Raw genomic sequence first — 57671 nt, 5'->3', positions numbered from 1 at the left:
TCATTATGGACTCCTTTCACTCGGGCTAAGCTTGGCCTAGCTGGTCCTGGTAAGTCTGGGCAGCATCATGGAGGGCTTGGACGACTTTATCCTGATCTGCAGCTGAAGGGATGCTCGCCCCACTGGCTTTGGGATGGCCGCCACCATCAAAGGCCTGGGCTACCGTATTAATGGTCGGACCCTTCGAGCGAATCCGGCAGCGGTAAGTGCCATCAGCTTGTTCGACGAAAACCACCCAGGCCAGAACGCCTTTGATTTGTCCAGGCATTTGCACAATGCTGTGGCTCTCCGCTTCGCTTAAACCAAGTTCGCTAAGAGTGGCCTGGCTCAGGCTGACACTGACAACGAGACCATCTTGACTTCTTTGTGTATGGTCGAGGACATAGGCTTGGAGCCGGGCTTGACCAGGCGTAATCTCCATGGAGGCCTGCATCAATTGACTGGCCGGGAAGTCAAAGGCCAAAAGTTTACCTGCTATAGCTAAGGTTTCAGGACTTGTGTTGTCGAAGAGGAAACGTCCGGTATCTCCTACGATCCCTAAGAAGAAATTCTGAGCAGCTCGAGCCGTCATTTTTAAAGCATTTTGTGGGTCTAAGACCGTCCGCGCCCATATTTCTGAGCAAGAGCTCGCTGTGGTATCCACATAAGAGAGATCACCATAGGGTTCATTATTGGGATGGTGGTCAACTTTGACCAAGCGTTCGCCAGAGCTATAGCGGTCATCATCGATACGAGCCGTATTGGCTGTGTCATTAACAATCACTAGGGCCTGATTAAAGGTCTCATCATCCACCTGGTCCATAGCCGCAAATTGAGCTAAGGAAGGCTCCGTTTGCCCAACTGCATAGATTTTTTTGTCAGGATAAGTCGCTTCCAAGACAGCCTTTAAGCCGAGCTGGGAGCCTAAAGCATCAGGGTCGGGGCGCTGGTGGCGGTGGATAATCACCGTATCGTAAGCAGCAATGGCTTGTAAAATTTCTTCCATAAATGATCTACTCCTTCATATCCAAGGGAATTTGCATGGTCAGAGTGGCCTTGGCCATCAATTGTTGCCCATGATAGACATGGACTTCAACATAAGCATGGCGTCGGCCCAAGGTCAGGACGCGGGGATGGATTTCCAGTGTACTATTCAATTGCACTAAGCGCAAATTGAGGAAGTGGACACTTTCAATGATGGCGGTCTTTTGGACAACATCAGCAAAGTATTTTTCAACGACTAATTGGATCACCCCAAGCAAGAGTCCTGTTGAAAGGGTGCCTAATTGGTTAGACATGGTCGCATCTGAAAGCATCCGGTAGCGGGGACTATCGAGGCTGTCATCGAGACACTCAAGCTTCTCTTCAAGCATGGATTCGAGCCGGCTATTGCGGTTGACATGGTGCTGCTTATATTCCAAGGTCCGTAAAACATCCTGGCGGGAAACGATACCCAGAAGATGGTTATTGTCGTCCACTACAGGTAGGAGTTCCAAGCCGTCCCAGACCATCATATGGGTCACACTGACCACACTCATAGAGAGCTTGGCCACCAAGGGGTCAGCGGTCATACAAGATTCAATAACTTCCCGGTCTTCCTTCCCGAGCAAGTCCTTAGCTGTTACAATCCCCTGCAATTCATAATTCTTATTAACCACTGGAAAACGACTGTGGCGGGTTTTCTCATTGAGCTTACGATAGTCAACCACATGGCTATCGGTAAAAAGATAAAAGGTCTTCTCAAAAGGAATAAAGATGTCTTCAACTAAGACAATATCTTGCTGGATAGCCCGCTCAATCATGGCCTTATTAATGACTGTCGCTGTGGAATAGGTGTCAAAAGCCACACTCATGATAGGGATCTGCTTCTGGTTGGCCAGGTCGATATTGGCTTGGGAGGGTTGGAAGCCCCCGGTAATCAGGACGGCCATTCCGTGCTCTAGGGCCACTCGTTGGATATCTTCCCGGTCCCCAACAATCATCAGGGCTTCAGGTCTCAGATAGGTCATCACGGCTTCCTCTTGCATGGCACCAATAATGAATTTGGTGATTTCGCCATCCAGTCCCCGCTCGCCCCCATGGACGGTACAATCAGTTAAGCGGACAATTTCACGGATGGTCAAGCGCTTGGTTTGGTCGTAATCATAGGGTTCAATCCGAACCGTACCAACCCGTTCGACAGTCCGGACGAGATTTTGATTTTCGGCCTCTTTGATGGCCCGATAGGCGGTACCATCGGATACCTTCAAATCACGAGCAATACGCCGCACGGAAATCTTCGTATCAATTGGTAAATCGCGGATATAATTCAATATTTGCTCATGCTTAGTCGTCATCTTTCTTCTCCTTTGTTTCTGCTTGATAGTCTGGAGTTGGCGGCTTAAGGGGCAGGCTCAGATTTTCAAAATCTTGAGCAGTAAGTTCAGACAAACCGACCCCCAAGAGGCGGATGCCCTGGTCAACTTGGCCAAATTCCTCCCATAAATCTTCGGCGTGGAAGGCGATCTCCTCCGCATCATAGATAGGCGTCTGCAAAGACCGCTGCCTGGTCATAGTAGCAAAGTCTGGGTAACGGAATTTGAGGGTGACCACCTGGCCGTGGAGCCCTTTATCTTCTGCCGATTGACTGACCTCAGCTGCTAGTCGCTGGAGCTGCTGGCGAACCTCATCTTCATGATAGAGGAAGGGATAGAGTGTGGTTTCCTTACTAATTGACTTGCGTTGGCGCTTGACCCGGACTGGCCGGTCGTCAACGCCCCGGACCCGTTCGTAGATCCGCAAGCCAAGCTTCCCAAAAATTTCCAGGCATTCTTCCTGACTCAAGGCCCGCAAATCGCTTCCCTTATGAACCCCTCGCTCATGGAGACGCTCAGCTGACTTCTTGCCGATGCCATAGAAGTCATCGACGGGCAGCTGGTCCAAAAAGGCCAGCGCTCGCTTGGGCGTAATTACCGTCATCCCCCCCGGCTTCCGATAATCTGAAGCGAGTTTAGCTAAGAACTTGTTATAAGAAACACCGATACTGGCTGTCAATCGGAGCTCCTGGTAGATACTTTCTTGGATATCACGGGCCAAATACATAGCATAGGGCTGGTTGAGCTTATTCTCCGTCACATCTAGGAAGGCCTCGTCAATGGACAAGGGCTCAATTAAATCCGTATAGCGGGCAAAGATTTCCCGGACTTGGGCTGAAACCTCCCGGTAATAAGCATGACGGGCAGGAACAAAAATCGCCTGAGGACATAGTCGGTAGGCTTCTGCCGCACTCATGGCCGAATGAATGCCAAATTTACGTGCTTCATAGCTGGCTGTTGCGACCACTCCCTTACCGCTATTCTCTTTGGGATGGCGGGCAATCACTAAGGGCTTACCGCGGTAGCTGGGTTCATCCCGCTGCTCGATGGAAGCATAGAAGGCATCCATGTCGACGTGTAAAATTTTTCTTTTGGCTTCAATTTTGGGTTCCTCAAATTCTAGAATCCCAATCGTCCGCATACTAGCCCTCCATTCTCCCTAGACTTAAAAACTTCGGCCTCTTTTTTGACTAAGGAACTTTTTAGCAAAAAGCTGTTCCAAAAAGCAGTCCTGACATCCAGTTCCATAGTAGGCTCCAATGGTTCAGGCCTAAGCGATTTTTATCACACGCTGACTTCCACAAATATATTTTGACTCGCGCCAGCATTTAAACGTAAGCTCTGGCCTTGGTCTAAATCTTTCAGGACCAGGTCATTACTATAGGCTTCCCGGTCAACGAGTTCATAAGCTTTATTCATGCGCAGGCCATGTTCATCCAAATAGGCCAGGAGCTGGTCATCATCTACCACCCGGCGCACGATAAAGGAAGTCCCTAAGTGAATATTTGCCAAGGCCTCCATGGCTTCGTGTTCTGAATGCCCTGCTTGGTCAGGAATCGCACCACCATGAGGACAGTACTTTGGATAACCCAGATAGGCCTCTAAGCGGTTGATGAAGTCATCCGAAACATAGTGCTCTAAGACTTCGGCTTCGGGGTGGACTTCATCCCAAGGGTAACGCAATTCATCGTGTAAGAAAACTTCCCAGAGCCGGTGGCGGCGAATAATCTGCGAGGCAAAATAGCTTCCTTCCTCCGTTAAACGAACGCCCTGGTAGGGAACATAGACAAGATAGCCTTCAGCCTGCAGCTTGTTCAACATCTCAGTGACGGAAGCAGCTGAGACATGGAGCGCTTGACTAATTTCCTTATTGGAGATATTACGCTCATCACCCTTCAATTGGTAGATTGCTTTCATGTAATCATCTTTACTTCTAGACATAAGACCTTCATTCACTCCCTCATTTGATCTGGTTCAACTTGGCCAAGCCCATAAATTATCTAACCTCTATTATACATGAAATTAATAATTTTCAGAATGATAGAAATTTCCTCCGTCTTGAAATTTAACCAAGAAAAAAACAGGATAACCAGCTGGCAAAAGCTTCCTTCTGGCATCCTGTTTCCGACTATAAAAGATTAGAGATATCCATATCATCAAGCTTAGGAACCGACAGTGTGGACGCTTCCAGATAGGCGTAATCGAAGTAGTCATTGGCTGTGAGCGCGTTCACAGCTTGGCGTTTCTGACGAATACGTTTGGGTTTCTCCTTCTTCCAGGCATAAGTCGTAAAGTAGGCTTCAATATCCTGACTCCTAATCTCTGGATAGCCTTCTTCTTGAAATTGCTTGGCCTTACGCTCAAAGGCTGCTTTCAGCCAGAAGCGTTCCCAGTCACTAAGTGCGATCGCTTCCGCTAGTGGCATGTTTCCCTATTCCTCGTCTTGAGGATCCGCTTGACCTTCGCGCACTTCAAGTCCATCCTTTTCTTCTACTTGGTCGGCTTCCTGAGTTTGGACTGTTTCTTCTTCTGCTTCTTCAGCAGCTTGAGCCTCAGCAGCATTAGAAATAGCTGCATTAGCCGCTTCAGTCCCTGCTGGATCCGCCTTCTGTGTCCGAGCAATCGCTGAACGTTCGAATACGAGCAGGACCCCTTCACAATCTAAGGTAATGGTGTTCTTCACTTCATCGATCTCATAGATGACACCATGAAGGCCGCCGATCGTTACCGCATGGTCACCGACGCCCATAGAGGATAACATGTCCTTATGCTGCTCTTGGCGTTTTTTCTGTGGACGGATCATTAAAAAGTACATAATCCCACCAAAAACAATAAAGTATAACAAGAGACTCATTAAGCCTCCGCCAGATGCTGCAATATAGTATGAATTCATTCTAATTAGTCGCTCCTTTCAAAAGTAAATACCGTTAATACGTCTATTCTAACATAGCTCGTCTCCTAAGAGGCTAATTAGCCCTTTAATTCCTAAAAGTTTTTAGGATTTTTAGTATTTAGGCCGTATGCTTCGAAGAATTCTTCCTTAAAATCTAAAAGATTGTCATCACGGATTGCTTGGCGGACCTGGGCCATGAGATCTAAGAGGAAGTGGAGGTTATGGATAGAAGTTAGGCGCAGACCGAATGTCTCATCCGCCTTAAAGAGGTGGCGGACATAGGCCCGGCTAAAGTTCTGGCAGGTATAGCAAGAACAGTTTGGATCGATGGGGTTAAAGTCCCTCTGATAAGGGGCATTCTTAACCACCAAACGCCCTTGGCTAGTCATGCAGGTCCCATTCCGCGCAATCCGCGTCGCCAAGACGCAGTCAAACATATCGACCCCACGAATAACACCTTCAATTAAGGCATCTGGGCTCCCTACCCCCATCAGGTAACGGGGTTTGTGTTCAGGCATGACGGGGGTCAGATAATCGAGGACTTGGTACATCTCGTCCTTGGATTCCCCAACCGATAAGCCACCAATAGAATAACCTGGGAAGTCCAGACTGATCATATCCTTAGCGTGCTGGAGGCGCAGGTCCTTATAACCTGCTCCCTGGAGAATCCCAAAGAGAGCCTGGTCATCTGGTCTCTGATGGGCCTTGAGCCCCCGTTCAGCCCAGCGCGTCGTCCGGTCAATGCTGTGCTTAACATAGTCATAGTCATGGTTAAAGTCTGGACACTCATCCAAGGACATGATAATGTCTGCGCCCAAATTATTTTCGATTTCAATCGCTTTTTCAGGGCTCAAGAAGAGCTTACGTCCATCCAAGTGGCTCTTAAAGTGGGCCCCTTCTTCGGTCAATTTCCGACTGTCGCTCAAAGAAAAAACTTGGAAGCCACCGGAATCCGTTAAAATTGGCCGGTCCCAATTCATAAATTGATGGAGGCCACCTGCCTCCTTAACAATATCATCACCTGGTCTTAACCAGAGATGGTAGGTATTGGAGAGAATAATCTGAGCATTCATGGCCTTTAATTCTTCCGGTGACAAGCTCTTCACGGTGGCCAAAGTACCTACTGGCATAAAGATAGGCGTTTCAATAACGCCATGAGGAGTCTTAATTTCCCCCAAACGGGCCCCCGTGTGTTTTTCTTTTTTGATTAATCGATATTCCAAAGCTGGCATGGACTGGCATCCTTTCTATCAAAGCTAAAGCCTAGCATTCATTGCTTCAATCATCATTTAATCCTACCACATTCCAAGCCCTAGCTGCAAGCTTGGAACAATATGTATAAGAAAAAAGAGACTGGGACAAAAGTTCCGGCCTCTTTTTAAAAAGCGAACATTTTTCAAAAACGTGTTCCAAAAGTCAGTCATGACATCCACTTCACGACCTATGTCCAATCGTTTAACAACGATTTCCCATAGTTCGTTCCAGTGGTTCAGGCCTGATCGACTTTTGTCACACTCTCTTCGCGCTTTGGCGCTACTTAATCAATTTTAACGGCTTGCTTGACCAGAGCCACAACTTCATCTGCTGTTGTAGCTTCATTTAAGGCTTTATCAGCTAAAGCTGCCATTTCCTTAGTATCTAATTCCGCCATCAAGGCCTTGGTTCTCAGGATGCTTGAAGCAGACATGGAGAATTCATCCAAGCCCATACCAACGAGCAATGGGGCAGCGATTTGGTCGCCAGCCATTTCCCCACACATCCCGGTCCATTTACCTTCTTTATGTGATGAATCAATCACATGCTTAATCAGACGAAGGACAGATGGGTTGTAGGGTTGGTAGAGATAAGACACATGCTCATTCATCCGGTCTGCTGCCATAGTGTATTGGATCAAGTCATTGGTCCCGATAGAGAAGAAGTCGACTTCCTTAGCGAACTGATCAGCAAGCACAGCTGCTGCAGGAATTTCAATCATGATACCGACTTCAATATCTGAAGCCACTTCATGGCCTTCCCCTTCAAGTTCTTGGCGCACTTCTTCTAGGAAGGATTTAGCTTCACGGAACTCTTGCAGGCTAGCAATCATTGGGAACATGATCTTCAAGTGGCCGTGTGCTGAAGCACGGAGCAAGGCCCGAAGTTGGGTGCGGAAGAGGTCCTTTTGGTCGAGGGCAATCCGAATGGCCCGGTAGCCCAAGAAGGGGTTCATCTCTTCAGGCAGGTCCATGTAAGGCAATTCCTTATCGCCACCGATATCCATAGTCCGGATCACAACCGCCTTGTCGCCCATAGCTTCCAGGACTTTCTTGTAGGATTCATACTGGGCTTCTTCTGTTGGCATCTCATCAGAATCCATATAGAGGAATTCTGTCCGGTAGAGGCCGATCCCTTCTGCCCCATTATTGAGGGCCCCGTCCACATCCTTAGGGGTCCCAATATTAGCGCAGAGTTCAAAATGTTGACCGTCTTTCGTTACGGTTTCAGCATCTTTTAGGAGTGCCCATTGCTTGCGTTTTTCTTCAAAAGCAGCCGCCTTTTCACGGTAAGTGGCAAGCTCTTCTTCAGTCGGGTTAACAATAACTTCCCCGTCTAAACCGTCAATGACAACGATATCGCCATCATTTACGGATTGGGAAATCTTAGCCGTCCCTACGACAGCAGGAATTTCTAAAGAGCGGGCCATAATCGCGGAGTGAGAAGTCCGGCCCCCAATATCGGTCGCAAAACCGAGCACGTATTGCTTGTTCAATTGGGCCGTATCACTTGGAGTTAAGTCGCGGGCGATCACAATGGCTTCTTCATCGATCGTCGCTGCATTGGGGATGTTCACCCCTAATAACTTAGCTAGGATCCGGTTAGAAACATCACGCACGTCAGCTGCCCGTTCTTGCATATAGGCGTTATCCACCATTGCTTCAAAAGTTTGGATAAAGAAATCTGCCACTTGGCGTAGAGCTGCTTCAGCGTTAACTTTGTCGCTTTCAATCTTAGCTGTGATCTGACCGTTAAATTCAGGGTCATCGATCATCTGTAAGTGAGCATCAAAAACAGCTGCTGCCTCAGGGCCAACATTTTCCAGAGCTGATTCGTAAACTTTTTCAATCTCTTGACGAGCCTCTAAACGAGCCTCTTCAAAGCGCGCTTGTTCAGCTTTGGCATCTTCAATCGTTTTTTCTTCAAAACTTAGGTCTGGTTCAGCCAGTGAATAGGCCTTAGCAATTGCGATCCCATCACTTGCTGCAATACCTGTTAATTGTAAGGTCATAGGTCCTCCTTAGTTAAAAGCTTGTTAATGCGTTTACATACTTATTGTACTATAGATTTGCTTAAAAACCTATAGGAATTACTTAGCTTTTTGGTCGCGTTTGAGGAAGAAGTTTAAGAGTAGAGCTCCCACTACAGAACCAACCAACCAAGCAATCACATATTGAACAGGGTGGGTTACCCCATTGGTTAATACGGCAAAGATCCCACCGTGTGGCACATAGCTGACACAGCCAAAGAACATGCTCAAGGCACCAGCCACACCAGCACCAATAGCTAGTGAAGGAATTACGCGGACTGGATTAGAGGCTGCAAAAGGAATGGCCCCTTCGGTAATGAAGGCTGCCCCCATCACATAGTTAACCATAGCAGAGTTGCGTTGGGCTTCTGGCCATAAGTTACGGTTTAGGGTAGCAGAGATGGCGATGGCCATTGGTGGTACCATCCCACCGACCATAACAGCAGCCATAACATCTGAACCTGCCCCGTTGGCTTGGGTAACTAAAGCTGTACCAGTCACATAGGCTGCCTTGTTTAAAGGACCACCCATGTCAATAGACATCATGGCACCGACGATGAAGCCGAGAACGACGCCGAGTTCACTAGGAATGGAAGCCAGGCCATTGGTTAAGGCATCCATGATCATGCCCATTGGGGTATTGACAACAAAGAACATAGCTAAGCCCATGAGCAGGACACCGAAGAGTGGGTAGATGAAGATTGGTTTCATCCCTTCCAAGGACTTAGGCAACCAAGCAAAGGCTTTCTTCAAGAGCCAAATAATTCCACCAGCTAAGAAACCGGCAACTAAAGCACCCAAGAAGCCAGATGGCGCTGCATTGGCGAAGTAGCCTTCTTGGTTAAAGGCAGTCAAGATTCCTGGATTGGCAAAGACGCCCCCCATAGCCCCTACAACTAAACCTGGCGTATCAGCGATGGATTGCCCGATAAAACCAGCCAAGACTGGAAGCATCATGGCAAAGGCTAAACTACCTAGGGTATTTAAGAAGTGGGCAATCTCATTAAAGCTTGGGTCTGCTGGGTTAGCGGAATTAATGCCCCAGAAGAAGGAAATAGCAATTAACATCCCCCCTGCCACGACAAATGGCAACATGTGGGAAACCCCATTCATCAAGTGTTTGTAGATTTGACGGCCCAGTGATTCATTACTTGAATCTTCCTCTTCCTCATGGGCGGATTCACTAGCATGGAAGGTCTTCGCTTCCCCTTCTGCTGCTTGACGAATCAATTCATCTGCCATGTTAATCCCATCCGCTACCTTACGGAAGATGACAGGTTTACCATCGAAGCGATTAATTTCTACTTTACGGTCAGCAGCTACAATAATAGCTGTGGCTGCATCGATATCCGCCTTGGTCAAGCGGTGGTTGACCCCACCCTGGCCATTGGTTTCAACTTTGATCTTGTAGCCAGCTTTTTCAGCCGCTTGTTTGAGCTTTTCTTCAGCCATATAGGTGTGGGCAATCCCGGTTGGGCAGGCGGTGACAGCTAAGATGTAAACATCATCGTCAGCAACAGCTGGTGCTGCTTCCACTTCCTCTTCTTCTTCAGCCTCTTCTTCCTTATCCGGATCAAATTGGTCCATGATAGCAACCACATCGGTAGTCGTTTCAGCTTCAAGTAAGGCTGCCTTGGCTTCCGGTTTCATCAAGACACCAGATAATTTAGAGAGGGCTTGTAAGTGTTCATTGCCTTCGCCTTCAGGTGCTGCAATCATGAAGATTAATTTAGCCGGTTGCCCGTCCATAGATTCCCATTCGATCCCTTCCTTGCTGCGGCCAAAGATAACCGCTGCTTGCTTAATGGAAGGATGTTGGGCATGCGGAATCGCGATCTCATCGCCCACCCCAGTGGTTGACATTTCTTCGCGGGCCTCTAATTTCGCCACATACTCATCGACATTGGTCACGCCGCCAGCTTGGGCAAATTTTTCTGCCAGGTGCTTGAGCGTGTCGGTCTTCGTTGTTGTCTGTAAGTCCAAGTCCATTGCGTCTTGGATAAATAAATCTGCTAATGCCATAAATAACTCCCCTCAAATGCTTCTATTTAATTTCTTTGACATTAATTTCTTGGTAAAGTGCATAAACTTTGTCGGCTGTTGCAATCCCTGCGGAATAAGTGGTGGCAGATCCAGAGGCCGCACCTTGTTGCAAGCTTTGGGCATAGTCTTCTGTTTCCAGATACTTGGCCATAAAGCCAGCCAGCATGGAATCCCCGGCACCAGTTGGGTTGACCACTTGACCATTCGGTACGTCAGACTGGTAAACTTCCCCATTAGCTGCTACCAGGAGGGCACCCTTAGCCCCTAAGGAAACCAGCACATTCTCTGCGCCTTCCTCTTGAAGCTTCTTAGCATAGTAGATGATGTCTTCAACACTTTCAATCTTGACATTGAAAATTTCACTCAACTCTTCATTATTCGGCTTAATAATGAATGGCTTAGAAGCGAGGCAGGCACGCAAGAGATCGCGGTTAGTATCTAAGACAAAACGGGCGCCCTTGTCCAAGCAAATATCGGCAATTTGCTTAAAGTCATCGGCTGTCATCCCAGGTGCCTTGTTGCCCATTAAGAAGACCACATCACCGGCCTGGAGTTCTTGTTGGAAGAAGGCTGCAAGTTCCGCGCGTTTTGCTTGTGGAATTTGAGGGCCTTCGCCGTTAACCTCTGTTGCCGTTGCTTGACGGGTATTGATCTTCGCATTAATCCGGGTAAAGCCATCGACCTCGATAAAGTAGGGGTCGATTCCTTCAGCCTGGAGTTCGTCTTTAATGAACTGACCGGTAAAGCCGCCTAGAAAGCCCGTTGCTCGGTTCTCGTGGCCTAAACGTCGTAAAAGAATGGACGCATTAACCCCTTTACCCCCAGCGACATAACTTTCTTCAGCTGAGCGATTCAATCCGCCTTCAACTAATTGATCGAGCTGGTAGACCATGTCGACGGCCGGATTAAAAGTAATTGTATAAATCATCCCTTCACCTCTCTTAAATTAATTTGTTCGCTGCATTGTTGCTTGAGCTCAGGGCTCAGCTCACTCGTTATCACAATTCCTGTGTCCGCATCGGCCACCTTGGCAAAAGACATCTTGTCCAATTTGCTGCTGTCAGCGAGGAAATACACCTGGCCGCCTTGGCTGATCGCCTCTTGCTTAATATTAGCCTCCTCGATATCTGGAGTCGTCATGCCAAAATCGGGGTGGATAGCATTGATCCCCATGAAGACCTTGTTAAAGTGATAATTCGCAAGTTGCTGAAAAGCTTGGGAACCGACGACAGCCCGCGTATTTTTCTTCAGATTACCGCCCAACATAATCGTATCGATGGCTAAAGCATTCAAAGCCATGGCTTGTTCAATTCCATTGGTAACCACCAAAATATCGAGGCCCGCTAAATGGGGAACCATCTGTAGGGTGGTTGTCCCAGCATCTAAATAAATAATATCCTTGTCTTGAACTAAGTTAGCCGCTGCCTTGGCAATCGCTTCCTTCTCTTCAATATGTTGGGTCAATTTCTCGTCGAGTGACTTCTCATTATCCAATGAATAGTGCCGTCTGGCGCCACCATGAACGCGGGTTAGCTTCCCTTCATCTTCTAAAGTGGATAAGTCACGGCGGATAGTCGCCTCAGAAGCCCCGAGTTGGTCAACCAGACTGGTTACCTTGACTAGGGATTCTTTCTCGAGCATCTCCACAATGAGTTGCCTTCTTTCTGTCGCAAGCGTTTTCAACACCCCCTCTCAATTAATAGAATACCATGTTCGAAGGATCGTTTCAATCATTTTCGATCATATTCGATCACTTTTTTTGATATTAATACCCTTAACTGGTCAATTATGGTCACCATCAATCATTTATCTCGCCAAACCAAAAGAAAATTATGTAAAAAGAGGCTGAAAATTTCAGCCTCAATCTTTCAAATGATAGTATAAATAATCCTTCAGGCACTGGCTAAAGAGCTTCTTATGCGAGAGGAAAGGGCTGTGGCCGGCTCCAGGGATAATACGGAAAGCCTTCTGGGGAGCTTGGACTTGGTCAAAGAAGTCAAAGACTTGGTCTAGGGGGGCTTGCCAGTCCAGGGATCCTGAGACTAGGAGCAGAGGGACCTCCAAGCGATCGATAGCTGATAAGTCCATACGCTGGGCCTCTTCCATCAGGTCAGCTTGAATCTGGGTAAAGCGCGTCCCTTGGCAGGCCATAAGCCCATACCAACGCAGGTCGGCCCAGCTTAGATCAGGTGAGCTGAGAACTTGCCAAACAACCTTTGCTTGGGCCTTCCAGGGAATCGTCCGCAGATAATCTTGGGCCAAGCGCTCCACCTTAAGATAATTCTTTGCTTCAATATAGCGAGACTGGAGGGCATGGCGGGTAGCTCGCTTGGCCTTAGTCAAGGAAGCCAGGGCCTGGCGGTCACCAAGACGGTTGATGACCCCCTCAGCCATATCCAAGATGAGGAAATTACCGGCAATCATGTCCGTAATCTGACTGATCCCCACATAGGCTAAGAGCTTGCCTGGATGGGCCTTGGCATAGCCTAGGCCCAAGATGGACCCAAAAGAATGGCCGACCAAGATCAGCCTCTCCTTACCGTAACGCTGGCAAAGTTTATCGACTAAGTCATCCAGGCTCGCTTCCAATTCCTGGTAGCTGGGGCCCTCCTGATAGCGGTCCGGATTAAGGTAGTAAGACCGCCCTGAACCAGCCTGGGTCCAGTAGCAGATAATAAAATCGTCTTCCAATGCTTTCTGGTAGCTATAAGTAAGCGCCGGATTAGGGAGACCTGGCCCTCCGTGAACCCATAAGATAAGGGGCTTGGTCCGATCTTGCCCCCGCACCTGGACCGCCTGCCGGTAAGCCCGGGGTCCGAGGTCAAATACCAAGTCCTCAGCCAGTTCAGCTCGGTAGAGACGCTGGTTGACCTTTCGATAAATATAGAGAAAAGCGAAGACGAGGACGAGACAAAGCAGGCAAGTGATCATAAATGAGCTCCTTTTTAGGGCGGCCAGGCTAGGCTTGGTAGCGGCATTCCCCTTTGAGATAGGTGGCTTTAAGATCCAAGTTTTCGTCCAGAATAATGAAGTCCGCATCCAGGCCAGGCTTAATTTGACCACAGACATTTTCCAAACCTAGCGATTTGGTTGGGTAATAGGAAGCCATCCGGACAGCTTCGGAGACCGACGCTAAACCCCATTCCACCACATGCTTGACAGCTGTCTTTAATTCTAGGATGGAACCAGCTAAGTTACCGCCCTCCTTCAAGCGGGCAGCTCCATCTTTAACGATGACTTCAAACTCACCTAGCTTGGAAGGCCCATCTGCTAAGCCCCCTGCTCGCATGCAGTCGGTCACGAGGAGGCTTTCTTTTGGCCCACGTTGGTCGACTAGAATTTGAGCAGCGCGCGGATGGACATGGTAACCGTCACAGATGAGTTCAGCATAGACCTCCTTGAAGCTGAGCGCTGCTCCCACCATACCCGGTTCGCGGTGGTGGAGACCAGACATACCATTGTAGGTGTGGACAAAGAAGTCAGCCCCCGCTTCATGGCAGGCCTTGGCCTGGTCATAGCTCGCATTAGAGTGGCCTAAGCCGACATGGACGCCCAGATCTTTGGCAGCTTTGACAAAGTCAACTGCCCCTTCACGTTCTGGCGCAATCCCGATCCGGTTAACTAAGCCCTTGGAAAGTTGCCGCCAATTTTTCAGCTGGTCAATTTCTGGATCTAACATGTAATTGGGGTTCTGTGCGCCCTTGTATTTCTCGGTAAAAAAAGGACCTTCTAGGAAAATTCCTTGGACCTTGGCTCCACTTAAGTGAGGTGCTGTATCACCAATCATCTGGCAGACTTGGTTGAGCTCTTCCGTTGGTGCAGTCAGGGTTGTTGGCAACCAAGAAGTGACCCCACAAGACAATAAGCCTTCCGCAATCGCTGCCAGGCCTTGGGGATCTGCGTCCATTACATCATGGCCCAAGAAGCCATGGATATGGAGGTCAAAGAGGCCTGGTGCCAGGGTAACTTCCCCTAGATCCACATAATCCCGCCCCTCCTCAAGTTCGGTGTAAATGCCAACAAATTTGCCGTCTGCTACTTCAACATAGGCATCACTTAGGTCTTCCTGGCTGAGGATCACCCGCTTGGCCTTGTAAATTTCTGACATCTCTGTTCATTCCTTTCTCATATCTGCCCCAATCACTTATCACATGGCAGAGCTTATTACTGACCTTTATTTTACTCTGTCCCCCTAGAAATTCAAGACTCTTTCAGTCCGCTAAATTTCTTTTAATTAAAGAATGAAAGTTTTTTCACCGGCATTCATGGTAAAATAGTCCTAAAGCTTAAAATAGAAAGAAGGACTTAGACATGCCCTACCAAGTATATGCCGACAAAGAAAGTGCCTCACAAGCCGTATTTGAGCTTTTTAAGGAAGAGCTCAGCACTAATCCGCAGACCGTCTTTGGCTTAGCAACCGGCTCAACGCCAGAAAAACTCTACCAGTTACTTAGAGAATCTGATCTTGATTTCAGCCAGGCCACTTCAATCAACCTGGATGAATACTATGGTCTACCGGCTGACCATCCCCAATCCTACCATTATTTCATGCAAAAAGAACTTTTTGCTGCCAAGCCATTCCGCGCCTCCTACCTTCCTGACGGTAGTACAGATAACCCTCAAGCGGAAGTTAAGGCCTATGAAGCCATTATTGACCAAAACCCCATCCAGGTCCAAATCCTAGGCATCGGTCACAATGGCCACATTGGCTTCAATGAACCTGGATCACCTTTCGATAGTCTAACCCGCCTAGTTGACCTCACTCAGTCGACCATCGAAGCTAACCAACGCTTCTTCGATAGCATTGACGAGGTCCCCACCCAGGCTTTGAGCATGGGGATTGCGAGCATTATGAAGGCGGACAAAGTTATCCTTATGGCCTTCGGTGAAGAAAAATCCAAAATCGTCCAAGCGGCATTAGAAGGGCCAGTGACTGAAGAAGTGCCAGCCAGCGTCCTTCAAAACCACCCCAATGCCCTCTTCATCCTCGACCAAGCTGCCGCTAAATATCTAAAGTAAAACTTAATAGGCGATTAAAAAGGCAGCCCGCAAATTTTCTGCGGGCTGCCTTTTTTCATTTAATCTAGCCAGCGTGCGCCCTCTTCGTCGAGGTCCAGTACACGAATCTGAGCATCTTGGATATCATGGCTGAGTATGTCAGCTAAGTCTTCAGCATTTTCCTTATGGGCCAGGGTCATGATAGTTGGCCCAGCGCCACTTAAGTAAGTGCCATAAACACCAGCCTGTCCGTCTAAGCTTTGGCGCACTTGCTTAAGTTCAGGAACCAAGGGGCTACGGTAGGTCTCATGCAAGAGGTCCATCTCCATAAGATGGCCAGCTTCTTCCAATTCGCCGACAGCTAGCTTACTAGCTAGGACATTGCCGATACCATTGGCTCTCACAGCTTGGGCGAAGTCCAATTGCTTGGGGAGGACAGCCCTTGCCTGACTAGTCAGGAGCTGCTTATTAGGAATGGTCACCACAAAGGCAATGTGGGGGAAGGTATGCTTGGTCCATAAGACCCGGTCGGCTTCCAGGGCCACCCCTATCACTAAGCCTCCTGCCAAGGCAGGCGCCACATTATCCGGGTGCCCTTCAATCGCATTGGCCATATTAATCTTCTCTTCTTCTGACCAGCCTTTTTGTCCTAAACGGTCGGCTAATTCAATCCCTGCAATAATAGCGCTAGAACTTGATCCTAGGCCTCGCGCTGAAGGAATATCGGAATGCATAGCGAGTTTATGGGCAGGCACTTCTGGGGCCAATTTTTGGATGGTTTGGATGATCAGGTTGTCCTCACCGTGAGGAATGTCATCGCCCAAGTCATGGTCAATCCACCAAGCATCAGCTGGCTCTAACACATCCATGGTTAAGTAGAGGCTGACCGCTACACCAATTGAATCAAAACCAGGGCCCAGGTTAGCTGACGTCGCAGGTACAAGTAAACGTGTCATCGTCCGCCTCCTCTAGTCTAAGACATTATAAGAAGCAGCGCATGCCATCTGGTCAGCTTCCTCTACGAGTTCAAGCAAATATGCCTTCTCTTCCATAGTCATCAAATCCGTCACCACAACTACCTCAGCTTCTTCACTGTCGCTAGGCAGTTGAAGGACATGGGCAAGGCTGATATTTGCCTTGGCAAAAAGTTCCGTCAAACGGGCAAAAGCGCCGGTTTGGTTGACCAATTTAAAGCGGAAGAAGGCCCGTCCTGTTACATCCTTGGCCTTTGACCAAGTGCTTTCCCGGTTAAAACGGGCAAAAGGTGCGCCAACTGTGCTTTCATTCATGTTGCGACCAATCGCAATAATATCAGCCACGACGGCAGAGCCTGTTGGTAAGGCGCCAGCCCCCGCACCATAGAACATCAATTCCCCACTAGCTTGGCCAACCGTATAAACAGCATTCATTTCTGCATTAACCGTAGCTAGAGGATGGCTATTAGGAACAAGGGTAGGCGCTACTTCAGCATAGACCTGGCCATCCTGGCAAGAGGTCGAACCTAATAATTTGATGATATAACCGAGCTGCTTAGCTACTTGGATATCAGCTTGTTTAATTTGACTAATCCCTTGAATAGGAAGGTCATCTAGGCTAATCTCTGCTCCAAAAGCCATCTTAGTCAGAATAACTACCTTACGGCCTGCATCCAGACCTTCGACATCAGCTGTTGGGTCAGCTTCTGCGAAGCCAAGTTCTTGGGCATCCTTTAAAACCTTTGCATAGTCTGCCCCCTCTTGGGTCATCCGGCTGAGGATATAATTCGTGGTTCCATTGAGAATTCCCCGCACTTGGACCAATTCATCAGCCACAAGCGAATTAGATAGGGCACGGAGAATGGGAATTCCCCCAGCAACCGCCGCTTCGTAATAAAGATCGAGGCCTTTTTCCTGGGCTAAGTGGCTGAGGCTTGCCCCATGGACAGCGATCAAGTCTTTATTCGCTGTCACCACATGCTTGCCGGCATTAAGGGCTGCTTCAATGCAGTGTTTAGGGAAATCAATTCCCCCCATCAATTCTGCCACAATTGCAATCTCAGGATCATTTAGGATGTCATCCAGCGATTCTGTTAGAGGAATTTGTTCAGCTAAGTCTCCAGTGACTTCATCCACAGACTTCACCAAGGCCGTCTTCACAACAACTTCCTTACCGAGGATAGCTTGCATCTTCTCCTGGTGTTGGAGGATAATTTCTGCCGTCCCTCCCCCTACTGTCCCTAAACCTAGTAATCCAATATATAGTTTATCCATCTTTCGGACCTCCTCTTTCTCTTACTTAGAAGTTGACTGCGCTTTGTCATAGACTTTCAATTCAGCCTGGGCATAGTGCACATCCCCTAAATAGTCTTCCTTATTACCATTAATCTTCATAAAACATTCATCGCCCTTACCGGCTAAAAGAACCACATTTGGCGCTTGGTCTGCCGCTGCATCCACAAAAGCTTGGTGGATGGCTTGAGGTCGGTCCAATATAATCTCTGCTTGGCCACCAGCCTCTAAGACATGCTGGTGGAGAGTTTGACAGATCGTTTCAACAGACTCGGTACCTGGGTCATCCATGGTCAAGTAAATGGCGTCCGCCTCCTGGGCAGCAACCTGGGGCAAGTCTTCGCGCCGACCGATCCCGCGATTTCCCGGTGCCCCAAAGACAATCCGGTAGCGGTGGTCAGGGAACATCTGCTTAGCAGCATGGAAAAGCTGCTCAAAACTCAAGAGATTGTGGGCAAAGTCCACGATAGCCTTCAGCTGGCCATCAGCTGACTGAAAGACCTCCATGCGTCCTGGTGCCTTAATTTGAGCCAAGGCTTGGTTAATCAAGGCATAAGGAACACCGTAATGACGGGCAATGGCTATAGCGACCAGGGCATTTTCCACGTTGAAGATTCCCTGCATACTCATAGTCATTTCTTCCTGCCCTTCCGGATCGTGGAGGGTAAAGCGCTGGCCGTCCGCTTGCGCCTGGATATCTGTCGCATAGTAATCAGCGCTCGCATCATTGAGACTCACTGTTATAATCTCTTCGACTTCGGGACTCCTTTGGGCACGGTCTAGAATACGGTCGTAGTGGTCGCTATCTTTAACGAGAACGGCACACTTGGCCCGGTCAAAAATTTTAAGCTTGCTTTCAAAATAATCCTCAAAATTAGGGTGTTCATTAGGGCTGATATGGTCTCTTGAAATATTTAAAAAGGCTGCCACATCAAATAGGACTTGATCGACCCGACGATACTTCAAAGCCTGGCTGGACACTTCCATGGTCATGAAATCGCGCTGGCTCTGACGGGCATGGTCAAAGTGCTTAAACAATGGCAAGGATTCCGGCGTCGTTAGCTGGGAAGCGCCCCGATCAATCCCATCATCGAAACGATTAGAGGAGAGGAAGGCTGTTGCTGGCTTGCCTTGGTCCTCTTGGTAGGCATCGAGGATGGCATGGAGATAGGCTGTGGTCGTCGTCTTGCCCTTGGTTCCCGTAATCCCAATCAAGTCAAAGTCCTGGTAGGGAGACCCATAAAAAGCGTCAGCCACTAAGGGCATTGCCCGGCGGACATCGCGCACCTGGCAGTAAGGAAGGTCAACTTGGGGATAATGATCTTCCGCTATATAAGCGACCGCTCCCTTGGCCTTAGCCTGGTCAAGAAACTTCGGATCAAAGTGTGCCCCCTTACAAAAGAACAAGCAGCCCGGCTCAACCTCTCTGGAATCATAGCTAATTTGCTTAACTTCCAAAGCTCCCGGCCAATTCAAGTCCACAATTTCATCTGCTTCAGCTAGTCTATCTGCCAGCTTATCCAAGTTCAATGCATTCACTACCGCTCTTCACCCTTCCTTATCCGCTTCAAAAAAAGAGCCGTGCCAAACACGACCCAGCGTTTCAGCAGCTAACTGCCGATAATCGGATTTCGTTCTATTGCAACAATTCAAAGATTTCAATGGCAACTAAGTCAATATCGTCAAATTGGAAGCTTTCATTAATTGTATGGTCATGCAATTCAAAGCTCTCAGTTTCACGATCGTAACGAACTTGGCAGCGTTCCTGACCTTCAAATTCGAAACGTCTTACCTCAATCTCAGAATCATCTGCCGTCATCGCTTCTAAACGGTTAAGAATCGCTTTTAACTGTGATGTTTTCATAAGAAAACTCCTTTCACTATATCCCAAATTACCCTATTAAATATAAAGTAACTTAGCTAAAATTGTACACTAATTCCTTGCTCCTGTGAACAATTATTCTAAATTTCTTAGCCAGAGCTATCCATTCCTCTAGCGTCTTACTTTATTCTAGCATAGTCTCCCAGAGACTTCTTGAACAATGCATGAAAAAATCCCTAAATTATTAAAAAAGCTCTTGCGATAAAAGTTGACAATTGAATGAATAGAGTTTGTGAAGTCGAAGAGGATGGGACAAAAGCCCCAGCCTCTTAAAAAGGAGCTTGTTTCGAAAATCTGTTCCAAAAGTCAGTCCTGAACGACTTTTGGAACAGTCTCACTCTTTATAAAGAAACAAAAAAAATAACCGGTGCGAGCACCGGTTAGTGAAAGTTTTCAATTATTCAGACAAACCTTCGTTTGACATTGTTTCTTTAATAGCTGCGATAGCTTCTTCTTCGTCGCTACCTTCAGCTGTAATTTCAACATCTGCGCCTTTACCAACACCTAAAGACATAACGCCCATGATGGATTTAAGGTTAACAGATTTACCTTTATATTCCAAGTTGATTTCAGATTCAAACTTGCTAGCAGTTTGAACTAATAAAGTAGCTGGACGTGCGTGGATACCAGTTTCAGCAGTAATATTGAAAGTTTCTTTTTGCATAATAAATATCTCCTTAATCTATATTATTGACTTCACTTCGTAGCAGAATACTCAAACTCAAGAGAGATGAACATACTCCTAAATAATAATTTACCACGTTTGCGCACTTGAAACAAGGCCCTGTGGTAAAGATTACTTAATCATATGATACCGCTATCAGTTTTTTTATGCAAGTCTTTACCTAAATTTTTAGCAGATTCACATCTTTATTTTTTGCCAGCTAATTTGTACACTTTCTGGGATAAATTTAAGGCTTAAAACTTGAAAGTCAGTAAAGGTCAATGTATAATGTAGATATAGTCAGTATTGGTCAAGATATCTTGACTCACTACTTGACCAAGTATTTGTAAAGATAAAGGAGTGACCCTATGATTTGTCAACGCTGTGGCAAGCGCCAAGCCGCGATCCATATGTATGCCAATGTTAACGGCAAGCGCCAAGCCATCAACCTCTGCCAACATTGTTATCGCGAAGTCATCAATGATGGCGGCTCCCAAGAAAACCACCAACAAAATAACCCAAACCAAGACCTCCCTTGGAATGACCTTGATAGTATTTTTAGAAGCCTCCGCCAGAACCCGGCAGGCTTCCAGGCCTCTTCCAAGCAGGGAGAGAATCCTTTTGCTAACTTCACCGCTGGTCAAGGGCAAAGTACAAATAATGAACAGAGCCTGCTGTCAACTTATGGCACGAATATGACGAACCTGGCTCAGAATGACCACTTCGATCCCATAATTGGACGCGACAATGAAATTCGCCGAGTGATCGAAATCCTCAACCGTCGGAACAAAAACAATCCCGTCCTGATCGGGGAAGCCGGTGTTGGGAAAACGGCGGTAGTTGAAGGCCTCGCCCAAAAAATTGTGGCGAAGGAGGTCCCTGAAAAACTTCAAAATAAGGAAGTGATTTCCTTAGATGTAGCCTCCTTGGTCCAAGGAACCGGTGTGCGCGGGCAATTCGAGGAAAAAATGCAACAATTAATCCAAGAAGTCAGTGCCAATGATGACATTATCCTTTTCATTGATGAAATTCATGAAATTGTCGGTGCCGGTAGCGCTGAAGGCTCCATGGACGCAGGAAATATCCTCAAGCCAGCCCTAGCCCGGGGTGAGCTCCAATTAGTTGGGGCAACCACCCTCAATGAATTCCGCCAAATCGAAAAAGATGGGGCCCTCGCCCGTCGCCTCCAACCCGTTTATGTGGAAGAACCAAGCGTGGAAGAAACCCTTGAAATTATCCAGGGCATTACGGATAAGTATGAGAAATACCACAATGTTATCTACAGCCCAGAGGCCATTGAAGCCACTGTCCGCCTATCTGACCGCTACATCACTGACCGTCAGCTCCCGGACAAAGCCATCGACCTCTTAGATGAATCAGGCTCGCGCAAGAATCTTACCATTCCTTTTGTGGACTTGGAATCGCTGGACAAGCAAATTACGCAATTGAATGACCTGAAGCAAATGGCAACCGAAGCCGAAGACTATGAAAAAGCGGCCTACTACCGGGACCAATTAGCCAAATACCAAGAAATGCGCGACAACCATGTGGATGTCCCTGAAAAACGCCCCCGGGTGGAAGTCGAAGACATTCAATCCATTGTGGAAGAAAAGACCGGCATCCCTGTCTCTGACCTCCAAGAGCAAGAACAAAACCAGCTCATCAACTTAGAGGAAAACTTGCAGTCCCGTGTCATCGGACAGGATGAAGCGATTGAAGCTGTCAGTCGGGCTATCCGCCGCAACCGGGTCGGCTTGACTGCTGGTGAACGTCCTATCGGTAGCTTCCTCTTCGTTGGGCCGACTGGTGTTGGTAAGACAGAACTTGCCCGTCAACTCGCCCGCGAACTCTTCGGTAGCAAGGATGCCATGGTGCGCTTTGATATGAGTGAATACATGGAGAAACACAGTGTCAGCAAGCTGATCGGTTCACCACCTGGCTATGTGGGCTACGAAGAAGCTGGTCGTTTAACCGAACAAGTCCGGCGCCGCCCTTACTCCCTGATCCTTCTCGACGAGATTGAAAAGGCCCACCCCGATGTCCTCAACCTCTTCTTGCAGATCATGGATGACGGCCGACTCACTGACTCCCAAGGCCGGGTGGTTTCCTTTAAAGACACCATCATCATTATGACCTCTAATGCGGGATCAGCCGGTGTCGAATCCAGCGTCGGTTTCGCCGCCAGCCAGCAAGGTAAGACCAAGACGGTTCTCGACAAGCTGGACGACTACTTCAAGCCGGAATTCCTTAACCGCTTCGACGCCATTGTCGAATTTGAACCATTGACTAAAGAAGAGCTCATTGTCATTATTGACCTCATGCTCAAAGAAATGAATCACCTGCTCAAAGGTCAAGGCATTCAGGTCCAAGTGAGTCCAGAAGCCAAGGATGAACTCGTGGAACTGGGTTATAATCCTAAACTAGGCGCCCGGCCCCTCCGCCGTGTCCTCCAAGAACACATCGAAGACCAAATCGCGGATGCCTATCTCAAGCACCCAGAGTTGAAGGAAATCAGCTTTGACCTGGATGATGACAAGAAGATTACCGTCAGTGAACTGAAGGAAAATAATGCGTCTGACTCGGAATCAGATGTTGATAGTGTGAGTGATGACGAAGAAAGTGAATAACTTCAAAAGATAAAAGTGCAGTCCTGAAAATTCGGGACTGCACTTTTTGATTGTTATAAATATTGTTTTTTTCTTAAAGCAAGCTCTTCAATTCGACATCCGGATACTTGTCTTGGAACCAGCGCTCAGCGAAATTATTTTCAAAGAGGAAGACAGGCTGGCCGTAGCGGTCCTTGCAGAGCAGGTTCCGGCTCGATGACATATTGGGATCGAGGTCGTCTTCGTCAATCCAGCGCGCGGTCTTAGAGCCCATAGAAGACATAATCACTTCAGAATTGTATTCATTTTTCAAGCGATCTTCGAAGACTTCAAACTGCAAGTGACCTACAGCTCCCAGGATATATTCTTCAGTAAACCAGGTCTTATAGAGTTGGATGGCCCCTTCTTGGACCAGCTGCTCTACTCCCTTGTGGAAGGATTTTTGCTTCATCACATTCTTAGGTGTCACCTTCATAAAGAGCTCTGGCGTAAACTGGGGCAGGGGCTTGAACTGAACCTTCTGGCTGCCTGCATAAATAGAGTCTCCGATCTGGAAATTGCCGGTATCATAGAGGCCGATAATGTCCCCTGCAACCGCTTCGCTCGCGTTCTCCCGGCTGTCGGCCATAAAGCGGGTCGTATTATTGAGTTTCAGCTTCTTATCATTGCGGGCCAATTTGACCGTCATCCCCTCTTCGAAACTCCCCGAACAAATCCGAACAAAGGCAATTCGGTCGCGGTGCCGGGGATCCATATTAGCTTGGATTTTGAAGATAAAACCAGACATCTCTGGATCTAAAGGGCTGACCACTTCGCCATCCTGGGTTTCCACTGGACCCGGTGCTGGTGCAAAATCAACAAAGCTATCCAGGAAGGTTTGGACGCCAAAACCAGTCAGGGCAGAGCCAAAGAAGACAGGAGTCAGCTTCCCGTTAAGGATGGCTTCCTTGTCAAAGTCATTGCCAGCTTCCTGGAGCAATTGGACATTCTCCAAGGCTTCTTCATAGAAAATAGAAGACTGGATCGGGTGACTTTGGGCGAGGTCGCCGGATTCATCCAAGGCGAGGAAAGGATCCTCCGCTTCTGGATGGTTGAGCTCGATCCGTTGATTATAGATATCATAAATGCCTTCCAGGCTCTTGCCCATGCCGATTGGCCAATTCATTGGATAGGCATCAATCCCTAAGATATCCTCCAATTCGGCCACCAAGTCCATGGGCTCACGGCCATCGCGGTCCAACTTATTCATAAAAGTAAAGATAGGAATGCCCCGCATGGCACAAACCTGGAAAAGTTTTTTAGTCTGGGGTTCGATCCCCTTAGCCGAATCGATCACCATGACAGCCGCATCCACAGCCATCAAAGTTCGGTAAGTATCTTCAGAGAAATCCTCGTGGCCAGGGGTATCTACAATATTGACCTGGTGACCGTCATAATCGACCTCCATAACGGAAGAAGTAACGGAAATTCCCCGTTTCTTCTCAATATCCATCCAGTCAGACTTGGCATATTGACCAGTCTTTTTCCCTTTGACGGTCCCGGCTTGGCGGATGGCCCCAGAGAATAGTAGGAGCTGCTCAGTAATCGTTGTTTTCCCCGCATCTGGGTGGGAAATAATGGCAAAAGTGCGCCGTTTTTGAACTTCTTCTTTAAGATTCATCTTCTTCATCCTTTATATTTAACGCTAACTGTTTTTTACATCCCCTCATTCTATCATAACTTCTAAGCAAGTAAAATATTAGCCGCTAGATATTTTATTAGCTTTACCCACAGCTTTAGTGCTAGAATTAAGCAAAAAAAGGAATGATGCGCATGAAATTTAAATGGACCCAAGACCTTAACTCCCAAACTTACCAGGATGCCCTGGCTATCCGCAAAGCCGTTTTTATCGGTGAACAAGGGATCGACCCCGCACTGGAAATCGATGACAAGGAAAGGCTAGCTAGACACCTGGTGGCCTATCGAGCTGGTGAGCCCTTAGCCTGCGCCCGACTCCTCCCCCTCTCCCAAGAGACGGCCAAGGTCCAACGCGTCGCTGTCTTGAAGGTCCAAAGAGACCATGGGATTGGGCGAGAGCTGATGGCTGAATGCCAAGCTTATAGCCAAGAACAAGGCTTTAAAGAACTCATCCTCCATGCCCAGGTCGGTCGCGAGAACTTCTACCAGCTATGCGGCTACCAAGGGGAAGGCGACTACTTTGAAGAAGCTGGCATCCCCCACCTGCAAATGCGCCTCTCCTTAGCTGAAAAATAGAGTAAACAGGAAAACAGTTAAACTGACTGCTTTCCTGTTTTTCTTTGAGGATGTATTTTCATCTATAATGCATCACATATCATATAAAAGCTCTAATATCATATAAAACATTTGTGAAAAAAGAATTTTTCCTTCATAGATCTGCATTTAAAAAGCTATTCCGCCCCCTAAGTAGCTATTCACAATCAAAAAAGCGCTTGCAATTATATGTGTTGCATTATATAATCTTTGTGACGTATCACTTAGCAGTCAAAGGAGGCTATTATGTCACAAAATGTTTATGCTTTCACAGAAGGTCATGCTGGAATGCGCGATTTACTGGGCGGCAAGGGAGCTAACTTAGCCGAACTCTGTCGTTTGGGACTGCCTGTTCCCCAAGGTTTTACCATCACGACCCAAGCTTGTCTCGACTATCTTAAAGACCCTAAGCAAGGGCTAAGTACTGACCTTAAAACGGATATTCAAAAAGCCATCCAAGAATTGGAAGCACAAACCCACAAGCAATTTAACCAAAAAGACCAACTCTTACTGGTTTCTGTCCGCAGTGGGGCTAAAATCTCCATGCCAGGGATGATGGATACCATCCTGAATGTGGGCTTAAACGACGAGAATGTGGAGGCTTTGGCCCAAATGACGGATAACCCCCACTTCGCCTATGACTGCTACCGGCGGCTCTTACAGATGTACGCCGATGTGGTCTACGGCTTGGACAGTCAATTATTTGAAGACCGACTCAGCCAGGCCCGCCGCAAAGAAAAGGTCACTGCCGATTACGAGCTCAGCAGCCAGGCTCTAAGAGACTTAGTGGCAGACTTCAAAACCATCTACCAAGAAGAATTGAACTTCCCCTTCCCCCAAGATGTCCACCAACAAATCTATGATGCGGTAGAGGCGGTCTTTAAATCTTGGAACAACAAGCGGGCCCGCGTCTACCGCCAGCTCCACGATATTCCTGATGACCTGGGTACAGCTGTCAACATCCAAGAAATGGTCTTTGGTAATCTGGGGCCCCATTCAGGCACGGGTGTCCTCTTTACCCGCCATCCTGCAAGCGGAGAAAAGGAACTTTTTGGTGAATTCCTAGTCAATGCTCAGGGAGAAGACGTGGTAGCCGGTATCCGAACCCCCCAAGCCCTCGATGAAATCAATCAGCAAGCCCCTCAGATCTACCAAGAAATTGAAAGCCTAGCGAATAAACTCGAGGCCCACTACCATAATATGCAAGATATCGAATTTACGATCGAGGAAGGCAAGCTCTACTTCCTCCAAACCCGGGATGGGAAGCGGACCGCCAAGGCTGCGGTTAAAATTGCGGTAGACATGGTCAAGGAAGGGCTCATCACCAAGGCCGAGGCCCTCCAACAAGTCGATGCCAAGAGCCTTGACCAGTTGCTCCACCCTAGCTTTACAGAAGAAAACTTAAGCCAGGCAGAACTCCTATCAGAAGCTGGACTAGCAGCCAGCCCAGGAGCCGCCAGTGGGGCGATTGTATTCACAGCAGACAAGGCCAAGGACTGGGCCGAAGCTGGCAAAGCTTGCATCCTCGTCCGTCAAGAAACCTCGCCTGAAGATATTGAAGGCATGACGGCTGCCCAAGCTATCCTCACCTGCCATGGCGGTATGACCTCCCACGCAGCGGTTGTCGCTCGCGGCATGGGCAAGTGCTGCGTGACTGGCTGCCATGACTTGAATGTTGATGAAGGTCAAGGCCTCCTCCACTGTGGCGACCGCTTGCTCCACGAAGGTGATAGCATATCCGTCGACGGCAATACAGGCAAGGTCTACCTGGGCCATGTTCCAAGCAGCCCCAGCAAGGCCGGAGCTGACTTCGAAGCCTTAATGACCTGGGCCCGTGAAGAGAGCCGCCTCGCCGTTCGCATGAATGCTGAAAATCCCCAAGACATCCAAACAGGTTTTGACTTCAAGGCGCAAGGGATCGGTCTCGTACGCACTGAGCACATGTTCTTCCAGGCTGAACGCCTCTTAGAAATTCGCCGCTTTATCCTTTCTTCAAATGACAACGACCGCCATGCGGCACTAGAAAGAATTGCCGGCTACCAAGAAGCAGACTTTAAAGCTATCTTTGATCTCAGCCAGGGGCAAAAAACGGTCATCCGCTTACTTGACCCTCCCCTCCATGAATTCTTGCCCCAGGATGAACAAGAAATTCTAAGCCTGGCCCAGTCGCTTGAACTTTCTGAAGAAGCCCTCAAGGACCGAATCCAACAATTGAAGGAAGTTAACCCGATGCTGGGTCACCGGGGCTGCCGGCTCGCTATGACCTATCCCGAACTTTATGAAATGCAGGTTCACGCTATCCTAGCCGGTTCCAGGTCCAGCCAAGAAGCCGGTGGTCAGGACTTAAAAGTGGAAATTATGATTCCCCTGGTTAGCCTAGCCAAAGAATTACAGCTTTTAAAACAAAGACTAGAGGAAACAGCAGACCGCTATCTAGCTGAACACCAGATGACTTTATCTTATAAAATTGGTACAATGATAGAGATTCCAAGGGCTTGTCTAACGGCTGACCAAATTGCCCAGGATGCCGACTTTATGAGCTTTGGGACTAATGACCTGACCCAAATGACTTTTGGCTATTCCAGGGACGATGCTGGCAAGTTTATCCACCAATACCTGGCAGATGGCACCCTAGCCAAGGATCCTTTCCAAAGTCTCGATCAAGAAGGCGTGGGCGCCTTGATCAAGCTTGCCTGCCAAAAAGCCCGGTCCGCTAAGCCTGATATTCCGATTGGGGTGTGCGGTGAAGTAGCCGGAGACCCTGCTTCGATCGCCTTCTTTGATGCGATTGGACTCGACTATATCTCCTGCTCGCCCTTCCGCCTCCCCATTGCCCAATTAGCAGCCGCCCAAGCCAGTCTTCTAAACCGGGCCTAACCATTTGTCGTCGCTAAGAATTAGAAATTGAGGAAGATGCATGAAATTTAGCCAACGCCAAGAGGAAATTATCCGCATTGTCAAGAAAAAACAGCCCATCACAGCTGATGCCATTGCTGACCATTTCCAACTTACCAAGTCTACCCTGCGTAGCGACCTAGCTGTCCTCACCATGGTCGGGATACTAGACGCTAAACCAAAAATTGGTTACTTCTATACCGGGCAAAATGTTGAACCGCTCTGGTCCGACCAATTTTCTGACTTGACAGTGGCGGATGTGATGGGGTCTGCTATCCAAGTGAGCCCAGATAGTTCCGTCCAAGAGGCAATCACCCTGCTCTTCCTCTATGATTCCGGTTCGCTCTATGTGAGCCTTCCCGAAGACCAAGAGCTCTTAGGGATTGTCTCGCGCAAGGACCTCCTGCGGGCCAGCCTTTCAGGAGGCGACCAAGGTCAAACGGCTCTAGCGGTCATTATGACCCGGATGCCCAATATTCTGGTCACCCGTGCGGACACCCCCCTCATCGAAGCGGCCAAAATCCTAGTTAAACACGAGGTGGACTCCTTGCCCGTGGTCGAAGACCTGGAACACTTTAAAATTTTGGGAAAACTATCCAAAACCCATCTTGTCCGTTTATTTGTTCAATCCCTAGTTAGCGAGGAAGATTTATGATTCACAAAAATATCTATATATTATCAGATGCTGTTGGCGAAAGCGCCCGCCTCATGGCCCAAGCTGTTCTTGCCCAGTTCCAGCACGGTCTCAAGCCCCAGATTAAACGCTACCCCTTCATCCAGGAGACAGAAGACCTCCTCCCCATCCTGGAAGATGCTAAGAAAGAAGAGGCTCTTTTGGCCGCCACCTTTGTGAATCAAACGCTCGACCACTGTGCCCGGAACTTTGCCCAAGACCAAGGCCTGGCTTATGTCAACTTTATGCAGGAGATGATTGACCAAGTCAGCCAGACCACCCAGTTAGCGCCGAGCCAAGAAATTGGAGCCCAGCGCCGGGTCAATCAAGATTACTTCAACCGCATGGCCGCCATGGAATACGCCATCAAGCATGACGACGGCAAGCTCAGTCAGAAGAGCCTGCTGGAAGCAGATATTATCCTGCTCGGCGTCTCGCGCTCAGGTAAAACGCCCCTTTCCATGTACCTGGCTAACCATTCCTGGAAGGTTGCCAACTTCCCTCTCATGCCAGAAGTCCAGCTCCCGGAAACCCTCCGTCAAGCGCCCCCTAAGAAACTCTTTGGTCTGATTGCTTCCCCGCGCTATATCCTCAATGTGCGTACCCACCGCTTGAAAGACCTGGGCTTGACCGGGGAGGCTCCTTATAGCCAGCTAGACCGTATCAAGCACGAACTCCAACATGCCCGGTCCATCTACCAAGAACTCGGTGTCCAGGAAATCTCCATTGAATACAAGTCCATTGAAGAAAGTGGTTCTGAAATCGAACACTTACTCGAACTGCTTTAAAGCTAAAAATTGACATACAAAAAGGAAGCCACAACCAGGCTTCCTTTTCTTGTTGCTATCATTACGGTGACATATAGCAGAGCCTATTTTTCAACCCGCCATTTCTCTGGAATCTGTTCAATAACAAATGGCGTATCTTGGTAGACATAATAGTTCAGCCAGTTGCTAAAGAGCATATTAGCAGCTGTCCGCCACTTCAATGGCGGAGCTTGCTTGGGATCATCGTTCGGATAGTAATTACGGGGCATCTGGATGGTCTTACCCGCGTCAAGGTCGCGGCGGTATTCCTTATCCAAGGTCTCAGCATCATATTCCACGTGCCCAAAGATAAAGACGAAACGCTGGTCCTTGCTGTAGGCCACACTCACACTACCGTCCTCCGAATAGGCAAGAACTTCCAGCTCATCCTGGGCTTCAATATCTTCGCGGCGAACTTCTGTGTGCCGGGAATGAGGCATGAGGAAGACATCATCTAAGCCCCGCCCTAGACTGTTTTCTCGGTCATTCAGCCGCTGCTCGTAGATACCAAAGAGCTTATCCTTAAGCGGAAACTTATTGATCCCATAATGATGATAAAGGGCAGCTTGGGCTCCCCAACAAATGTGCATGGTGGAGAAAACATGGCCCTCGCTCCAATTCATAATCGCTTCTAATTCTTCCCAATAATTAACAGCTTCAAAGGGCATAGTTTCCACCGGCGCCCCCGTGATGATCATCCCATCAAAGTAACGGTCCTTAATATCTTCAAAGGTCCGATAGAAAGTTCGCAAGTGCTTTTCCGAAATATGCTTGGAAGTGTGACTAGCCGTATGAAGAAAAGTGATATTGACCTGCAAGGGCGAGTTACTTAATAGACGGAGCAGCTGCTCTTCGGTTGCTTCCTTAGTCGGCATCAGATTCACAATCACAATTTCAAGGGTACGGAAGTCTTGCATCTCCGCCCGTCGATCATTCATAACAAAAATATTTTCCTCTGCTAAACGGTGAATCGCTGGTAAATTACCCGCAACTTTAATCGGCATATCCTCAACCTCCTAATATCATTCGAAACGTCGCTACTGCTCACAACTCATTGATATGAAAATTATTCTTTAACCACTAGCTAGCCAGGCTAAAGAGTCGAGCAGTTTTTGAGCTTCCTATCAAATAAAAACGTCCCTACAGTACCCCACTGTAAGGACGTTGATAACGTGTTACCACCTTAGTTTACAGGCTTAGACAGCCTGCCTCATTCGCCATAAGCTATGGCAGTGCTTTAATGGGCACTAAACAGAAGGACTCACAAGCCTAAATACGGCTTATTCTATCCTTCCCTGCTCACAGACCATATTCAATCGCTTCAACGCATCCGTTCTCAGCTTACCGGATTCTCTGTGCCGCGCCACCATCTACTCATCTGTTCTTCGCTTTAATCTTGATATCACTAAACTATCACTATTTTAATCTATTTATAAAGTAAGGTCAAGTTTCCGGTCCTAGCTCGATAATTACATCAACAAAGGCAGGAACTGCGCTGCGATCGTAAAGTAAATCAATACCGAAGTCAAGTCACTCAAAGTCGTAATAAAGGGACCCGAAGCAACGGCGGGATCGAAGCCCAAACGGTCCATTAAGATGGGGATCAAGCTCCCCGCTAAGTTGGCTACGGTAATGGCACAGAGCATAGCAATTCCAACCACAGCTCCTAAGACAAAGTTAGACTGCCAGAAACCAACGATCAACATAATGGTCAGTCCCGTAATCGCCCCACAGAGGAGCCCCGTTACAATTTCTCGCATAATCATCGAAAAAAGCGAGGTCGATTGGTCATCAGGCAGGGCAAGCTTGCGAACCGCCACGGCCAAGGACTGGGTCCCCGCATTCCCAGCCGTCCCTGTGATCAGGGTAATAAAGAGGGACAGGGTAGCGACTTCTGAAATCATGCCTTCAAATTGGCTAATCAAGCTCGATGTCCCCATTCCCAGGCAAAGCAAGGTAATCAACCAGGGTAAGCGGGACTTGGCAGACTTGGATGGACTCTCATACTGCTCATCCACGTCCACCCCTGCCAGACCGGAATAATCAGCCATGGCTTCGTCATCCATAACATCAAGGATATCATCAACAGTAATAATCCCCAGCAATTCGCCGGTTGCTTCTACCACTGGAATGGCGAAGAAATCATAGTCCTTAATGGTTCGGGCCACCTGGCTCTGCTCCTCATCGACATCCACCGAGATCACCCGGCTAGACATGACATCAGAGACCAAGACATGGCCTTCACTGAGGATGAGATCACGCAGAGAGAGAACGCCCACTAAGCGGTTATCATCGTCGACAATATAGAGATAGTAGATACTCTCCGCATTTTCGGCCTTGGCTCGAAGCAGGGTCATAGCGGAACGGATGGTTTGGTTGGCCTTAATCGAGACAAACTCCGTGGTCATAATCCCCCCGGCCGTTTCATCGCCATAATTCATCAGGACCTTAAGTTCATCCGCCCGCGCTTTCGGCATCAAACGCAGATAGGTTCGCATCTTCTCCGGTTTCAGGTCATTCAAGATATCCGCAGCATTATCGGTGTACATCTCGCCCAGGACCACTGCCGAATACTCGTCATTCATTTCATTCAGGAAGGCTAAGATCAGGCTTTCATCTTCATCATCGATAATATCATAGATTTCAGCCAGCTCCTGGGGTTCTAGGAATTCATGGACGAGCTGGCGGTCAGCAAATTCCAAATTCAAATAAATCTGCGCTTGAACAAAGGTATGGTTTTTGAAGAATTCTTCGCGAAAAGCCACCCGGTCATTTCGCCTCAAGCAGGCCATGACCCCTTCAAAAACCTCTTCATCAGTCATTTGTTGGCTTTCATAGATTTCTGGATTTTCAGCGTTTTGGACTTCTTTTTTATCTACCATTTTCACACTCTTTCTCTTGGGCTTCAAAGTAGCGCGTCTGCCAATCCGACAATTCATCAGCTAAAGGGGCAATAATCTGCAAGTGGTCACCGGTCAAGGGATGGTCAAAGGATAAGCTCCGGCAGTGGAGGGCCTGGCGGTCAAGACCGGCTGCCATCTCTCCTCCATAGAGACTGTCTCCATACAAAGGCGCCCCTGCATGGGCAAAGTGGACACGGATCTGATGGGTGCGCCCGGTATGGAGGCGGACCCCATAGAGGTAACCAGCTGCCGTCTCCCGCAAGAGCTGGTATTCCGTCAAGGCCGGCTTACCATCTGGATCAACCCGGCGCTCAATGATCGAGCCCGGCTTCCGACCAATTGCTGCTTCAATAAAACCTTGGTCCTTGGGCTGGAGAGGGTCAGGAGTAAAGGCCCAATAACGCTTATCAATCCCGCCCTGACGCAGGCTCTGGTCCAGGAGCGAGTGGGCAAATTGGTGCTTGGCAAAAAGCATCACGCCGCTAGTATCCCGGTCCAAGCGCGTCACCACATGGATGACCTGGTTATCATAATTCTGTGCTTGGTAATAGGCCTTTAAGATATTCGCCATCGACCCCTGGGGATTGTGGAAAGAAGGAATGGAAGTATAATAAGCCGGCTTATTGACGGCTAGGTAATGGTCATCCTCAAAGAGAATGTCCAAGGGCCCTGGCAACCCTTCAATCTCCTCCTGCTTCCCTTCATCTGGGATTAAGACCTTAATCCGATCGCCCACCACGGCCTGGGTCCCCACATAGCGAGGTTCATCATTCAAGAGGACCTCCCCACCATGGTATTTAATTCGCGCTAGAAGACGGCGCGAAATCCCCTTCCCCCGCAAAAATGTGCGAACATACATGTCTTGGTGGACCGTCCATTCAAAAGATAACACAGTGCTTCATTCCTCCCTTGTGTCCTGTGCAGAGCTAACCAATAAAGCTTGTCTTGACACGGTTCCAAAAGTGTAAGTGACGGTAACGGGCAAAATGAATCCGCTCTTCGGCAATCCGAAATTCAATCTGCTTAACCTCCTCAAGAGGGGCTGAGTATTGGTCAACAAATAAGTAGACGCCTGAAATCTCCCCATCACCTGGTCGGAGCACAATCCATTCATCCGGTGCAATCAACATCGAAGAGCTCAAGGTACGGAAGACCCGGTTGTTGAGCGAGGCGATCTCTGTCAGCTGGAGGGTCTGCAAACGCGGATGGACCACGGCTCCCCCTAAGGACTTATTGAGCCCGGTTGAGCCGGTGGGAGTCGATACACAAAGGCCATCCCCTCGAAAGACTTCAAAGAGCTCATCGCGGATATAAACTTCGCAAGTCATGGTCCCCTCATAGCGTCGAATAGCCGATTCATTCAGAGCCAAGCGTCGGCTGCTCAGCCCATCACTATGAACAAGGCGCACTTCCAAGAGAGGGTAGGAGACATGCTCACCCTGGTCCCGGCTAATGGCGTCGACCAGTTCGGCCACTTGGTTGTCCTTCCAATCCGTATAGAAACCTAGGTGGCCAGTATGTAAGCCGATAAAACGCACCCGGTCAAGCTGGTCTTGGTAGGCATGGAAGGCATGGAGCAAGGTGCCATCCCCGCCTATACTGATCACAATATCCGGTTGGTCTTGATCAAGCAAGATCCCCCGCTCTAAAAACAATTCTAGTATTTTTTCTTTTACTGCCAAGGACTGTGTCTTTGGATTATTTACAATAGCAACTTTCATGCGAGCCAGTCCCCCTTTCTTTTCAAACAAACACCCCTATTTTATCATAAAAAGCTTAATAAGCTATAAAAAATCCCTCTCTCATGAAGACATAAACCGTGACAAACTAGCTTTCTGTTAGCCCATTTTCCCCTACAGCCCTAAGCAATAGCCTTTATCTATAAACTTTATATCCAATTATAATAAGTGCAAAACCTTGCCTAGTCCTTCTTTATCAGTTACAATTCATATGGTTAAAGATTATTTTTTGGTCATCCTAAATTTAATCTTATGAGACTTCAGCCAAGCACATTAGTTTCTATCTCCCCTGAGAATTGCTATAATGGCCTTGAAACAGGGAAGGAAAGGAGCGATCAAATGGAAGAAGAAGTCGAAATCGAATATAAGAATATCCTTTCCCCAACTGAGTACCAGGCGCTTATCAGCGAATTTGAAGATTGCGAGCAAAGGATCAAACACTTACACAATATGTATTATGACACGGCTGACCGGCAACTCAAAGCCGGAGGAATGGGCTTACGTATTCGCCAAGCGGATAACTACCAGCACCTCACCCTCAAGGTCCGCCAAGCTGACCAAGAGATGCGGGAATATACGGAGAGACTCTCAGTAGAAGATCTTACAGCCAGTCTAGCCCAGGGACGCCCCGTCATCAAAGAGAGCCTCAAACACGTCCTCGCCCAGGCTGGTATCGCCTGGCAAAACTTGGAAATGATTGGGCAGTTCAAAACTTTGAGGCGTGAGCTCCCCTACCAAGGCCAGCTCCTTGTCCTCGATGCCTGCCAATTCGACCACTACCAAGACTATGAACTTGAGATGGAGGTCAACAATTCCCAAAGAGGCTGGCAAGTTTTCCAAAACTTTTTAGAAGAGCGTCAGATTGAACGGCGACCTGCTGCCGTCAAAGTTGCCCGTATGCAAGCGACTGTCCCCGATTATACATTTTAGCATAGGCTCAATTGGAAGGAGGTTATCAGCCTTATGAAGCAATTTCAGTATTCTCACAAGCAGACGACCGACCTAACCGCAGAAGACCACGACCATGTCTTCGAGCTCTTCCTATTCGTTAATCCAATGGGAAGTAATTGCCATTCTTGTGAAGAGGAAGTTCTAGACTTTATGGAGCATACCGACAAGCGAGTGTACTATCGCTTCATTGCCTGTAATGACTTCCGCTTATTCAACGAATACTTAAAACAAAAAAACTGGACCAAGCTTAGCCTGGGAGAGTGCAACCGCCTCTACTGCCACATGCACCAGATTGCAGTAGGCTACAAGGCTGCCTTGCTCCAAGGCAAGAAAGTTGGCCGGCAATTTCTCATGACCATGCAGGAGCACTTTGGTCTCGCCGAAGAAGAATTTACCAAAGAACGAATGCTTGAACTCGCCAAAGAAGCTCGCGTCGACCTGGAGATGTGGCAGGAAGATATTGATTCGGGTTCTGCCCTTAAGTCCTACCATACAGATCTCAAAATCGCCCAGCAGATGAAGATTCGTTCAAACCCTAGCCTGGTCATCTTCGACAATTTGGATTTTCGCTACGGTCTTAAATTAGACCAGGATATCACGAAGGACAACCTGGACTATATCACCGACCAAATGATTCATCCAACAGAAGACAGTTTATTCAATTACCAAGCCAGCCATTATCATAACAAGGCCAACAAAAGCCAAGTGTCCACCATTAACACCGGCAACCTGCGCCTACTCAATAAATAAAAAAGGAGACCCCTTGAAAAGCCAGCTTAACTCGCCAGCTCTTCAAGATCGGGTCTCTTTTTTAAGCCATTAATTGTTTCAGTTCTTGGAGGCGGGTCTTGAATTGGTCAAAGGCAGAATCCAAGTAGTCCCCCTGGGTCATATCCACACCAGCGCGCTGCATCACCTGAATCGGGTAATCGCTAGAGCCCGCTGATAAGTAGCTTAGGTAGGCACTAACAGCCCCCTCTTCCCCACGACTAATCCGTTCAGCCAAACGATTAGCAGCAGAAAAGCCCGTCGCATACTGGTAGACATAGAAATTGTAATAGAAATGCGGAATCCGTGCCCATTCCATAGCAATCGTCTTATCTTCAGGGTCAACAGCCGATCCGTAATAGCGCTGGTTGAGTTCAAAATAGGCCTGGTTGAGGGTCTCTGCCGTCAAACTCCGCCCTGCAGCTGCCTCTTCATGCATCCACTGTTCGAATTCTGCGAACTGGGTCTGTCTAAAGAGCGTCCCCTTCACGCTATCCAGGTATTGGTTGAGGATATAGATCCGGGTCTCTGTATCTTCCACCGTCGCTAAGAGATATTCAGTTAAGAGATTTTCATTCGTGGTCGAAGCAATCTCAGCCAAGAAGATCGAATAATCTCCATAAACATAAGGCTGGTGCTTGCGGGTGTAGTAAGAGTGCATACTGTGGCCCAGTTCATGGACCAGGGTATAGACATCGTTTAAAGAATCTTGCCAGTTGAGGAGGACATAAGGCTTGGTGTCATAGGCACCAGATGAATAAGCCCCTGACCGTTTGCCGATATTCTCATAGACATCAATCCAGCCTTCCTCAAAGGCCTGTTCCAGATCAGCCAAATAAGCTTGGCCAAGGGGGGCTAGGGCCTTGCGGGTAAGGTCCTTAGCCTCTTCAAAAGTAAAGCGGATAGGCGCCTCACCAGCTAGGGGCGTATAGAGATCATACATCTGCATCTTTTTCAAGCCGAGCTGGTCTTTGCGGAAGTTTAAGTAGTCGTGGAAGTCTCCTAAGTGGTCATTCACCTTTTCTACCAGGCGTTCATAGACAGCCACAGGAATATGGTTTTGGGCCAGGGCTGCTTCCCGTGCACTGTCATAGTGGCGGAGCTTAGCCTTGTAATTGTGGCTCTTCACATTATTACTCATATTCTCGGCCAGGGTATGGATCAAGCCTTCATAGCCCTGGTAGAGATTGTGGAAGGCCTGGCGGCGCAAGTTGCGGTCCGAGTGTTCTAATAAGCGGCCATAACTCCCATGGGTTAAGGAAATTTTCTGACCATCCGCCGCTTCAACCGGATCAAAAGTTAAATCAGCGTTATTAATCATGCTAAAGATTCGTCCTGGGCTAGAGAAGATTTCCCCCGCTGCTGCTAAGGCTTTTTCCAAATCAGGGTCCAGGACATGGGCCTTCTGGTCTCTCAATTCCTTAAAGAATTGCCCGTAGTCCTCACGCTCAGCGAGGCGGTCCAAACTGTCATCGGGCAAGGCCAAGACTTCAGGCTCAAACCAAGACAGAGCACTCGAGACCTCAGTCAAGAGACCACTGGCTTTGTTGTTATAGTCCAAATACTTGGCGTTGGTCGTATCCTGGTCGTGCTTGAGATGGGCATAGACATAGAGCCGTTCCAGTTGCCGGCTAATCTCTAAAAGAACCTCGAGGGCGCTAATCACCTGGTCCTCCCCCTCATGGAGCTGCCTCTGGTAAGGGGCTAGACGATCTAAATGTTGGCTAAAGTTAGCTAAATCTTTTTCAAAGTCTTCATCTTGGGCATAAATCGAGCTCAGATCCCACTGGTAGGCAGGATCCATAGCCTCTCTAGCTTGGGCTTCTTTAATTTCTGACATCTGATATCCTCCTTTATTCTCTCTTTCTATTCTAGCATAGTCTCACCCGCCTTCAAAAACTGAGGCAAGCTTTGGAAGAGATGGTTCAAAAAAGCTTCTCTTAATGCTAATTCAAAAACAGGATGCGGTCGCCAAGTCAAGACTTGGTCCAAGTCATCTCTAGTCAAAAAGCCCTGGTCAACCAAGTAAGTATAGGCTAAAACTAGCCAAAAGGGCTCTTCAGTGAGTAAAGATTTGTCTGTGACTAAGACCAAGATCTGGGGCAAATCCATGAGGGAAAGGCCGACCTGGTAGAGGCAATTGAGCAAGCGACGCTCTGACTGGCTGGGCCGCCTTAGGATCTCCAGTAAGCGACCTTGGTAATACGTGGGAGGCAGACTATGGATGGCCTGCTTAGGGATCAGTTGGCTAAAGTTGAAACCCTCCTCCCAGCCCGTCAACTGACAGAGTGCGAGGTAGTCCGGGAGCGATAGCCGGTAGACAGTCCCGAGCCTCCCATAATAATCAAGAGCATATAGACGAACATCAGCCGCTTCCTCGTGCCAATAAGGCAGGCAGAGGCCTAGCTGAGCAAAGGGCTTGAGGAAGGGCCACAAACGCTTTAAATAAGCTGGTCGAAGCTTGAAGTGGGGTGACTGGTGGCCGAGCAACCAGAGCAAATTAAATCCTGCCAAATGATAATCACTGGTCCGCTTCCCCGCTTCCTCAGCTGACATTTGCGCATATTGGATCTCTAAAACCCAGCGCTTATCTACGCATAAGTCAGCCCGTCGTTTAATTGTGTCAATAGGCAGTTCCGTCAAGACCTCATAGCCTCCTGCCCTTAGGATCTCTGCCATCTGCTCCTTAGAAGCCCGGTGGCGGTCAGATTCCCCTCCCCCAGTAGAGCGCTTAGCTTGGTGGGCGAAGTAAGGGCGACCTCGCCGCGGTTGGCAGAAGTTTACTTGCTGGTGGCAAGTCGGACAATAAAAGCGCGGCTGGCTCTCCAAAGTCCCCACCTGGCTCGCTGCAATCAATTGATTTTTTTCGATATGTGCAAAAAACATCTCACGCACCTCCTATAGATATATAAACCAAAGCATGCCAAATTCACGAAAGTTTATTTAGAAAATAGGAAGCCAAAAAGTTAGTAGGAGCTAATTTTGATCAAAAGCGGAACGCATGCTCACCCATACGATTTAAATAACAAGCAGATAAAAAAGCAAGTTCCCTTTTTGATAGGAAACTTGCTTTTTTTTGACTATAAAACTTGCATTAATAACGCAGCCCCATAGCATCTTCCATCTCAGCCAGGGTTTGGTTGGCAATAACTTCAGCCTTCTTAGCCCCTTCGCGCAAGATATCTTCCAGTTCATCAGACTCGAGCAAGTCATAATAACGGGCTTGCATCGGTGATAAGAAATCAGCCATCACTTCAGCCAAGTCGCCTTTAAAGGCTCCATAACCTGAGCCCTCATACTCGCTGACTAAGTCGTCAATGCTCCGATTCGAGAAAGCTGAATAGATGTCTAAGAGGTTGGATACCCCTGGTTTTTCTTCAGGATCATAGCTAATGACACCGGAAGAATCCGTCACGGCAGACTTGATCTTCTTAGCAGCCTTCTTCGGTTCATCCAATAGCGATATAAAGGCCTTCTGATTATCATCTGACTTGGACATCTTCTGACTTGGATCTTGCAAGCTCATAATCCGGCCCCCTGACTTAGGCGTCAAGTGTTCTGGTTTGGTTAGGATAGGCTGGTCCTTGCTGGCAAAACGCTTGTTAAAGCGGTCCACAAAATTCCGGGTCAGTTCCATGTGTTGCTTCTGGTCATCCCCCACAGGCACTAGGTCGGCATGGTAGAGGATAATATCTGCCACCATCAAGGTTGGATAGGTCAAGAGCCCTGACATAACAGACTGTTTCTTGGCTGACTTATCCTTAAACTGAGTCATCCGTTCCAACTCGCCCAGAGGAATCAGGCATTGGACCAACCAGCCTGCCTTAGCATGAGCCGCAACATCCCCCTGTACGAAGATGGTTGACTGATGTGGATCGACCCCCAAGGCAAGATAGAGAGCCGCTAAACGCCGTGTATTCTCTCTTAAGCTTTCTGGATCTTGGGGCACCGTGATGGCATGCTGGTTCATAATACAATAGATGGCATCGTGGTCATCTTGCAGGTCAACAAATTGCTTGAGCGCGCCCACATAGTTCCCTATGGTTGGGATGCCACTCGGTTGAACCCCTGAAAAAATTTTTTTCATTCCTGCTTCCTCCTAGTTAGTAAATTACCTTCTTATTATAGCATTAGCCCTCAAGGAATTCAGTAGAAGACTGTTTTTTCCTGCGACTTTTAATTCAAAAATTGCTTTTAATGGCATTAAATCAGATCTGTGGTAAAATAGTGAGTTGCACTTTTTTATTTAAAAAAACTATATATCCTTCAAAGGAGCGAGATCTCAAGCTTTAATTATTGCGAGTGAATAAAAAAAGAAATAAAAATACAAAAAATGTTTTTATTTTTTCTTTATTGTAGATAAATCCATTTCTTTACAAATTACTTACAATTTAAAAGCCCTTCATGTCAGGCTTTTAACCCTTCTTCGTATTTAATCAAATTCTTACTTTCGAAAGTAGCTTTAAATGGATTTTAATAATTGTTATAATAAGTATGTTGAATGATGCATTAGTCATTTCTTAAGGAGAGATGCAAATGGTAAAATTATACACGTCACCAAGTTGCACTTCATGCCGTAAAGCGCGCGCTTGGCTAGAAGAGAACGAGATAGCTTATGAAGAGCGCAATATCTTTTCCGAACCCCTCAGTTCAGATGAAATCAAAGACATTTTACGTATGACTGAAAATGGGACTGAAGAAATTATTTCAACAAGATCTAAGGCTTTCCAAGAATTGGACCTAAATCTTGAAGAAATCGGTTTGAATGAACTGTTTGATTTAATTCAAACAACGCCAGGCTTACTTCGCCGTCCAATTATTATGGATGAGAAGCGCCTGCAAGTAGGATACAACGAAGATGAAATTCGTCGCTTCCTACCTCGCAAAGTTCGTAAGATTGAACTGCATGAAGCTTTACGTAAGATGGGCTAATAATTCATCTAAGGAGTGTGTTTTACGCACTCTTTTTTATTTACTTCTCTAACTAATTAGCATTGACAACTAGGCCTTACAAACAAATTCAAAAGCGGAGCGGATGCTCACTTACAGGCTATACATTTTTATTCTTGCAAAGATTTTTGTGACATTCAAGCAAAAAAGCTTAAAATTGCTTCTTTTCGCATTTTTCAATCAGAATCAATTTACTATTCTTGCTTTTTACGATAGACTAGAATAAACAGCAAGAGATTGAGGTGAGACCAAATGGAAATGGAATATATCAATGAAAATACTATGCGTGTCTTTATCGCGTCAGAAGACCTCGTTGACCGAGGAATTTCCTTCACCGATATTATTAGCGACCAGAAGGCTGTCGAAAGTTTCTTCCTATCTGTCTTGGAAGAAATGGATACCTCCCGGCGCTTCCAAGACTCGGAAGCCCTCACCTTCCAAGTGATGCCTAAAAAGGGAGGAATTGATCTCTATATCAGCAAGACGGGACCTGAAACTTCCCCTGAAGAAGAGCGCCGAGCTTATAAGAAATTGCTCGATATCATCGAAGAGGGCGAAGCCAAATTAGAACAGGAAGATAGCATCTTGAGCAAGGACTGGGATCAAGAAGACTGGAACCAGGTCATTCTTGGCTTCCAAAAATTCGATGACCTCATCGCCTTCAGCCACGCCTATCCCCTAAGAGACGTCCAAGTCGACCTCTACCAGCTAGGCGGCCAATTCTATTATCTTTTAACCTTTAACCCGACTGAATATGATCCTGGAACCATCGAGAACGCCATCTATTGTGCCCTCGAATACGGACAACTTCCTTCCATCAATCAGGCGGTTCTAAGAGAACACGGCCAAATCCTAGCAGAAGGCCGCGCCAACCAAACCATCGCCAATAACTTTAAATAAAGGGTGTGAGACTTGGCGATTAGACTTGGATGATTGGAGCAAATAAGGATAAGAGCGAAGCATTCGCTCGTTTCTTATTTGTGAAATCACTCCAAGTCTGCCAAGTCGAACCCGACTATAAGGGTGTGAGGTTTGGCGTTTAGCTTTCCTTCACTGGAGCAAGTCGCCAGAGCAGTCTGCAAGACTGCGGCGGAGACTTGTGAAGTGACACGAAAGCTGCCAGACCGAACCCGATTAAGGGTGTGAGACTTGGCGCTTAGGCTTAGATGATTAAAGTAAGTTGGAATAAGACTTTGACCACATAAGCACCCGACCAAGAAGCTAGCCAGCTATAATACAGTCTGGCTAGCTTCTTTTTTACTAAAATACATATTCTTTAGATAAACTATCGCGAGGCGAGCCCTCAGGAGACCAATTAGCTGACCCTCCTCCTTCAACCCATCGCCCACAAAATAAATCCTCTCACAGCATAACAAAGGCCCCAAAACCATCACTCAGCGGATCGTTTTGGGGCTTTTCCCTTCTTTATGAAATTTGAGAACCAAACCAAGACAGGCAAAGTCCCTCACACCTGCCACTTCCCTGACCAACTAATAAATCAAGTCAATCAAGTCTTCGACGGAGATATTGCCAAAATATTTATTAATATCAAGGGCTGAGAAAGTCTCTCTTAGCCCCTCTTCCGTATAGTCCGAGCCTCTGAGGGCATCTTCTACATCGGAGATTTCGCCCAAGCCGAAGAAGTCCCCATAAATTGAAATTTCTTGAATTTTTCCTTTAGAGATATTGAATTGAAATTCAATTTGGCCAGCTGGCGTCCGGCCTTCGCGGATCAGCTCATAGTCTGGATCCTTGCCATAATTCCAGTCATTATTCCCAGTGTAACGGTCTCTAAAGCGGAAGATTTCTTCCCAGTCTTCATCCGTCAATTGGTACTCTTTGACTTGGTCTAAGCTATCCACATCAAAGATAAATTTCAGGAGAATTTCACGGAATTCATGGATAGAAATATTTTGATAATCATCGTTCAAGAAAGGTTTAATGTTCGTCACCCGGCTGCGAACGGATTTAACGCCCTTAGACGTTAATTTTTCTTTTTTAGGCTTTAAGACCTCTGTTGTTACCGAAATATCCACATCAAACATCAGGGTCCCGTGGGCGGTCATCCGGCCCTTGTGGCTGTACATGGCATTACCAGAGAACTTCTTGCCATCAATCACCAAGTCATTGCGGCCACGTAACTCTGCGCCCTCAACCCCCATCTTGTGCAAGGCATCAATCACAGGGTCTGTAAACTTCTTGAAATTGCGGAAGGAATTGCCGTCATCATCGGTGATAAAGCAGAAAGAAATATTTCCTAGGTCATGGTAGACCGCTCCCCCACCTGAAAAGCGGCGGACGACATGGATATTATGGTCACGCACATAGTCCTGGTTAATTTCGGCCCGGGTGTTCTGGTTTTTACCAATAATAATAGAAGGCTCATTAATATAAAAAAGAAGAATGGGCTCATCTAAACGTTTCTCATTGAGTAAATAATATTCAATGGCTAAATTAAGCCTAGGATCATAGATTTCTTCACCTTGGTATTCATTCTTTACGTAATACATCGTTTCCTCCTTAAATTAATGCATAGTCATAGGTCCAGCGAAAGCCCCCATTGGCTAAGTAAGTCGACCCCGTGCGCTTAAAGCCCTCCCGTTCAAGGATATGCTGCATGACCCGATTATCTGGATGGGTATCCACCCGCAGCGACCGCTTCCCATCTGCTTTAGCAATGTTTTTGATCGTTGTGAAGACAGTCCTGCTGAGCCCCTGGCCTCTTTGCTTAAGGCTGATCATCACCCGGTGGATCGCATAGTAAGGGGCCTCTGTCTGCCAAGCCCCCTCAGCTAAGTCATCATAGGCTGGGTCTTCATCAGCTAGCACGAAAAAGGCCAAAATGTTCTTTCCTTCATCTAAGCAGACATAGGCCTGGTCAGCCTCAATCACTGAGCGAATGTGATCAATAGTTACTTCCCCATTCTGCCACTGGTCCACTCCCTGGTCGGCCAAGTATTGGATGCTGGCCTTCAAAATATCTTCTAATCGATCGAGATCAGCCAAGCTGGCCTTGCGATAAGCTACACTTTCCATAGTTGGCCTTCTTTCCTAATAAGATACTTACATTATAGCAAAAGATAAGGCTTTCATCTAGACCGAGCCAAGCCAAGAAAAAAGCTAGCTCCCAGCACACTTCTTCCAAAGTAATACTGGGAAACCAGCTAATCAATACTATTTCTTTTTGGCAGCCTTCACTTGCTCATCGAGAGCCTTGTAATCTGCAGAGATATTATCATTATCAGACCAAGCCTTTTGGTCAGCGCCATCGGTTACTTCCTTAATCTTGGCCTCTGTTTCAGGCGTTTGATAGGTTTCAACAACCTTCTTAATGGCTTCATCATTGGCACGGTCTTTCTGGGTGGCAATGATACACTTGTACTGGGTCCCAACCTTGGCTAAATCTTCGGTATCGATGAAGATCCCGTCCTTGAAGGGATTCAAACCAGCATCTACGGCATAGTTAGTGTTGGCAACAACCGCATCGGCATCCCCAAGTGAACGTGGCACTTGAGCCGCATCCAATTCCGTAATCTTAACATTCTTTGGATTCTCGGTGATGTCATTAGGGGTTGGTGAAATGCCAGCATTGTCATCAATTTCAATCACGCCTGCTAATTCTAAGAGGAGCAAGGCCCGACCGCCATTGGTTGCATCATTAGGGATAGCAATTTCAGCGCCATCTTTGAGATCATCCAATGACTCAACCTTGTCGGAATAAGCCGCCATGGCTGAAATATAAGTATAGCCGACAGGTTGGAGGTCTTGTTGTTCACTGCCATTGAAGTCATGCAAGAAGGCCATGTGTTGGAAGGCGTTAAGGTCGAGTGATCCATCAGCTAAAGCCTTGTTAGGTTGAACATAGTCGGTAAAGACTTGGACATCTAGGTCAACCCCCTTGTCCTTAGCACGCTCCGCAACATCTTCCCATACTTCGCGTTCCACATCGCCAACTACCCCTACCTTGAGCTTGGTTGGCTCAGCGGATGAACCGCTGCTTGCTTGGTCATCACTGCTAGCCCCGTTCGAACAAGCTACCAAGGCAAAGGCAGCCGCTGTTAAGAGCCCTAATTTTTTAAAACTTGCTTTCATAAATAAATTCTCCTTTAATTGTTAATCTAATGCTCAATGCGGCGGACATACCAGTCAGCAACCGCTTGGGAAATAAAGACAATAATCAGAATAATGATAGTTGAAACAATCGTCACGTCGGTTTGGAAACGGTTGTAACCCCGGGTGATAGCCAGGTTACCCAAGCCCCCACCCCCGATGGTACCGGCCATAGCGGTTAAGCCAATCACATTAATGATCGATAAGGCAGAAACCCGGATAATACCTGGCAGTGCTTCTTTAAGATAAACACGACTAACGATTTGCCAAGTGCTCAAACCCATAGAGAGGGCGGCTTCAATCACACCCGGATTCACTTCGATCAAGGCATTCTGAATCTGACGGGCGAAGAAAGGCACTGTGGCCACAACAAGTGGCACAATAGCGGCAGTTGTCCCGATTGAAGTCCCTACGATAAAGCGGGTAACGCCCACTAAGAGGGCCATCATAATAACAAAAGGAATGGAACGGAAGATGTTCACTATCTTATCCAGAATGCTATAAGCCACACGATTTTCCTTCAAGCCACCCGGCATGGTCAGAACGAGGAAGATCCCCACCACAATCCCCAGGGCAAAACCGATGATACAGGTCAGGATGGTCATATAAATCGTTTCAATCGTCGCTGTGACAAATTCGTCTGGAATTTCACTCACATTAGGCAATAAATTCGTTAAAAAATCCATTATTCAACACCACCATTTCCTTCAACTTGATATTCCCGCCATTTAACGCCATTGTCGTCAATAAACTTAACGGCATCAGCCATGGCTTGGTCATCCCCACTAATCGATACCAACATGGTCCCTGTCGGAATGCCTTGGAGCACTTCAATATTCGCATAAAGAATACTTGGAAGAACGCCGAAATCGCGTGCTAGCCGGGCTATCAGAGGGTCTCCTGTATCCGCACCCGCAAAGTCAATGCGGATAATTCGATCAGAAGAGTTCACATCGACCAACTGGGAATTAGCTAGGACGGAAGCAATTCCCTTCTCAGTCGGACTCGCTGACTCAATAAAGTTTCTAGTTAATTCAGTCTGTGGATTGGAGAAGATATCAAAGATTGACCCTTCTTCCATCACATAACCATCCTGCATGACCGCTACCCGGTCACAAATTTCTTTAATCACGCTCATCTCGTGGGTAATAATGACAATGGTGACTCCGAGCTGTTCATTGACAGTCTTTAACAATTGCAAAATCGACCGGGTTGTCTTAGGGTCCAAGGCTGACGTTGCCTCGTCACAGAGGAGAACGTCAGGGTCATTGGCTAGGGCCCGAGCAATCGCTACCCGCTGCTTTTGTCCCCCAGATAATTGGGAAGGATAAGCATCCCGACGATCCGATAAATTAACCAGTTCTAAGAGCCGGTCTACTTTTTCACGAATTTCTTCCTTGGATAAGCCTGAATCCTGGAGGGGGAAGGCCACATTACCGGCAATCGTCCGCGCATTCATCAGGTTGAAGTGTTGGAAGATCATCCCGATATTTTTGCGGGCCTTTCTTAAGTCACTATTGTTGAGTGCGGTCATTTCATAGTCACTCACCCGCACCGTCCCACTAGTTGGAGCTTGGAGCATGTTAATGGTACGGACTAAGGTCGACTTCCCGGCCCCAGAATAACCAATCACACCAAAGATTTCACCCTTAGCAATCGACAAGCTCACATCTCGAACGGCATGGACTTTACCACTTGCTGTATCAAAGGTGACATCGACATTTTGTAAATCAATCATAGCTATCATCCTTTACTCTCTCAATTGAAGCCTCAGTCCAAATACATGGCTGGCTCCTTAACTGCCAATGAACCTCAGCGATTCATTTTTCATCTGCTTTTTTTAAGAAAAGTAGACAAGTATCTATACTAATTTATTTTATCATTTTTTTAGCTTTTAGAAAGCATTGATTTCCAATAGCCTTTGATCGATTGAAACGATCACTATATAATGATAAAACACGGAGATTGCACATCGTTTTATCATTTAAGACAAGCTTTTCTTAGCTTATTGTGAAATTTTATTCATGATCACTAAAAAACCCAAGGCACAAGGCCTTGAGCTTAATTGAATCGCTTAGAGGGCTTCGCCTTGCCCAGCTAAACCTTGTCCAGGGAAGCAAGACGTTCCCTTTTCCTTATCTTCTAGGGCGGTGTAGAAGAGGGCCTTGGCCACATTCAGGCGCAGACTGTAATAGAGTCCAATTAAGGCCGCTACTAAGAGGGCAAAGAAGAAGAGTGAGAAAGCCAGGACATAGCTAGGCCCTTGCACAGGACTTGTAGCAATGGCGTAAGCAAAGAAAGCGACAATGCTGACGATGACGATTAGGATTGGAATCCAGATATAAGTTAGGATTAAGCCTAAAAGTTTCCAGCGGTTGCCCTTCATCATACGGAAGCTTTCCTTCATCACTTGCCAAGCTCCCATCTCGGGATAATCACCCAAGAGCGGCGAAACCATAGCTAGGGACAAGTCCAACCAAGTGGCGATAATCCCTAGTATGATCCCTGCTAAAATAAAAATTCCAAAGAAGGCTGCATAGCCTTGCCATTCTTCAGTAGACAGTATGATAGCGCTCATAAAACCGAAGCCAGAGAGAACCCCCACTACTATCGTTGGAATTAAGCCAATTAAGGCAAGCAAGAAGAGGGCTAAGATATTGCGGCCCAATTTTTCTTTAAAGGGCTGAACCAAGCTTCCCTGGTCATAGGAGCCGCCATGGCGAACCAGACGCACTAAGCCCCACATGATCCCCATAGAGAAAAGACTGGAAGCTAGCGTTGAGATCAGGTTGAGCAAGGGAGTCAAGCCAAAGCGAATGGTCAAGCCTTGCTGGGGATCCAAGCTGATCAACTGGTCAATCAAATAGTCGAGGGCAAAAACAACAAGAAAGCCAATCACCATATCCCCTAAAATGCGCCAAAAATTACTGTGACTGATGGGTTTTTCGTGCTGACGGATGGTTCGATTACTTAGGTCAAGTTTCATTTGAATTGCCTCCTTAATGGCTTGCAAAGTGTACGGTTAGCTGGAAGCTTGCCCTTAGTCACTTAGAGATGCTTTAGGCAGTTCCAGGTGTTGGCGCAGACGGTTGGAAGCCTCTTGGCGGTCTTCTTCTGAGACAATGCTCAGATAAGTTCCTGTTGACATATCGTCCGTCCCCTTGAGGACCCCCTGCTCAATGGCATCAGCCGTATTGCGGTAGTCCTTGGCCAGGACCATCATATCGGACAGCTGGAGGTCTGTGCGGACGTTTTGACGGACGATATCCGATAGGTCTTTGAGGTGGGTCAGGCTTTGAACGGAACGCAGAGAATCTAGGATTCCTCTGAGAACCACTTGTTCACGCCGGGCCCGGCCAAAGTCCCCTTCCGGATCTTCGTAGCGCATGCGGATATAGGCCATGGCTTCCTGACCATCGTGGAGGGTAATACGACCTTGGGGGAAGCTATAGCCCATGTTGCTGAAGCTGAGCGGGTTATCGACCTGGATGCCACCTAGGCTATCCACAATATTCACTAGGCCTGTCATATTGACCAAGGCATAGTAATCAACAGGAACATTCAAGAGCTCTTGGACAGCTCCAATGGTCGCCTCAATCCCCCCTTGTCCGTAGGCTGCATTGATCTTCGTGCCAACTTGTTCGCTGTAGGTATCCCGGGGAATACTCAGCATTTTAGCGGACCCTGTCTTGGGATTGAGAGTCAGCAGGATGAGGGCATCCGTATTCTGTTCTCCAGTAGTCCGGCCATTGCCTGAGTCCATACCTACCAAGAGGACAGAGATGGGATCTTCTCCTAATTTCGGATTGCGTTCAGCAGATTCTTTGGCCTGGTCTCTCCCCTGAGTTGGCGCATAGAGGTCGTCTGCTACCTGCTTAGCACCAAAGTAAGTCCCCCCTAGAACAATTAGGACCAAGAGGGCAAGACCGGCCAGGATCCAAGGCCATATTCTCCTCTTGTGTCGTCGGTAGTGGTCACGTTGAGGCATCATACCCTTCCTTTCTATCATCGTATTCTACTTTTATTATAAAGCGTTTTGGTCAACAGTACAATTATAATCAAAAAACTCCAGTCACTGCCAACTGGAGTTTTGGATAAATCGCTTAATCTTTTCTAATAACATAGGAATGAACGAGACCAATGAAGAGGCCAAGAATGGCGGGGAGGACCCAGGCAAAACCATAGCTATAGAATGGAAAAACGGCCGTGGCAAAATGATCTAAAGCTGGAATTGACCCTGTAGGCAGGGCATGCTGGAGGTCAAAGCAAGCAGGAACCAGGGTAAAGCCCAGGGTCCAGCGCATAATCACTGGTCGCTTCGTCCAAGCTGGCACCAAGTGAAGGAGGGCAATCACAATCGAGAGGGGGTACATAAAGGCCAAGAAGGGGACTGCCCAAGCCAAAATCGCATTCAAGCCCGCATTAGCAATCACAAAGGAAATCCCGATAAAAACATAGGTCCATTTCTCCTGGTCGAGCACATTGGGATAGATCTCCGCAAAGGTTTCCGCACAGGAGACGATGAGGCCAATGGCGGTCTTGAGGCAGGCCACAAACATAACCACGAAGAGCAGGATCCCCGCAAAGACGCCAAACTTAGTGGATACAATTTGGATCAAGGCTTCGCCCCCGTTTTGGGCCAGGCCAATGTCTTCCAAGCTCCGGGCCCCCAACATGGTCAGGAGGAAATAGATCACAGCCATCAAGCCCATGCTCAAGGCCCCACTCTTAATGGTTCCCATGGCTACGTCCCGGTCTTCTGTCACCCCAACTTGGTGGATGGACCGCACGACCAAGATGCCAAAGATCAAGCCAGCAATCACATCCATGGTATTGTAACCATTTAAGAAACCTTGAAGAAAGGGCGCCTCCTGGTACTTAGGAGCAACCGGAAAAGCGGTAAAGGAAAAACTATCCCCAGTCAATAGGACGCCCGCTAAAATCAAGGCTAGAAAAATGAGAAAGACCGGGTTCATCCACTTGCCCACCCAGGTCATAATCCCTGATGGCTTGAGAGAAAAATAAGCCACACAAATAAAAAAGAAAATCGAATAAGCAAAGAGTAAGAGCGGATGTTGGGTAAACTGACTAAAGCCAATTTCATAAGACACCGTCGCTGTCCTGGGAATCGATAAGAGCGGCCCAAGGACAAAGTACAAGAGTGCCGTAAAGATATGCCCGTACTTGGGAAGGACCCGCTCCGACATATCATTGAGTCCCTTAGATCCGGATACTCCAATAGCTACCACAGATAGGAGGGGCAAACCCACCGCTGTTACCACAAAACCGAGAGCAGCCGGCCAGAGATTAGCTCCAGCTTCCTGACCCATTTGAACGGGAAAAATCAGATTCCCGGCCCCAAAAAATAAACCAAATAACATAGACCCGATGACGGTTGACTGACGCCAACTCAAAGTCTGGTGTTGATTCTTCAATGCAATCACTCCTCTTTCGCAAATTTATACCAATGATTAAAATTTTAGCATAAATCAAAGGCACTTAAATTATTTTATAATGAGGATAAGGCTGGCACTATCTCTATCCTATCATTTTCTCCTATTCTTGAAGATAAAATCATGGTATCCAATAAAATTTTAAGGTCCAAATTCAAAAGCGCAAAGCATGCTCCCAAGCACAATTTGTTAAAAAAGCAAAGAGAGTGTGATAAAAGTCGATCAGGCCTGAACCAGCTAACGCATACTATATCTGTAACTCGCTGCGCTTCGAACAGCTATAGCAACTGTCCACAAACTATGGGAAATCGTTGGTAAACGATTGGACATAGTTCGTGAAGTGGATGTCATGCCTGACTTTTGGAACACGTTTTTGAAAAATGTTCGCTTTTTAAAAAGAGGCCGGAACTTTTGTCCCAGCCTCCTAATGGTTCACAAAATGATAAAGATACAAGAGATAAGCCCAGTACTTGTAGAATTCTTGCTGGGCAAAGTCTTGGATATAGTCCGGTCCTTCCTTCCAAGTCACCCAGTGGTCGCCCTGGCGGTGGTAGGCGGCAACGAAGGTAAGGTCGAAGCCATAGCGACGGTTGACCCGCTCGAAGATCATCTTGGTCCTCAGCATATGATAGTCTGAAGAAACAACCAAAGCGGAGCTATAGCCTGCCTCTTCCATCATCTTCAAGCTATGGGTCGCATTCTCATAGGTAGAGGTCGCTGTGGCATCATTGACAATAGCGGACTCTGGCACCCCATGCTCGGCATAGTATGCGCCATTAATTTGGTCATAGGGCGACACAATCAGCTTACCAGACCGGCTATAGCCTCCCCGGTAAAGGTTAGCCGCCCGTTCGGCCCGCTCCTCTGTAATCATCCCTTCTGGCACAATAATCACATCAGCTTGCTTGGGCGTCTCATCCACAATTAAATGATCCATGATCACAAAATATGACAAAGAAATAAAAGCCAAAGCTAGCCCGAGAGCTAGAATGGCTCCTAAAAAAAATCGTTTCATATGCACCTTTCCAAGCCTAGTCGTGATTCCTTAAGAGACCTAAGTCCTCACAGTGCCCTCCCCTAGGCTTTCCATCGGTCCAGCTTTTCTGGACCAAGCGAGGGAGCTTCCAAGTCGGCCCCTTCCTTCAATCAATTAGCGGATCCCTAAAGCGATGCGGGCGTAACGCGAAAGACGTTTGGTTGTCCAAGCAGGCACCCAAACCAAGTCAATCTTCATTTCTTTAATCGCATCGACATCATCCAGGGCAATGGCTGCCGATTCCATGAGCACATCCTGGAGAGGACAGCCCATAGTGGTTAGGGTCATCTTAATCAGGAGATGGCCCTCCCCGTCATAGAGCAAGTCATAAATCAGACCCAGGTTAACAATATCAATGCCAAGTTCTGGGTCAATGACTTGCTCTAAGGCCTGGATGCACTCCTCATAGAGGGCTTCGTCCATAAGTTTCAAGTCTTCAAATTTGGAAAGGTCGGTAAAATTTTCTTCACTCATATAAACTTCCTTTCTTTATTCGGATCGTTCAGCGACTTTGACGGTCTTATTATTGATGGCTTGCTCCAGTCGCGGATAGAGGTCCCGGGCAACGCTAGCACCCAAAGTCATGAGCTCATAGAGTACCCGGACGTCCTCACCGGTCCGCGATAGGCAACGCGTATAGATTTCCCCATCGCCCGAGAGGATCAGGTTGTAATAGCCGCTCCTTTCGCGGTTCAAATCATTGATGACTTCGAGGGCCTTGGCCGTCTGTTGGTAATCTTCCACCTGGCAGAGCTGGCGGTAGTTAATTTGAAAGTCCGTAGTGGCTTCTCCCTCGTTAAAGTCCCGGGCAATGATATGGCAAGGCACGACCTTGTCTTCCCCTAACTGATAAGCTAAGGCAAAGAGGTGCTGGCCATCATCTAAAGGCCGGTATTCTACAGGGACCTTCATTTCTTTAAATAATTGGCTTAAAATCTCCTGGATTGCTGGCATGACAAACTCCTTACTATTTTGTTGTCGTTTTCAAGATCTCGCTTTTTAACTCTAACATTCTAAGGCTCATTTGTAAATGAATTGCCCTGGTCCTGGTCGATCGTCTTAATCACCCGGCCGGGGACCCCCATGACGAGAGAGTTCTCTGGGATATCCTTGGTAACCACCGACCCGGCCCCAATCACAGAGCCCGAACCGATACTGACGCCTGGCATCACGGAGACATTAGCCCCGAACCAGCAGTCAGAACCAACCTTAATAGGTCGGGCTTGCTCCAAGCCGGCATTGCGGGCTTCTGCCCTCAGGGGATGGGCTGCCGTATAGAAGCCACAATAAGGGCCAATAAAGACATGGTCCCCGAATTCAATTCGGGCCCCATCCATAAAGTAACAGGCGTGATTGACAAAGCAGTGCTTGCCGAAGTGAATATTGTCGCCGTAGTCCACATAAAGCGGTGCCATGACTTCCAGGCCTTCACTTAGGTCCCCTAGCAGCTTAGCTAAGGCAGCCTCAGCTTCTTTGCGATCAGCAGGATCGACCTGGTTGAAACGATGGGCCCTGCTTTTTGCTGCTTCTCGCTTGGCGAGGATATCCGGATCATAATTGGCGTCGTACCATTGGCCGGCGCGCATTTTTTCATAGTGACTTAACATATATACCTCCTAAGGCCAGAGTCCTGATTGTCGGTAGTCTTGGCCGCAATAGTGCCAGTTGATCACATCCTGGGCATAGCGTTGGATGGTGGTCGTTGAATTATTGTGGTAGACCGAGGGAGCAATTAAGAGGCCGTGGGGATGGACATGGTCTAAGCGGCCAAAGCGCGGCGAAATTAGCTGGTAGCGGTTGACATCTAGGCTAACTCCCTGGGCTGGATCAGGATTCAACCAGCCCTTGTCACGCAGGTTATAGAGGAGGCTATCTTGGGGTAAAGCTTGCCTTAAATCGAGATTGATCCCTGTCGCATTGACAATATAGTCCACTTCTTCAATAATCATGCCCTCCTGGTCGAGCAGGTAGTAGAGCCCAGTCTGCTTATCATAAACAATTTCTTCAACACCCGAACAGGAGCTGAGGCAGCCTTCATCGGCTAGGTCTAACAAGCGCTGAGCTGAATCCAGGGGCATCTTACCCTTGGCCAGGGAAAAGACCTTGTCGTACTTGTCCGCGAATTGCTGACGGTCGCTTAGGCTCAGATACTGCCAGTAATGGAAGAGGAGACGGGTCACCCGGGTGGCCAAGGCCTCCAAAAGCGCTCCTTGGCTGGTCCAATCCAGAGCACGTCGGATCCCTTCAATGCCTTGGCTGAGACTCACTTCCTGGCATTCTGCCCAATCTAGGCCTATGTTCTGGCATTCTGCCTGGATCCACTGGTCGACCTGCTGGTAGGTCAACCCCTCTTCCGCTTCCTGGGCTGCTTGAAAATTCTCCTCACTGAGATAAGCCCAGGCCAGGTCTTCGGCCTCCTTACCGCTCACAATCGGAAATTGATTGCCCCGGGAGAAGGCCAAAATTTGATTGGGCTGGCAAATGTCGGCCAAATATTTAATCACATCGATAGCGGACAAGCTCGTCCCAATCACAGCCACCCGTCGCAAGCCTTCCTCATCCATCTGATAACGGTCAGCCTCTAGGGGATAGGCTTGGTTGAGATAGCGGGGCGTTCCTTCCAATCGATAGAAGTCACTAGTCCCCAAGTCCCCACAGCAAAGATGGATGCGGTCGAAGCCCGTATAGACCTGGCCGGATTCGGTCTCAAGACACCAAGTCTCCGCCTCTTGGTCGAAGTTGACTTTAGCCACATACTCCTTCACCAGCTGGGCCTGGAGCTTCTCCAAGAGCGTCTCCACCCGGTCTCTTAAATAGCTGCCAAAGAGATAGCGGGAGCTATATTCAGGCCAGTCGCGGTCGGGATCCTTGACCTTAAGCCAAGTTTCAAAATCACCGGGATAAGCTTGGTCATAGGTCAGACCGGCATTTCGTGTATTCATCAGGGCCCCTTCATAAGACTCCGTGAAGGGGATCCCCCGTCCCAAATAAGGCTCACGGTCAAAAACAACTAAGTCAAAGTCATGGGACTGAGCCAAGTGCTGGTAGGCTGCCAAACAAGCCGAGCCAGAAATCCCTAAACCGATAATCGCAATTTTTTCCATTGTCTCTAGTCGCTCCTTGTTCGCTTTTACTTTCTTTATTATAACATTTCTAAGCTAGAAGACGAAAGCATCTACCAATACTTCACTGGCCACTGCCAAGGCTCAGCAGAAGCTTCGCTTAGTCCCTATTATTTGAAGGCGAGTCTCCCTTTGACTTAAAGTTCAAACATGTGAACCCTTACACAAAAATTTGCAGTTTAGCCCAAAACTCCTTATACTAAAGATTAAAGAAATATTAAGATAAAGGAGTCCTTTGCATGAAAACTAAGCTTCCCTTAATCGCCGTTCTGACGGCACTCACCACTGCCCTATCGATCCTAGTCGTTATCCCTATTCCAGCCACTAGCGGGATCTTTACCCTCTGTGATGCAGGCATCTATGCCTCTGCCCTCCTGCTTGGCCCAGTAGCTGGCGGCATCGTGGGTGCAGCCAGCGGGGCCCTTATCGACCTCATCTCCGGCTATCCCCAGTGGATTATCTTTTCCTTTATCATCCACGGCCTCCAAGGTTATATTGCCGGCTACTTAGCTAAGAAAAAATTACCCGGTGGCAACTGGACAGCGCTCATCCTAGCTAGTATCTGGATGATGGTCGGCTATGCCATTGGGACAGGGATCCTCTATAACTGGGCCGCAGCCATCCCATCCATTCCTGGCAACTCCCTGCAAAATATCTTCGGTATCCTCGTAGCTATCCCCCTCAACCGCAGCATCCGTCGCCTTCGCCTACCTGCCCTCCAAGCTTTTATAGAAGACTAAACTAAAGGACCTTCCTCATCAAACAAGAAGATGAGGGAGGTCCTTTCTAATTTTATAGTTAAACCTGGTGGATTAGCTCATGGTCCAGCCGCCGTCAACAGGGAGGGCATGCCCCGTCGTATAAGAACCAAGGTCCGAAGCTAAGAAAAGAGCTGCCTTAGCCACATCTTCCGCTTCCCCAAAGCGTTGCATAGGGATAGGTGCTAGGAAGCCTTGAGCAATGTCAGGGTCTTCCAAGAGTTCATTAGTCATCCCCGTTTTACCTGTGCCTGGACAAATGGCATTGCAGCGAATCCCCGCACTGGCATAGTCCACGGCAATCGCCTGGGTCATAGACACCACTGCCCCCTTAGTAGCGGCATAAGAGACCGCATCAGGGAAGCCGATCAGACCGGCAGCGGACGCCGTATTAATGATATTCCCCTTGTTTTCCTTGAGATAAGGCATAGCAAATTTAGAAGCTAGGAAAGCCGCTGTAACATTGATGGCCAAACTCTTCTGGAAGGCATCGAGCGGTGTTTCTTCCACATTGCCTGGAACATAGATGCCCGCATTATTGAAGAGAATGTCAATGCTTTGGTAGGCCTCAACAGTTTCTTCAACCATGGCTTTGACAGCCGCTTCGTCAGCCACATCAGCTTGGATAGCCAGGGCTTGGCCCCCTGCTGCTTCAATTTGACTGACGGTTTCTTCAGCCGCTTCACGATTAATATCGACCGCAGCAACTTTGGCCCCTTCCTTGGCGAAAAGTAAGGCCGTCGCCCGACCAAAACCAGAACCGGCACCCGTAATTAAGGCAACTTTATTTTCTAATAACATAATATAATATCCTCCTTTGTATTCTGCTTTAACGTTTATCTTTGATACGAACTTGAATGGTGATCAGAGGCTCTATGCCCTGGTCAAAGTTTAGGCTTAAAATTCGTGCCTCTAAAATATTCCCATGGCCAAAATAAAGCAACTGGCTAATGAAGTGATTGTTATCTGCCGGGAGATAGCCTAACTGATACCCCTTATAAGCCACTTGGACAGCATCTGAATCATAAGGATTATCCGCTTCTACCAAGAGATCCACCGACGTCCCCACTTTCAGATCATCAATCACATCCAAACCGTCATAGTAGCGAAAGCCCTCGACTTTGAAGCTATCTAATTCGCGCGACCGGTCATACTTGACCAAATATTTATCCTTTTTTTCCATTTCTTCAGCTCCTTTATTTTTTAAGTTGATTGGCGAAAAATTAATGACTTGCCCCCGGTCATCGAAAGTCAGACCTTCCCCTTCTAAGAGGGCCTGCTTACGCTGGGGACCATAAGCATAACCCGTCAGCTGGCCCCGACTCGAGACCACCCGGTGGCAAGGGACCAGTACGGCAATGGGATTGCGGCCCACTGCGCCGCCGATTGCCTGGGCAGACATGGAGGTCTGGTAACGGACTTCATAGGTCTTAGCCAGGTCGCCATAAGTCGTTACCTGGCCATAGGGAATCTCCCTTAATAAGGCCCAAACCCGCTCCTGGAAGGGTGTTCCCTGGAGAACCAGGCTCTCAGGCGCTAGCTGGACGGCTTGCCCGGCGAAATAAGCATCTAAGGCCTGGCAGACTTCCTCCAGCTCAGGGCAGCTATCTGCCGGTTGACTATCCTGGGGCAGGTCATCGTCAAAGCTGAGCCCATATAAGTGGTCCCCTTGATAAGTCAGTTGGATGACTCCCAATTTAGATTGATAATAAGCACTCAGCACCCTAAGCCCCCTTTCATTGAATCTGACCGTCCCAAGCTTCAAGTCAAGTGTACAAAATTTTACCCAGAGATGAAAGCGAAAAGCTAGTCCTTATCTTCCGGCTGGCGCATGTATTTGGTAAGAAAGGCTGTCCCAACCACTAGCAACAAGAGAAGGCCAATCGCTAAGACAAAGTCCCAGGTGTTAGGCGCAACCGCTTTGTCTTCCTAACAAGGACCTTTCTATAATAACTTTCTCTATTCATTATAACAGTTTGTGAAAACGTTTCAATATTAAAAAGCGATGGAAGTCCTATCTGCCTATCGAGAAGAGTCGCTGGATAGGCTTTGGACTCCCACCGCTTTTTGGGGATGGTTTTATTCAGTATGTCAACCCACAATCGAAAGCTCTATTTGAATGTTGGTCATCATTGACCCACAATCACAGCATTTAATTGGATCTTGGTCAATTTAACCGCCAGCCCCCGCACCCTTTAGTCGGGTTCGTGCTAGCAGCTTTCCTGTCACTTCGCAAGTCTCCGCCGCAGTCTTGCAGACTGCTCTGG

Annotated in this window: 53 protein-coding genes (1 of these 53 running past the window's edge); 11 read left to right on the top strand and 42 right to left on the bottom strand. The window is 47.8% G+C overall.

Annotated features, from left to right (window positions below; all coding sequences use genetic code 11):
- From HMPREF3090_RS01775 to nagA, 14 genes are all read right to left on the bottom strand, one after another.
- Positions 1-4: the start of a DEAD/DEAH box helicase gene (locus tag HMPREF3090_RS01775; protein ID WP_070485785.1), read on the bottom strand. It extends 1349 nt beyond the left edge of the window; only the first 4 of its 1353 coding nucleotides appear in the window; its start codon is at positions 2-4; its stop codon lies off the left edge, out of view.
- A gap of 21 nt (positions 5-25) precedes the next feature.
- Complete coding sequence (locus HMPREF3090_RS01770) at positions 26-985, bottom strand: DHH family phosphoesterase (protein WP_067975644.1); 960 nt, start codon at positions 983-985, stop codon at positions 26-28.
- 7 nt (positions 986-992) lie between these two features.
- Positions 993-2315 (bottom strand): DRTGG domain-containing protein, encoded by a 1323-nt coding sequence (locus tag HMPREF3090_RS01765; protein WP_067975640.1) that lies wholly within the window; start codon positions 2313-2315, stop codon positions 993-995.
- Positions 2305-3474, bottom strand: a complete 1170-nt coding sequence (gene dinB, locus HMPREF3090_RS01760; RefSeq protein ID WP_067975637.1) for a DNA polymerase IV — start codon at positions 3472-3474, stop codon at positions 2305-2307. The genes HMPREF3090_RS01765 and dinB overlap by 11 nt, the downstream gene beginning before the upstream one ends.
- Positions 3475-3617: 143 nt before the next feature.
- On the bottom strand, positions 3618-4274 hold the full coding sequence (locus HMPREF3090_RS01755) for a metal-dependent transcriptional regulator (protein ID WP_070485782.1): 657 nt from the start codon (positions 4272-4274) through the stop codon (positions 3618-3620).
- A 187-nt stretch (positions 4275-4461) separates the two neighbouring features.
- The gene (locus HMPREF3090_RS01750; RefSeq protein ID WP_067975630.1) at positions 4462-4758 is read right to left on the bottom strand and encodes a post-transcriptional regulator; all 297 of its coding nucleotides are present in this window, start codon (positions 4756-4758) and stop codon (positions 4462-4464) included.
- 6 nt (positions 4759-4764) lie between these two features.
- Positions 4765-5226 (bottom strand): preprotein translocase subunit YajC, encoded by a 462-nt coding sequence (gene yajC / locus HMPREF3090_RS01745; protein ID WP_070485780.1) that lies wholly within the window; start codon positions 5224-5226, stop codon positions 4765-4767.
- Positions 5227-5318: 92 nt separating this feature from the next.
- The gene (gene tgt / locus HMPREF3090_RS01740; RefSeq protein ID WP_067975627.1) at positions 5319-6458 is read right to left on the bottom strand and encodes a tRNA guanosine(34) transglycosylase Tgt; all 1140 of its coding nucleotides are present in this window, start codon (positions 6456-6458) and stop codon (positions 5319-5321) included.
- A 305-nt stretch (positions 6459-6763) separates the two neighbouring features.
- On the bottom strand, positions 6764-8491 hold the full coding sequence (ptsP, locus tag HMPREF3090_RS01735) for a phosphoenolpyruvate--protein phosphotransferase (protein WP_067975624.1): 1728 nt from the start codon (positions 8489-8491) through the stop codon (positions 6764-6766).
- A 78-nt stretch (positions 8492-8569) separates the two neighbouring features.
- Entirely contained in the window at positions 8570-10531 is a 1962-nt protein-coding gene (locus HMPREF3090_RS01730) for a PTS fructose transporter subunit IIABC (protein ID WP_067975621.1), read from the bottom strand.
- A 22-nt stretch (positions 10532-10553) separates the two neighbouring features.
- Positions 10554-11480, bottom strand: coding sequence for a 1-phosphofructokinase (pfkB, locus tag HMPREF3090_RS01725; protein ID WP_067975618.1), 927 nt, complete (start codon positions 11478-11480; stop codon positions 10554-10556).
- A complete protein-coding gene (locus tag HMPREF3090_RS01720) occupies positions 11477-12238 on the bottom strand; it encodes a DeoR/GlpR family DNA-binding transcription regulator (protein ID WP_256364773.1) in 762 nt (253 codons plus the stop codon). The genes pfkB and HMPREF3090_RS01720 overlap by 4 nt, the downstream gene beginning before the upstream one ends.
- 174 nt (positions 12239-12412) lie before the next feature.
- Entirely contained in the window at positions 12413-13483 is a 1071-nt protein-coding gene (locus HMPREF3090_RS01715) for an alpha/beta fold hydrolase (RefSeq protein ID WP_067975611.1), read from the bottom strand.
- A gap of 28 nt (positions 13484-13511) precedes the next feature.
- Complete coding sequence (gene nagA, locus HMPREF3090_RS01710; RefSeq protein ID WP_067975607.1) at positions 13512-14660, bottom strand: N-acetylglucosamine-6-phosphate deacetylase; 1149 nt, start codon at positions 14658-14660, stop codon at positions 13512-13514.
- Positions 14661-14863: 203 nt separating this feature from the next.
- Here nagA and HMPREF3090_RS01705 point away from each other — a divergent pair, with 203 nt between their 5' ends.
- Positions 14864-15571, top strand: coding sequence for a glucosamine-6-phosphate deaminase (locus HMPREF3090_RS01705; protein ID WP_067975605.1), 708 nt, complete (start codon positions 14864-14866; stop codon positions 15569-15571).
- Between the two features lie 59 nt (positions 15572-15630).
- Here HMPREF3090_RS01705 and thrB read toward each other — a convergent pair whose 3' ends face one another.
- From thrB to HMPREF3090_RS01680, 5 genes are all read right to left on the bottom strand, one after another.
- A complete protein-coding gene (gene thrB, locus HMPREF3090_RS01700; RefSeq protein WP_067975602.1) occupies positions 15631-16506 on the bottom strand; it encodes a homoserine kinase in 876 nt (291 codons plus the stop codon).
- 12 nt (positions 16507-16518) lie between these two features.
- Positions 16519-17799, bottom strand: a complete 1281-nt coding sequence (locus tag HMPREF3090_RS01695; RefSeq protein ID WP_067975599.1) for a homoserine dehydrogenase — start codon at positions 17797-17799, stop codon at positions 16519-16521.
- A 21-nt stretch (positions 17800-17820) separates the two neighbouring features.
- Complete coding sequence (locus HMPREF3090_RS01690; protein ID WP_067975596.1) at positions 17821-19356, bottom strand: Mur ligase family protein; 1536 nt, start codon at positions 19354-19356, stop codon at positions 17821-17823.
- Between the two features lie 97 nt (positions 19357-19453).
- Complete coding sequence (locus HMPREF3090_RS01685; protein WP_067975593.1) at positions 19454-19681, bottom strand: YkuJ family protein; 228 nt, start codon at positions 19679-19681, stop codon at positions 19454-19456.
- Between the two features lie 415 nt (positions 19682-20096).
- Positions 20097-20363, bottom strand: coding sequence for a phosphocarrier protein HPr (locus HMPREF3090_RS01680; protein ID WP_067975590.1), 267 nt, complete (start codon positions 20361-20363; stop codon positions 20097-20099).
- A 368-nt stretch (positions 20364-20731) separates the two neighbouring features.
- Between HMPREF3090_RS01680 and HMPREF3090_RS01675 the strand changes: the two genes are divergently transcribed.
- Entirely contained in the window at positions 20732-22990 is a 2259-nt protein-coding gene (locus HMPREF3090_RS01675; protein ID WP_067975587.1) for an ATP-dependent Clp protease ATP-binding subunit, read from the top strand.
- A gap of 73 nt (positions 22991-23063) precedes the next feature.
- Here HMPREF3090_RS01675 and HMPREF3090_RS01670 read toward each other — a convergent pair whose 3' ends face one another.
- Positions 23064-24638 carry a peptide chain release factor 3 gene (locus HMPREF3090_RS01670; protein WP_067975583.1) on the bottom strand — a complete coding sequence of 525 codons (1575 nt, stop codon included), beginning with the start codon at positions 24636-24638 and terminating at the stop codon, positions 23064-23066.
- A gap of 143 nt (positions 24639-24781) precedes the next feature.
- Here HMPREF3090_RS01670 and HMPREF3090_RS01665 point away from each other — a divergent pair, with 143 nt between their 5' ends.
- The 4 genes from HMPREF3090_RS01665 (at position 24782) to HMPREF3090_RS01650 (ending at position 29596) form a co-directional block, all read left to right on the top strand.
- Positions 24782-25222 carry a GNAT family N-acetyltransferase gene (locus HMPREF3090_RS01665; RefSeq protein WP_070485776.1) on the top strand — a complete coding sequence of 147 codons (441 nt, stop codon included), beginning with the start codon at positions 24782-24784 and terminating at the stop codon, positions 25220-25222.
- A gap of 264 nt (positions 25223-25486) precedes the next feature.
- A complete protein-coding gene (gene ppdK, locus HMPREF3090_RS01660) occupies positions 25487-28117 on the top strand; it encodes a pyruvate, phosphate dikinase (RefSeq protein WP_067975577.1) in 2631 nt (876 codons plus the stop codon).
- A 40-nt stretch (positions 28118-28157) separates the two neighbouring features.
- A complete protein-coding gene (locus HMPREF3090_RS01655; protein ID WP_067975573.1) occupies positions 28158-28790 on the top strand; it encodes a CBS domain-containing protein in 633 nt (210 codons plus the stop codon).
- Positions 28787-29596 carry a pyruvate, water dikinase regulatory protein gene (locus tag HMPREF3090_RS01650; RefSeq protein WP_067975571.1) on the top strand — a complete coding sequence of 270 codons (810 nt, stop codon included), beginning with the start codon at positions 28787-28789 and terminating at the stop codon, positions 29594-29596. The genes HMPREF3090_RS01655 and HMPREF3090_RS01650 overlap by 4 nt, the downstream gene beginning before the upstream one ends.
- Before the next feature lie 83 nt (positions 29597-29679).
- Here HMPREF3090_RS01650 and metA read toward each other — a convergent pair whose 3' ends face one another.
- The 4 genes from metA to HMPREF3090_RS01630 form a co-directional block, all read right to left on the bottom strand.
- Positions 29680-30618 (bottom strand): homoserine O-acetyltransferase MetA, encoded by a 939-nt coding sequence (gene metA, locus HMPREF3090_RS01645; RefSeq protein WP_067975568.1) that lies wholly within the window; start codon positions 30616-30618, stop codon positions 29680-29682.
- Between the two features lie 465 nt (positions 30619-31083).
- Entirely contained in the window at positions 31084-32454 is a 1371-nt protein-coding gene (mgtE, locus tag HMPREF3090_RS01640) for a magnesium transporter (protein WP_180754557.1), read from the bottom strand.
- Positions 32455-32485: 31 nt separating this feature from the next.
- On the bottom strand, positions 32486-33409 hold the full coding sequence (locus tag HMPREF3090_RS01635) for an RluA family pseudouridine synthase (RefSeq protein ID WP_067975562.1): 924 nt from the start codon (positions 33407-33409) through the stop codon (positions 32486-32488).
- A gap of 34 nt (positions 33410-33443) precedes the next feature.
- Positions 33444-34238, bottom strand: coding sequence for an NAD kinase (locus tag HMPREF3090_RS01630; protein WP_067975559.1), 795 nt, complete (start codon positions 34236-34238; stop codon positions 33444-33446).
- 357 nt (positions 34239-34595) lie between these two features.
- On the opposite strand from HMPREF3090_RS01630, the gene HMPREF3090_RS01625 reads away from it, so the two are divergent.
- Both HMPREF3090_RS01625 and HMPREF3090_RS01620 read left to right on the top strand, forming a co-directional pair.
- A complete protein-coding gene (locus tag HMPREF3090_RS01625) occupies positions 34596-35186 on the top strand; it encodes a CYTH domain-containing protein (RefSeq protein ID WP_067975555.1) in 591 nt (196 codons plus the stop codon).
- A 33-nt stretch (positions 35187-35219) separates the two neighbouring features.
- A complete protein-coding gene (locus tag HMPREF3090_RS01620; protein WP_070485774.1) occupies positions 35220-35957 on the top strand; it encodes a DsbA family protein in 738 nt (245 codons plus the stop codon).
- Between the two features lie 61 nt (positions 35958-36018).
- On the opposite strand, the gene pepF is transcribed toward HMPREF3090_RS01620, so the two are convergent.
- The 3 genes from pepF to trpS all read right to left on the bottom strand — a co-directional run bounded on the left by pepF (position 36019) and on the right by trpS (position 40062).
- Positions 36019-37815, bottom strand: coding sequence for an oligoendopeptidase F (gene pepF / locus HMPREF3090_RS01615; protein ID WP_067975549.1), 1797 nt, complete (start codon positions 37813-37815; stop codon positions 36019-36021).
- A 26-nt stretch (positions 37816-37841) separates the two neighbouring features.
- Positions 37842-38861: a competence protein CoiA gene (locus tag HMPREF3090_RS01610; protein WP_070485772.1), complete on the bottom strand. Its 1020-nt coding sequence runs from the start codon at positions 38859-38861 to the stop codon at positions 37842-37844.
- 208 nt (positions 38862-39069) lie between these two features.
- Complete coding sequence (gene trpS / locus HMPREF3090_RS01605; protein WP_067975545.1) at positions 39070-40062, bottom strand: tryptophan--tRNA ligase; 993 nt, start codon at positions 40060-40062, stop codon at positions 39070-39072.
- Positions 40063-40511: 449 nt separating this feature from the next.
- On the opposite strand from trpS, the gene spxA reads away from it, so the two are divergent.
- Both spxA and HMPREF3090_RS01595 read left to right on the top strand, forming a co-directional pair.
- The gene (spxA, locus tag HMPREF3090_RS01600; RefSeq protein ID WP_067975540.1) at positions 40512-40907 is read left to right on the top strand and encodes a transcriptional regulator SpxA; all 396 of its coding nucleotides are present in this window, start codon (positions 40512-40514) and stop codon (positions 40905-40907) included.
- A 270-nt stretch (positions 40908-41177) separates the two neighbouring features.
- Entirely contained in the window at positions 41178-41825 is a 648-nt protein-coding gene (locus tag HMPREF3090_RS01595; protein WP_067975537.1) for an adaptor protein MecA, read from the top strand.
- Positions 41826-42415: 590 nt separating this feature from the next.
- Here the strand turns inward: HMPREF3090_RS01595 and HMPREF3090_RS01590 are convergent.
- The 13 genes from HMPREF3090_RS01590 to HMPREF3090_RS01530 all read right to left on the bottom strand — a co-directional run bounded on the left by HMPREF3090_RS01590 (position 42416) and on the right by HMPREF3090_RS01530 (position 54628).
- Positions 42416-43435 (bottom strand): lipoate--protein ligase, encoded by a 1020-nt coding sequence (locus HMPREF3090_RS01590; RefSeq protein ID WP_067975534.1) that lies wholly within the window; start codon positions 43433-43435, stop codon positions 42416-42418.
- Positions 43436-43445: 10 nt separating this feature from the next.
- Entirely contained in the window at positions 43446-43961 is a 516-nt protein-coding gene (locus tag HMPREF3090_RS01585) for a GNAT family N-acetyltransferase (RefSeq protein ID WP_067975530.1), read from the bottom strand.
- Between the two features lie 138 nt (positions 43962-44099).
- A complete protein-coding gene (locus HMPREF3090_RS01580; protein ID WP_067975526.1) occupies positions 44100-45017 on the bottom strand; it encodes a MetQ/NlpA family ABC transporter substrate-binding protein in 918 nt (305 codons plus the stop codon).
- Positions 45018-45043: 26 nt separating this feature from the next.
- Positions 45044-45721: a methionine ABC transporter permease gene (locus HMPREF3090_RS01575; RefSeq protein ID WP_067975522.1), complete on the bottom strand. Its 678-nt coding sequence runs from the start codon at positions 45719-45721 to the stop codon at positions 45044-45046.
- Positions 45721-46773 carry a methionine ABC transporter ATP-binding protein gene (locus HMPREF3090_RS01570; protein ID WP_070485770.1) on the bottom strand — a complete coding sequence of 351 codons (1053 nt, stop codon included), beginning with the start codon at positions 46771-46773 and terminating at the stop codon, positions 45721-45723. Before HMPREF3090_RS01570 ends, HMPREF3090_RS01575 begins: the two co-directional genes overlap by 1 nt.
- Before the next feature lie 336 nt (positions 46774-47109).
- Positions 47110-48021 (bottom strand): DUF975 family protein, encoded by a 912-nt coding sequence (locus HMPREF3090_RS01565; RefSeq protein ID WP_067975515.1) that lies wholly within the window; start codon positions 48019-48021, stop codon positions 47110-47112.
- Positions 48022-48075: 54 nt separating this feature from the next.
- On the bottom strand, positions 48076-49023 hold the full coding sequence (locus tag HMPREF3090_RS01560) for an LCP family glycopolymer transferase (protein WP_168140246.1): 948 nt from the start codon (positions 49021-49023) through the stop codon (positions 48076-48078).
- A gap of 115 nt (positions 49024-49138) precedes the next feature.
- A complete protein-coding gene (gene brnQ, locus HMPREF3090_RS01555; protein ID WP_083272341.1) occupies positions 49139-50470 on the bottom strand; it encodes a branched-chain amino acid transport system II carrier protein in 1332 nt (443 codons plus the stop codon).
- Between the two features lie 442 nt (positions 50471-50912).
- Positions 50913-51503, bottom strand: coding sequence for a YdcF family protein (locus HMPREF3090_RS01550; protein WP_067975506.1), 591 nt, complete (start codon positions 51501-51503; stop codon positions 50913-50915).
- Positions 51504-51638: 135 nt separating this feature from the next.
- Entirely contained in the window at positions 51639-51998 is a 360-nt protein-coding gene (locus HMPREF3090_RS01545; RefSeq protein WP_067975504.1) for a metal-sulfur cluster assembly factor, read from the bottom strand.
- A gap of 15 nt (positions 51999-52013) precedes the next feature.
- A complete protein-coding gene (locus HMPREF3090_RS01540; protein WP_067975501.1) occupies positions 52014-52478 on the bottom strand; it encodes a hypothetical protein in 465 nt (154 codons plus the stop codon).
- Between the two features lie 59 nt (positions 52479-52537).
- Entirely contained in the window at positions 52538-53131 is a 594-nt protein-coding gene (locus HMPREF3090_RS01535) for a sugar O-acetyltransferase (protein WP_067975498.1), read from the bottom strand.
- A 9-nt stretch (positions 53132-53140) separates the two neighbouring features.
- Positions 53141-54628, bottom strand: a complete 1488-nt coding sequence (locus tag HMPREF3090_RS01530) for an FAD/NAD(P)-binding protein (RefSeq protein ID WP_067975494.1) — start codon at positions 54626-54628, stop codon at positions 53141-53143.
- A gap of 257 nt (positions 54629-54885) precedes the next feature.
- Between HMPREF3090_RS01530 and HMPREF3090_RS01525 the strand changes: the two genes are divergently transcribed.
- The gene (locus HMPREF3090_RS01525; protein ID WP_067975491.1) at positions 54886-55386 is read left to right on the top strand and encodes an ECF transporter S component; all 501 of its coding nucleotides are present in this window, start codon (positions 54886-54888) and stop codon (positions 55384-55386) included.
- 72 nt (positions 55387-55458) lie between these two features.
- On the opposite strand, the gene HMPREF3090_RS01520 is transcribed toward HMPREF3090_RS01525, so the two are convergent.
- Positions 55459-56205, bottom strand: a complete 747-nt coding sequence (locus HMPREF3090_RS01520) for an SDR family NAD(P)-dependent oxidoreductase (protein WP_067975488.1) — start codon at positions 56203-56205, stop codon at positions 55459-55461.
- 28 nt (positions 56206-56233) lie between these two features.
- Positions 56234-57127: a methylated-DNA--[protein]-cysteine S-methyltransferase gene (locus HMPREF3090_RS09900; protein WP_067975487.1), complete on the bottom strand. Its 894-nt coding sequence runs from the start codon at positions 57125-57127 to the stop codon at positions 56234-56236.
- Positions 57128-57671: the final 544 nt, after the last annotated feature.

Source organism: Aerococcus sp. HMSC23C02, from assembly GCF_001806805.1.
Classification (GTDB): domain Bacteria; phylum Bacillota; class Bacilli; order Lactobacillales; family Aerococcaceae; genus Aerococcus; species Aerococcus sanguinicola.
Note: the sequence above shows the minus strand (reverse complement) of the source record. Positions and strands in the feature narration are given on the sequence as shown.

Excerpts from the sequence above, each read along its gene's own strand:
- HMPREF3090_RS01695 (WP_067975599.1), bottom strand. The coding sequence starts at position 17,799 with ATGGATAAACTATATATTGGATTACTAGGTTTAGGGACAGTAGGGGGA.
- HMPREF3090_RS01560 (WP_168140246.1), bottom strand. The coding sequence starts at position 49,023 with ATGCCTCAACGTGACCACTACCGACGACACAAGAGGAGAATATGGCCT.
- thrB (WP_067975602.1), bottom strand. The coding sequence starts at position 16,506 with ATGACACGTTTACTTGTACCTGCGACGTCAGCTAACCTGGGCCCTGGT.
- HMPREF3090_RS01610 (WP_070485772.1), bottom strand. The coding sequence starts at position 38,861 with ATGTTTTTTGCACATATCGAAAAAAATCAATTGATTGCAGCGAGCCAG.
- HMPREF3090_RS01620 (WP_070485774.1), top strand. The coding sequence starts at position 35,220 with ATGAAGCAATTTCAGTATTCTCACAAGCAGACGACCGACCTAACCGCA.
- HMPREF3090_RS01685 (WP_067975593.1), bottom strand. The coding sequence starts at position 19,681 with ATGAAAACATCACAGTTAAAAGCGATTCTTAACCGTTTAGAAGCGATG.
- HMPREF3090_RS01670 (WP_067975583.1), bottom strand. The coding sequence starts at position 24,638 with ATGAAGAAGATGAATCTTAAAGAAGAAGTTCAAAAACGGCGCACTTTT.
- HMPREF3090_RS01550 (WP_067975506.1), bottom strand. The coding sequence starts at position 51,503 with ATGAAACGATTTTTTTTAGGAGCCATTCTAGCTCTCGGGCTAGCTTTG.
- HMPREF3090_RS01715 (WP_067975611.1), bottom strand. The coding sequence starts at position 13,483 with ATGATCACTTGCCTGCTTTGTCTCGTCCTCGTCTTCGCTTTTCTCTAT.
- HMPREF3090_RS01590 (WP_067975534.1), bottom strand. The coding sequence starts at position 43,435 with ATGTATTACGTAAAGAATGAATACCAAGGTGAAGAAATCTATGATCCT.
- pfkB (WP_067975618.1), bottom strand. The coding sequence starts at position 11,480 with ATGATTTATACAATTACTTTTAATCCGGCCGTCGACATGGTCTACCAG.
- HMPREF3090_RS01535 (WP_067975498.1), bottom strand. The coding sequence starts at position 53,131 with ATGTTAAGTCACTATGAAAAAATGCGCGCCGGCCAATGGTACGACGCC.
- HMPREF3090_RS01530 (WP_067975494.1), bottom strand. The coding sequence starts at position 54,628 with ATGGAAAAAATTGCGATTATCGGTTTAGGGATTTCTGGCTCGGCTTGT.
- HMPREF3090_RS01570 (WP_070485770.1), bottom strand. The coding sequence starts at position 46,773 with ATGATTGATTTACAAAATGTCGATGTCACCTTTGATACAGCAAGTGGT.
- HMPREF3090_RS01730 (WP_067975621.1), bottom strand. The coding sequence starts at position 10,531 with ATGGCATTAGCAGATTTATTTATCCAAGACGCAATGGACTTGGACTTA.
- HMPREF3090_RS01630 (WP_067975559.1), bottom strand. The coding sequence starts at position 34,238 with ATGAAAGTTGCTATTGTAAATAATCCAAAGACACAGTCCTTGGCAGTA.
- HMPREF3090_RS01540 (WP_067975501.1), bottom strand. The coding sequence starts at position 52,478 with ATGCCAGCAATCCAGGAGATTTTAAGCCAATTATTTAAAGAAATGAAG.
- ptsP (WP_067975624.1), bottom strand. The coding sequence starts at position 8,491 with ATGACCTTACAATTAACAGGTATTGCAGCAAGTGATGGGATCGCAATT.
- HMPREF3090_RS01655 (WP_067975573.1), top strand. The coding sequence starts at position 28,158 with ATGAAATTTAGCCAACGCCAAGAGGAAATTATCCGCATTGTCAAGAAA.
- HMPREF3090_RS01665 (WP_070485776.1), top strand. The coding sequence starts at position 24,782 with ATGAAATTTAAATGGACCCAAGACCTTAACTCCCAAACTTACCAGGAT.
- metA (WP_067975568.1), bottom strand. The coding sequence starts at position 30,618 with ATGCCGATTAAAGTTGCGGGTAATTTACCAGCGATTCACCGTTTAGCA.
- HMPREF3090_RS01520 (WP_067975488.1), bottom strand. The coding sequence starts at position 56,205 with ATGTTATTAGAAAATAAAGTTGCCTTAATTACGGGTGCCGGTTCTGGT.
- HMPREF3090_RS01580 (WP_067975526.1), bottom strand. The coding sequence starts at position 45,017 with ATGAAAGCAAGTTTTAAAAAATTAGGGCTCTTAACAGCGGCTGCCTTT.
- ppdK (WP_067975577.1), top strand. The coding sequence starts at position 25,487 with ATGTCACAAAATGTTTATGCTTTCACAGAAGGTCATGCTGGAATGCGC.
- HMPREF3090_RS01565 (WP_067975515.1), bottom strand. The coding sequence starts at position 48,021 with ATGAAACTTGACCTAAGTAATCGAACCATCCGTCAGCACGAAAAACCC.
- HMPREF3090_RS01765 (WP_067975640.1), bottom strand. The coding sequence starts at position 2,315 with ATGACGACTAAGCATGAGCAAATATTGAATTATATCCGCGATTTACCA.
- HMPREF3090_RS01650 (WP_067975571.1), top strand. The coding sequence starts at position 28,787 with ATGATTCACAAAAATATCTATATATTATCAGATGCTGTTGGCGAAAGC.
- HMPREF3090_RS01575 (WP_067975522.1), bottom strand. The coding sequence starts at position 45,721 with ATGGATTTTTTAACGAATTTATTGCCTAATGTGAGTGAAATTCCAGAC.
- HMPREF3090_RS01545 (WP_067975504.1), bottom strand. The coding sequence starts at position 51,998 with ATGAGTGAAGAAAATTTTACCGACCTTTCCAAATTTGAAGACTTGAAA.
- HMPREF3090_RS01585 (WP_067975530.1), bottom strand. The coding sequence starts at position 43,961 with ATGGAAAGTGTAGCTTATCGCAAGGCCAGCTTGGCTGATCTCGATCGA.
- dinB (WP_067975637.1), bottom strand. The coding sequence starts at position 3,474 with ATGCGGACGATTGGGATTCTAGAATTTGAGGAACCCAAAATTGAAGCC.
- HMPREF3090_RS01755 (WP_070485782.1), bottom strand. The coding sequence starts at position 4,274 with ATGTCTAGAAGTAAAGATGATTACATGAAAGCAATCTACCAATTGAAG.
- HMPREF3090_RS01675 (WP_067975587.1), top strand. The coding sequence starts at position 20,732 with ATGATTTGTCAACGCTGTGGCAAGCGCCAAGCCGCGATCCATATGTAT.
- spxA (WP_067975540.1), top strand. The coding sequence starts at position 40,512 with ATGGTAAAATTATACACGTCACCAAGTTGCACTTCATGCCGTAAAGCG.
- HMPREF3090_RS01705 (WP_067975605.1), top strand. The coding sequence starts at position 14,864 with ATGCCCTACCAAGTATATGCCGACAAAGAAAGTGCCTCACAAGCCGTA.
- HMPREF3090_RS01770 (WP_067975644.1), bottom strand. The coding sequence starts at position 985 with ATGGAAGAAATTTTACAAGCCATTGCTGCTTACGATACGGTGATTATC.
- HMPREF3090_RS01625 (WP_067975555.1), top strand. The coding sequence starts at position 34,596 with ATGGAAGAAGAAGTCGAAATCGAATATAAGAATATCCTTTCCCCAACT.
- nagA (WP_067975607.1), bottom strand. The coding sequence starts at position 14,660 with ATGTCAGAAATTTACAAGGCCAAGCGGGTGATCCTCAGCCAGGAAGAC.
- HMPREF3090_RS01680 (WP_067975590.1), bottom strand. The coding sequence starts at position 20,363 with ATGCAAAAAGAAACTTTCAATATTACTGCTGAAACTGGTATCCACGCA.
- HMPREF3090_RS01750 (WP_067975630.1), bottom strand. The coding sequence starts at position 4,758 with ATGCCACTAGCGGAAGCGATCGCACTTAGTGACTGGGAACGCTTCTGG.
- pepF (WP_067975549.1), bottom strand. The coding sequence starts at position 37,815 with ATGTCAGAAATTAAAGAAGCCCAAGCTAGAGAGGCTATGGATCCTGCC.
- yajC (WP_070485780.1), bottom strand. The coding sequence starts at position 5,226 with ATGAATTCATACTATATTGCAGCATCTGGCGGAGGCTTAATGAGTCTC.
- tgt (WP_067975627.1), bottom strand. The coding sequence starts at position 6,458 with ATGCCAGCTTTGGAATATCGATTAATCAAAAAAGAAAAACACACGGGG.
- HMPREF3090_RS01595 (WP_067975537.1), top strand. The coding sequence starts at position 41,178 with ATGGAAATGGAATATATCAATGAAAATACTATGCGTGTCTTTATCGCG.
- HMPREF3090_RS01525 (WP_067975491.1), top strand. The coding sequence starts at position 54,886 with ATGAAAACTAAGCTTCCCTTAATCGCCGTTCTGACGGCACTCACCACT.
- trpS (WP_067975545.1), bottom strand. The coding sequence starts at position 40,062 with ATGAAAAAAATTTTTTCAGGGGTTCAACCGAGTGGCATCCCAACCATA.